This window comes from Arthrobacter sp. H-02-3, assembly GCF_003097355.1.
Classification (GTDB): domain Bacteria; phylum Actinomycetota; class Actinomycetes; order Actinomycetales; family Micrococcaceae; genus Arthrobacter; species Arthrobacter humicola.
In genome coordinates this window covers 1-57,671 of record NZ_PYUI01000009.1, presented here as the reverse complement: position 1 = coordinate 57,671, position 57,671 = coordinate 1, and the positions used below count along the sequence as shown (strand labels likewise).

General features: G+C 67.4%; 44 protein-coding genes (1 of these 44 running past the window's edge). 13 read left to right on the top strand and 31 right to left on the bottom strand.

Annotated features, from left to right (window positions below):
* Positions 1-1,582, bottom strand: the 5' portion of a protein-coding gene (locus tag C9424_RS10685) for a glycosyltransferase (protein WP_116766830.1). 410 nt of this gene lie to the left of the window's left edge; the window shows 1,582 of its 1,992 coding nt (coding positions 1-1,582); its start codon is at positions 1,580-1,582; the stop codon falls past the left edge of the window.
* Positions 1,579-2,766 carry a UDP-galactopyranose mutase gene (gene glf, locus C9424_RS10680; protein ID WP_116766829.1) on the bottom strand — a complete coding sequence of 396 codons (1,188 nt, stop codon included), beginning with the start codon at positions 2,764-2,766 and terminating at the stop codon, positions 1,579-1,581. The genes C9424_RS10685 and glf overlap by 4 nt, the downstream gene beginning before the upstream one ends.
* Before the next feature lie 262 nt (positions 2,767-3,028).
* On the opposite strand from glf, the gene C9424_RS10675 reads away from it, so the two are divergent.
* The gene (locus C9424_RS10675; RefSeq protein WP_161958219.1) at positions 3,029-7,429 is read left to right on the top strand and encodes an FtsK/SpoIIIE domain-containing protein; all 4,401 of its coding nucleotides are present in this window, start codon (positions 3,029-3,031) and stop codon (positions 7,427-7,429) included.
* A gap of 26 nt (positions 7,430-7,455) precedes the next feature.
* On the opposite strand, the gene C9424_RS10670 is transcribed toward C9424_RS10675, so the two are convergent.
* The gene (locus tag C9424_RS10670; RefSeq protein WP_442862027.1) at positions 7,456-7,992 is read right to left on the bottom strand and encodes a hypothetical protein; all 537 of its coding nucleotides are present in this window, start codon (positions 7,990-7,992) and stop codon (positions 7,456-7,458) included.
* A gap of 239 nt (positions 7,993-8,231) precedes the next feature.
* Between C9424_RS10670 and C9424_RS10665 the strand changes: the two genes are divergently transcribed.
* A complete protein-coding gene (locus C9424_RS10665; protein WP_003804966.1) occupies positions 8,232-8,480 on the top strand; it encodes a WhiB family transcriptional regulator in 249 nt (82 codons plus the stop codon).
* 206 nt (positions 8,481-8,686) lie between these two features.
* Here C9424_RS10665 and C9424_RS10660 read toward each other — a convergent pair whose 3' ends face one another.
* From C9424_RS10660 to C9424_RS10645, 4 genes are read right to left on the bottom strand one after another with little or no spacing between them, the layout of a single operon-like run.
* Positions 8,687-10,156, bottom strand: a complete 1,470-nt coding sequence (locus C9424_RS10660; RefSeq protein WP_116766827.1) for a sensor histidine kinase — start codon at positions 10,154-10,156, stop codon at positions 8,687-8,689.
* Between the two features lie 36 nt (positions 10,157-10,192).
* Positions 10,193-15,067, bottom strand: coding sequence for an NAD-glutamate dehydrogenase (locus tag C9424_RS10655; RefSeq protein ID WP_116766826.1), 4,875 nt, complete (start codon positions 15,065-15,067; stop codon positions 10,193-10,195).
* 57 nt (positions 15,068-15,124) lie between these two features.
* The gene (locus C9424_RS10650; protein WP_116766825.1) at positions 15,125-16,465 is read right to left on the bottom strand and encodes an AAA family ATPase; all 1,341 of its coding nucleotides are present in this window, start codon (positions 16,463-16,465) and stop codon (positions 15,125-15,127) included.
* The gene (locus tag C9424_RS10645; RefSeq protein WP_116766824.1) at positions 16,462-17,106 is read right to left on the bottom strand and encodes a hypothetical protein; all 645 of its coding nucleotides are present in this window, start codon (positions 17,104-17,106) and stop codon (positions 16,462-16,464) included. Before C9424_RS10645 ends, C9424_RS10650 begins: the two co-directional genes overlap by 4 nt.
* Before the next feature lie 161 nt (positions 17,107-17,267).
* Here C9424_RS10645 and C9424_RS10640 point away from each other — a divergent pair, with 161 nt between their 5' ends.
* Positions 17,268-17,489 carry a helix-turn-helix domain-containing protein gene (locus C9424_RS10640; protein WP_018775212.1) on the top strand — a complete coding sequence of 74 codons (222 nt, stop codon included), beginning with the start codon at positions 17,268-17,270 and terminating at the stop codon, positions 17,487-17,489.
* A 14-nt stretch (positions 17,490-17,503) separates the two neighbouring features.
* Here the strand turns inward: C9424_RS10640 and C9424_RS10635 are convergent, their stop codons facing one another.
* A complete protein-coding gene (locus C9424_RS10635; RefSeq protein WP_116766823.1) occupies positions 17,504-18,073 on the bottom strand; it encodes a hypothetical protein in 570 nt (189 codons plus the stop codon).
* A 154-nt stretch (positions 18,074-18,227) separates the two neighbouring features.
* Between C9424_RS10635 and C9424_RS10630 the strand changes: the two genes are divergently transcribed.
* Together C9424_RS10630 and C9424_RS10625 are read left to right on the top strand one after the other, a co-directional pair.
* Positions 18,228-19,067, top strand: coding sequence for a LysM peptidoglycan-binding domain-containing protein (locus C9424_RS10630; protein ID WP_116766822.1), 840 nt, complete (start codon positions 18,228-18,230; stop codon positions 19,065-19,067).
* 96 nt (positions 19,068-19,163) lie between these two features.
* The gene (locus C9424_RS10625) at positions 19,164-19,640 is read left to right on the top strand and encodes an Rv3235 family protein (protein WP_116766821.1); all 477 of its coding nucleotides are present in this window, start codon (positions 19,164-19,166) and stop codon (positions 19,638-19,640) included.
* A 196-nt stretch (positions 19,641-19,836) separates the two neighbouring features.
* On the opposite strand, the gene secA is transcribed toward C9424_RS10625, so the two are convergent.
* The 7 genes from secA to mtrA all read right to left on the bottom strand — a co-directional run bounded on the left by secA (position 19,837) and on the right by mtrA (position 30,501).
* Positions 19,837-22,575, bottom strand: a complete 2,739-nt coding sequence (gene secA, locus C9424_RS10620) for a preprotein translocase subunit SecA (RefSeq protein WP_116766820.1) — start codon at positions 22,573-22,575, stop codon at positions 19,837-19,839.
* An 86-nt stretch (positions 22,576-22,661) separates the two neighbouring features.
* Positions 22,662-23,897 (bottom strand): winged helix-turn-helix domain-containing protein, encoded by a 1,236-nt coding sequence (locus C9424_RS10615; RefSeq protein ID WP_116766819.1) that lies wholly within the window; start codon positions 23,895-23,897, stop codon positions 22,662-22,664.
* Between the two features lie 32 nt (positions 23,898-23,929).
* Positions 23,930-24,655, bottom strand: coding sequence for a ribosome hibernation-promoting factor, HPF/YfiA family (gene hpf / locus C9424_RS10610; protein WP_116766818.1), 726 nt, complete (start codon positions 24,653-24,655; stop codon positions 23,930-23,932).
* Positions 24,656-24,826: 171 nt separating this feature from the next.
* Complete coding sequence (locus C9424_RS10605; RefSeq protein WP_237563400.1) at positions 24,827-25,681, bottom strand: ComF family protein; 855 nt, start codon at positions 25,679-25,681, stop codon at positions 24,827-24,829.
* A 287-nt stretch (positions 25,682-25,968) separates the two neighbouring features.
* Complete coding sequence (locus C9424_RS10600; RefSeq protein WP_116766816.1) at positions 25,969-27,693, bottom strand: LpqB family beta-propeller domain-containing protein; 1,725 nt, start codon at positions 27,691-27,693, stop codon at positions 25,969-25,971.
* Entirely contained in the window at positions 27,690-29,852 is a 2,163-nt protein-coding gene (mtrB, locus tag C9424_RS10595) for an MtrAB system histidine kinase MtrB (protein ID WP_442862028.1), read from the bottom strand. The genes C9424_RS10600 and mtrB overlap by 4 nt, the downstream gene beginning before the upstream one ends.
* Complete coding sequence (gene mtrA / locus C9424_RS10590; RefSeq protein WP_091249189.1) at positions 29,827-30,501, bottom strand: MtrAB system response regulator MtrA; 675 nt, start codon at positions 30,499-30,501, stop codon at positions 29,827-29,829. Before mtrA ends, mtrB begins: the two co-directional genes overlap by 26 nt.
* 181 nt (positions 30,502-30,682) lie before the next feature.
* On the opposite strand from mtrA, the gene C9424_RS10585 reads away from it, so the two are divergent.
* On the top strand, positions 30,683-31,390 hold the full coding sequence (locus C9424_RS10585; protein WP_116766815.1) for a DUF4166 domain-containing protein: 708 nt from the start codon (positions 30,683-30,685) through the stop codon (positions 31,388-31,390).
* 39 nt (positions 31,391-31,429) lie between these two features.
* Here C9424_RS10585 and C9424_RS10580 read toward each other — a convergent pair whose 3' ends face one another.
* The 7 genes from C9424_RS10580 to mnmA form a co-directional block, all read right to left on the bottom strand.
* Entirely contained in the window at positions 31,430-32,473 is a 1,044-nt protein-coding gene (locus C9424_RS10580; protein ID WP_116766814.1) for a hypothetical protein, read from the bottom strand.
* A 2-nt stretch (positions 32,474-32,475) separates the two neighbouring features.
* Positions 32,476-32,895: a chorismate mutase gene (locus tag C9424_RS10575; protein WP_116766813.1), complete on the bottom strand. Its 420-nt coding sequence runs from the start codon at positions 32,893-32,895 to the stop codon at positions 32,476-32,478.
* Between the two features lie 284 nt (positions 32,896-33,179).
* Positions 33,180-34,880: an ABC transporter ATP-binding protein gene (locus C9424_RS10570; RefSeq protein WP_116766812.1), complete on the bottom strand. Its 1,701-nt coding sequence runs from the start codon at positions 34,878-34,880 to the stop codon at positions 33,180-33,182.
* Positions 34,877-35,896: an ABC transporter permease gene (locus C9424_RS10565; RefSeq protein ID WP_116766811.1), complete on the bottom strand. Its 1,020-nt coding sequence runs from the start codon at positions 35,894-35,896 to the stop codon at positions 34,877-34,879. The genes C9424_RS10570 and C9424_RS10565 overlap by 4 nt, the downstream gene beginning before the upstream one ends.
* A 2-nt stretch (positions 35,897-35,898) precedes the next feature.
* Positions 35,899-36,990, bottom strand: coding sequence for an ABC transporter permease (locus tag C9424_RS10560; RefSeq protein WP_116766810.1), 1,092 nt, complete (start codon positions 36,988-36,990; stop codon positions 35,899-35,901).
* 134 nt (positions 36,991-37,124) lie between these two features.
* On the bottom strand, positions 37,125-38,753 hold the full coding sequence (locus C9424_RS10555; RefSeq protein ID WP_116766809.1) for an ABC transporter substrate-binding protein: 1,629 nt from the start codon (positions 38,751-38,753) through the stop codon (positions 37,125-37,127).
* Between the two features lie 267 nt (positions 38,754-39,020).
* The gene (gene mnmA, locus C9424_RS10550; RefSeq protein ID WP_116766808.1) at positions 39,021-40,133 is read right to left on the bottom strand and encodes a tRNA 2-thiouridine(34) synthase MnmA; all 1,113 of its coding nucleotides are present in this window, start codon (positions 40,131-40,133) and stop codon (positions 39,021-39,023) included.
* Positions 40,134-40,423: 290 nt separating this feature from the next.
* On the opposite strand from mnmA, the gene C9424_RS10545 reads away from it, so the two are divergent.
* On the top strand, positions 40,424-41,662 hold the full coding sequence (locus tag C9424_RS10545) for an NAD(P)/FAD-dependent oxidoreductase (RefSeq protein WP_116766807.1): 1,239 nt from the start codon (positions 40,424-40,426) through the stop codon (positions 41,660-41,662).
* A 7-nt stretch (positions 41,663-41,669) separates the two neighbouring features.
* Here C9424_RS10545 and C9424_RS10540 read toward each other — a convergent pair whose 3' ends face one another.
* Positions 41,670-42,899 carry a cysteine desulfurase family protein gene (locus C9424_RS10540; RefSeq protein ID WP_116766806.1) on the bottom strand — a complete coding sequence of 410 codons (1,230 nt, stop codon included), beginning with the start codon at positions 42,897-42,899 and terminating at the stop codon, positions 41,670-41,672.
* Positions 42,900-43,016: 117 nt separating this feature from the next.
* A complete protein-coding gene (locus tag C9424_RS10535; RefSeq protein WP_116766805.1) occupies positions 43,017-43,787 on the bottom strand; it encodes a helix-turn-helix transcriptional regulator in 771 nt (256 codons plus the stop codon).
* 90 nt (positions 43,788-43,877) lie between these two features.
* Between C9424_RS10535 and C9424_RS10530 the strand changes: the two genes are divergently transcribed.
* Positions 43,878-44,309 carry a hypothetical protein gene (locus C9424_RS10530; RefSeq protein ID WP_116766804.1) on the top strand — a complete coding sequence of 144 codons (432 nt, stop codon included), beginning with the start codon at positions 43,878-43,880 and terminating at the stop codon, positions 44,307-44,309.
* A gap of 17 nt (positions 44,310-44,326) precedes the next feature.
* Here the strand turns inward: C9424_RS10530 and C9424_RS10525 are convergent, their stop codons facing one another.
* Positions 44,327-45,310, bottom strand: a complete 984-nt coding sequence (locus C9424_RS10525; protein ID WP_116766803.1) for a diacylglycerol/lipid kinase family protein — start codon at positions 45,308-45,310, stop codon at positions 44,327-44,329.
* 141 nt (positions 45,311-45,451) lie between these two features.
* Here C9424_RS10525 and C9424_RS10520 point away from each other — a divergent pair, with 141 nt between their 5' ends.
* The 4 genes from C9424_RS10520 (at position 45,452) to C9424_RS10505 (ending at position 48,766) form a co-directional block, all read left to right on the top strand.
* Positions 45,452-46,438 (top strand): J domain-containing protein, encoded by a 987-nt coding sequence (locus C9424_RS10520; protein WP_116766918.1) that lies wholly within the window; start codon positions 45,452-45,454, stop codon positions 46,436-46,438.
* 22 nt (positions 46,439-46,460) lie between these two features.
* Positions 46,461-46,928: a tRNA (cytidine(34)-2'-O)-methyltransferase gene (locus C9424_RS10515; protein ID WP_116766917.1), complete on the top strand. Its 468-nt coding sequence runs from the start codon at positions 46,461-46,463 to the stop codon at positions 46,926-46,928.
* Between the two features lie 337 nt (positions 46,929-47,265).
* Complete coding sequence (gene sigK / locus C9424_RS10510) at positions 47,266-47,871, top strand: ECF RNA polymerase sigma factor SigK (protein WP_116766802.1); 606 nt, start codon at positions 47,266-47,268, stop codon at positions 47,869-47,871.
* Positions 47,872-47,881: 10 nt separating this feature from the next.
* On the top strand, positions 47,882-48,766 hold the full coding sequence (locus C9424_RS10505) for an anti-sigma factor (RefSeq protein WP_116766916.1): 885 nt from the start codon (positions 47,882-47,884) through the stop codon (positions 48,764-48,766).
* A gap of 110 nt (positions 48,767-48,876) precedes the next feature.
* Here C9424_RS10505 and C9424_RS10500 read toward each other — a convergent pair whose 3' ends face one another.
* The 6 genes from C9424_RS10500 to C9424_RS10475 all read right to left on the bottom strand — a co-directional run bounded on the left by C9424_RS10500 (position 48,877) and on the right by C9424_RS10475 (position 55,440).
* Positions 48,877-50,280: a GntT/GntP/DsdX family permease gene (locus C9424_RS10500; protein WP_116766915.1), complete on the bottom strand. Its 1,404-nt coding sequence runs from the start codon at positions 50,278-50,280 to the stop codon at positions 48,877-48,879.
* Positions 50,281-50,325: 45 nt separating this feature from the next.
* On the bottom strand, positions 50,326-50,856 hold the full coding sequence (locus C9424_RS10495; protein WP_116766801.1) for a gluconokinase: 531 nt from the start codon (positions 50,854-50,856) through the stop codon (positions 50,326-50,328).
* Positions 50,857-50,931: 75 nt separating this feature from the next.
* Positions 50,932-51,711 carry a PIG-L deacetylase family protein gene (locus C9424_RS10490; RefSeq protein ID WP_116766800.1) on the bottom strand — a complete coding sequence of 260 codons (780 nt, stop codon included), beginning with the start codon at positions 51,709-51,711 and terminating at the stop codon, positions 50,932-50,934.
* A 3-nt stretch (positions 51,712-51,714) separates the two neighbouring features.
* Positions 51,715-52,668 carry an electron transfer flavoprotein subunit alpha/FixB family protein gene (locus C9424_RS10485; protein ID WP_116766799.1) on the bottom strand — a complete coding sequence of 318 codons (954 nt, stop codon included), beginning with the start codon at positions 52,666-52,668 and terminating at the stop codon, positions 51,715-51,717.
* A 16-nt stretch (positions 52,669-52,684) separates the two neighbouring features.
* Complete coding sequence (locus C9424_RS10480) at positions 52,685-53,485, bottom strand: electron transfer flavoprotein subunit beta/FixA family protein (RefSeq protein ID WP_116766914.1); 801 nt, start codon at positions 53,483-53,485, stop codon at positions 52,685-52,687.
* A gap of 257 nt (positions 53,486-53,742) precedes the next feature.
* Entirely contained in the window at positions 53,743-55,440 is a 1,698-nt protein-coding gene (locus tag C9424_RS10475) for a S1C family serine protease (protein ID WP_116766798.1), read from the bottom strand.
* A gap of 296 nt (positions 55,441-55,736) precedes the next feature.
* Here C9424_RS10475 and C9424_RS10470 point away from each other — a divergent pair.
* Positions 55,737-57,671 (top strand): TPM domain-containing protein (locus C9424_RS10470; RefSeq protein ID WP_116766913.1); only part of this gene is annotated, 1,935 nt, incomplete at its 3' end.

Below are 57,671 nucleotides of genomic sequence, written 5' to 3'. Positions count from 1 at the left end.
CCGGGAAGTCATCGACGTCTTCCTTCAGCTGGGCGTCCGGGTACTGCGCCTTCAGCGCGTTGATTTCCGGCAGCTTGGTGCCGAGCACCTTGTGGAGGTCGTCGGGACCCTTCAGGAGGTCCCGCAGCGCGTCGATACGCCCGTGCTCGGTGAAGTACTGCATGGACACGAGGTGCTTGACGTCGGACTGGAAAGATTCGCGCAGCACGCGGCCGCCCTTAGGGTACGGGCTGTGGATCAGGGTGGTGATCAGCCGGTTCCGCGCGTGGAAGTAGGCCTGCCAGCCGACGAGGTCATCCTTGTCGATCCAGGACACGTGCCAGACGGCAGCACCCGGCATCGACACCGTGGCAAAGCCCGCTTCACGGGCGCGCAGCCCGTATTCGGCGTCGTCCCATTTGATGAACAGAGGCAGGGACAGCCCGATTTCCTGGATCACCTTCGTGGGGATCAGGCACATCCACCAGCCGTTGTAGTCCACGTCCACGCGGCGGTGCAGCCACGGTGTCTGGCGCAGGTTCGCGACGCTGAAATCGTGCCGCGTCTCCATGTCGGCATGCGGCAGGGCCGGGACGATCCGGTAGGGGTCCACCACCTCGCCGAAGGTGTGCAGGACGCTGCGGTTGTAGAGGTCGAACATGTGGCCGCCGACAATCGTCGGCTTGCGGCAGTGGTCGGCGAAGGTCAGGAGCCGGACGATGCTCTCGGGTTCGACGACGATGTCGTCGTCGAGCAGCAGGGCGTAGTCGCTGCCGTTTTCGACGGCCTCGAACATGCCCCGCGCGAAGCCGCCGGAGCCGCCGAGGTTGGCCTGGTTGATGACCCGCAGCTTGCCGCCGAGGGCGTCCCGCACAGCGGCGAAGCCCTCCTGGTCCTGGACCTTCTGGGTGCCCTGGTCCACGATCAGGATTTCCTTGACGTTCTCAAGGACCTCCGCGTTCTCCGCCAGGATGCGGGCGTTGTTCAGGCAGAAGTCCGGCTTGTTCATCGTGGTGATTTCCAGGGTCACCTGGCCCTTGGTCGCGGGGCCACCGGTGGCCTGCCACGCGCCGTTCTTCAGGACGAGGTCGCCGGTGCTGGCGGCCAGGTCGAACCAGTACCAGCCGCCGTCGCCGAAAGGCTTGAGCGAGAGCTCGAACGTGGAGGTGGTGTCGCCGTCGACGTGCTTGCCGTCGACGCGCTGGACTGAGCCGCGGGCGTTCGACTTGTAGACGGTGACCGTTCCCGGGCCGGACGTCTCCACGACCAGGCGGATGTCACGCACCGAGGTCCAGCGGCGCCAGTAGCTGGCAGGGAAGGCGTTGAAGTAGGTGCCGAACGAGATCTGCTCCCCGGAGCGCACGCGCATGGAGTGCCGGCCAAGGAGGTCCTCGAAGTGCGCCTCGCGGCTCTCCGAGCTGAACATCTGCAGCTTGTCTTCGAGCAGCTTGGGGGTGCGGGCGAATTCGTCGTTCTCCCGGAGCCGGATGCCGCTGGCGGTGCCTGCGTCAACGTAGAGGGATACGGTGTCGGTCTGGTCCGTCGATGGCAGGATGACCCGCTGAATTGGGTTCCAGCCGGGTGTCGTTTCAGCGGCGCTCATGCGTCCACTCCTCCGCTTTCAATCGTGGCGCCGGCCTCGAAATGCGGCCGGATCTTGTTCTCAAACATGGTCAGGGCAGAGCCGATGGCCATGTGCATGTCCAGGTATTTGTAGGTGCCGAGGCGTCCGCCGAAGAGGACGTCCTTCTCGGCTGCCGCGAGGTCGCGGTACTTAAGCAGGCGCTCCCGGTCGGCGGCAGTGTTGATCGGGTAATAGGGCTCGTCGCCCTTTTCCGCCGCACGGGAGAATTCGCGCATGATGACGGTCTTCTCCGTCTGGTAGTCGCGTTCCGGGTGGAAGTGGCGCGGCTCGATGATGCGTGTGAACGGCACGTCGTCGTCGTTGTAGTTGACCACGGAAGTTCCCTGGAAATCGCCGACGTCGAGGACTTCTTCCTCGAAGTCGATCGTGCGCCAGGAGAGATCGCCTTCGGCGTAGTCGAAGTAGCGGTCGACGGGACCGGTATAAACAACCGGGATGGTGCCGACCACCTTGTCCTTGCTGTACTCGTGCGACTCGTCGAAGAAGTCCGTGTTGAGCCGGACCTCAATGTTCGGGTGCTCGGCCATCTTCTCGATCCAGGCCGTGTAGCCGTTGGTCGGCAGGCCCTCGTACTTGTCGTTGAAGTAACGGTTGTCGTAGTTGTACCGGACGGGGAGGCGGGAAATGATGCCCGCGGGCAGGTCCTTGGGATCCGTCTGCCACTGCTTGCCGGTGTAGTGCTTGATGAACGCCTCGTAGAGCGGACGGCCGATGAGCTGGATGCCCTTGTCGTTCAGGTTCTGCGGATCGGTGCCCGCCAGTTCGCCGGCCTGTTCGGTGATCAGTTCCCGCGCCTGGCCGGGGGTGAGGTTGGCCCGGAAGAACTGGTTGATCGTGGCCAGGTTGATGGGCAGGGAGTAGACCTCGCCCTTGTGCACGCCATAGACCTTGTGAACGTAGTTCGTGAAGGTGGTGAAGCGGTTCACGTACTCCCACACACGGTCGTTGGACGTGTGGAAGAGGTGGGCACCGTAGCGGTGCACCTCGATGCCGGTCTGTTCTTCCTTTTCGCTGTAGGCATTGCCGCCGATGTGGTGGCGGCGGTCGATGACGACTACCTTCAAGCCCAGCTCTGTGGCGGCCTGTTCTGCGATTGTCAGGCCAAAGAAGCCCGACCCTACGATGACGAGGTCAGCGGTCACAAACTCTCCTGATTCGAATGCGGGCAGCCCAATGTTGCGCATTGTCTGCTGCTCTAGCCTACCCGAGGCGCCATTGCAGTCGGCGCCCGGCCCGCATCGCGCGGCCCGCGTGCGGCGCGGGTGCTGAGCGCGCACGGCGCGGGTGCTGCGCATGCGCTGCGTGCTCCGGGGTTGTCCACATAGCCCAATTTCGCGGCCGCAACCAAGCCGACGCGTCCCTAACGTGGGAAGCGGGCCGCCACACGGGAAAGGACGCCCCCTGATGATTTTCCACTGCACGCTCGTGCCGGGCACTGCCCTCCACTGCACTCTCACGCAGGGCACCCACGGGTCTGGATCGACGCCGGAAGGGCAGCTCATCGAGCTCGCCGTCGATGTGCCAGCCCCTTGCACCGGCGCAGATCTGGAAGCTGCCATCGCCCGGCGCCACGGGACAGGTGAACTATTTGTCCGGGGAGCCCCGGTTTCCGCCATGACGGTGGGCGTCGCTCCCCTGGTCCCGGGCGCCGTGCTGATTGACGGTGCTCTGTCCACTAAGGGCTCCGGGTCCACTAAGGGCTCCGGGTCCACTAAGGGCTCCGGGCTTGCGGGCAGTGGGTTTGCCGGCACCGCATCTCCCGGTGGTTCCGCCGCGCGATCCCGGCCCCCGCCCGGGCACCCGAAACCTGCCATGTTGTTGCTCGCCGTCCACAGCGGTCCCGGCGCGGGCACCGTCGTCGCGCTGCGGCGGGGCCAGTTCCGGATCGGACGCAGCGGGACAGAGATCCAGATCCCTGACGCCGCACTCTCCCGGGAGCACGCACGCCTGGACGTCTCGGACTCGGCCGTCACGATCGTCGACCTCGGGAGCGCGAACGGAACCAGCGTCGACGGCCGCAAAGTGCGGTCGGCGCCGGTAACGACGGCGTCCTCGATCCGCTGCGGCGACTCCACCATGTCGCTCCGGCTAGGGCCGCCGACCGAGCCGGACGCTGCGGCGGCCTCCCTGACGGCGTATGCAGGCGGCAGCGTGGCCGAGCCACTTGTTGTCCGCGGCACCGCTGCCCCAGGCCACTGGGCCGCCGTGGTTCTGGCCGCGGTGCTGCCGCTCCTGATCGGCATCGGCCTGGCGCTGCTCACCGGCATGTGGATGTTCCTGGCCTTTACCGCGGTATCTGCCGTATCCGTCCTCGTCCCGGTTCTGTCGGGCAGGCGCCAGCGCCGCGAGCTCGCCGCTGCCATTGCGGCGGCGGTGTTGCGGGACCGGGACCGACGCCGGCAGGCCGCCCCCTCCGCGGCGGACCTTGTTCTTACTTCTGCGGCCGAGGCCTCCGCACCACGCGGCGCATCCCGCGGGGAGCCTCCGGGCATCTGGCTGCGACTCGGCCTTGCGGATCAGCGGGCGAATATCCGGCTGGAACCGCCCGAATCCGGCTTCCGGCCCCCGACCCTGGGCCCGGCGCCCCTGACCTTGGACCCGGCGTCTGCGGTGGTGACTATCCACGGGCCCGCGTCCGCGGCCGCCGGGCTGCTGCGCTCCTTCATCCTGCAACTGGCCGCCTACCCCCACGCCGGCAGCACCTGTGTGCTCCTGCACGGCGCGGCGGACACGCTGCCGTTGGCGGCGCGCTTCCTGCCCGGCGTCACGTTGTCCGCGACTCACGCTGTCACCGCAGCCCGCTTGGCTGGCGGTCCCGGGGAGGGATGTGCCCACGGAGTCCTCATCCTCTGGGACGCTCCCTGGCAAGCCAGGAAGTTCAGTGCCGCGGCCGGTCCGGACGTTGCCGATGAGGACGCGGCCGAACGGGGCGCTGCCGGTCGGGGTGCTGCCGGAACGCGGCCCACGTTGCGGCACTTGGCCACGGCATACGGCTGGAGGGTGATTGAGTATCTACCGGAACAAGGCCACGATCAGCACCCCGGCATCGTCCTCGGCCGGCCCGGCGCCCTCATCACGGCAGACGCCCCACCTGTGGAGTTCATCCCTGATCTTGTCCCGCCGGGCGTCTTTGACCGTTTTTGCCGCAGATTCAACGCCGCCGGGCGGACCCCGGCGGATCTCCCGCCAACCGTCCCGCACCGCTGTGGGCTGGCGGACGTTCTTCCCCTCGCTGCTGCGGATATCTCCCGGCGCTGGGCCCGGAGCGGCTCCGCCGCCGGACTGGGGGTTCTTGTCGGTATGGGAAGCTCGGGGGCCATTCGGATCGATGTGAAGGCGGACGGTCCGCACTTCCTGGTCGCAGGGACTACGGGTTCCGGGAAGTCGGGGTTTCTGCGGACCTTCGCCGCCGGGCTCGCGGCCAGTCATCCCCCGGACCGGGTCAACCTGCTCTTCATAGATTTCAAGGGCGGCTCGGGCCTGGGCCCGCTGACCGGGCTCCCGCACTGCGTCGGCCTGCTGACGGATCTCGGCGCTCCCGACGTGGAGCGCACGCTCGTCTCATTGCGGGCCGAGGTTCGGCGCAGGGAAGAGCTGCTGGCTCGGGTGAATGCGCCGGATCTTGCGACGTATGCGTCATCACCAGGGGACGGCCCGGCCGTGCCCTATCTGGTCATCGTCGTTGACGAGTTCAGGATCCTGGTGGACGAAGCCCCCGACGCACTGTCCGAACTCATGCGGATTGCTGCCATCGGCCGGTCGCTGGGGATCCATCTCATCATGGCCACCCAGCGCCCTCAGGGAGCCCTGAACGCCGACATCAGGGCCAATGTCACCACCTGCATCGCCCTCCGGGTCCAGTCCAGCCTCGAATCGGCCGACGTCATGGGCTCCGGCCTCGCGGCCGCCATCCCCATCGCACGGCCCGGGCGGGCGTTCTTGATCCGCGGCACACAAGCCCCAGAGGAGTTCCAGACGGCCACCATGACGTCCGGGACGGACGCGCCGGCAGAAGGTACAGTCACGGTGCGCACAGTCACGGAGACTTTGACCCGGCCGCAGACAGCCGGCCTCGCGGCCGACGGCTTCCCCGGTCGGCAGGAAGACTCCGGCGCCGCGGCCCGGACGCCGGCACAGGTGGCCGCGCCGCTCATCGACGTCGTTGCGGGCCTGTGGCAGGAACGCGGCGGCCCGCTGCCGCGCCGGCCCGTAGCGGACCCCCTGCCGGAACGATTGCCGTACCCGGGTCCAGGGCAGGCCGACCGGGACCTGATCCGATTGGGCCGGGTAGACCTGCCGGAACTCCAATGCGTCAGGGAACTGAGCTGGAGCCCTGCCCAGCATGGGCATCTGGGCTTCGTCGGCGCCGGGGCCGGCACCAGCGACGCCACTCTGGCCCTCACAGTCGATCAGCTTCTGGCCGGCAATCTGGAGTCGCACCTCTACGTCCTCGACGCCACCGGTGCCTTCGTCTCCATCGCGGCGGCACCCCGGTCCGGCGCGGTGGCAGGCCCGCACGAACTCCGACGGGCCGCCAGGGTGCTGCAACGGGTCGCGGAAGAAGTCACTTTCCGGCTCAGTGTGCCGGCGGCCTCGCCCCGGCCCTTACTGGTCCTGGTGCTCAACGCCTGGGGTGCCTGGGTGTCGGCCTTCCGTTCCGGGCCGTTGGCATGGGCCGAAGACCTGGTCCATGACATCGTGCGCGACGGACCCCGGGCCGGGATCACTGTTGTGGTCTCCGGCGAGCGCGAGCTCGTGACGTCCAGGTTTTTCGCCGCATTGCCAAACCGGATCTTCTTTCCCGCGGGGTCCACCGACGAGGGTCGTCTTGCCTGGCCGCGGCTTCCGGCGTTGGAGCCGATCCCCGGGCGCGTCGCCGTATTCGGTGCGTTCGTCCCGGCTCCCGGGGCAACCGGGCACCCGGCCCAGATGTTCGAGCCGATGGCAACTGGCGGGCGGAGCAAGGTTTTCGGAGCCGCCGCGACGAAGCCGTTTCGGGTCGACGCCCTGCCAACACTGGTGACGGTGGGCGAGGTTCTGGCCGGCTGCAGGGCTCCCGGGGGCGGCCCTCGGAGTGCGCCGCCTGCGCCGTCCGTGCGACCCGCGTCCACGATCGCTGCCGCGTCTGCTGCAGTGGATCGTGCAGTGGATGGTGGGGTGCCCGGGACCGCACGGGTCCCGGTCCCGGCCACCGAACTGCTCATCGGGGTGGCCGGAGACGAGCTCCGGCCGTGTGGAATCCGGCTGCCGGCCGGCGGTGTCCTCGCGGTCCTTGGCGGCCCGGCATCCGGGAAGAGCACGTTGCTGGCCGCGCTCCCGGCGATGAACCCTGCAGGAGCCTGGCTCTCACCGCAGCCAGGGACCGATCCCGGCCAATACTGGTCCGCAGTCCATGCCTCCGCGCTCGCTGGCACCCTCGACCGGACTGCGATAGCGCTGGCAGATGACGCTGATCTGCTCCCGCCCGGGGCCAACAGCAACCTGGCGACCCTAAACAGCCTGGGCTGGCGTGTGGTCCTGGCCGCGGGTTTCGGCCCCGGATTCGGGCAACGCGTAACCCTCGCCGGCATCGCGCGCAGCCAGGGACGGGCGGTCCTGATTCGTCCGCGGGGTCTCATCGACGGCGACATGTTCGGCGTTCGGTTCGAACCGGAACAGAATCCTCCGCCAGGACGCGCTGTCGTCATATCCGACGGCCGGGCGACGCCCGTCCAACTGGCTGCAGACCGACTTACCGGCGGCCCGGTCCGCATATCCCCCGGACGGAGGGCCGCACGTGCTGGGCCGCTACAGGACTCGACGTGAGCGGGCGGGAGGTAAGCTGCGGGTCGCTACAGGGCGGGCGGGGCTCCGGCTGCCCGTGACCCGAAGGCGATAACCCGCTTGTCGAACAGGAGCACAATGGCCGTGACTGCGGGAACCACCATGGCCAGTCCGGCGAGCGGATAGCCGCCGGTCAGGGTCGGGAAGCCGATGGTCAGGACGATGAGCTGGGCTATCAGGGCACCTGCCCGCGGCCAGCGGAACCCCCGCATGAGGAAGCGTGCCACGGCGAAAAGCCAGACGGAGGCCGCCAGAAGGAGGCACAGCGTGAAGACGGCGCCCCAGAAGGAGAGTACCGGTGCCCCGGTCACGAGCTGGGTCCCGTACCAGACGCCCGCCAGGAGCAGGGCCGCGGCTTCAAGCGCCACGACGACGGCGATGACGACGACGGCGCGGGGCCGCACGACGGCTGCGGCGGGGTCGCCGGCCTCGCGCCGGAGGGGATTTTCGCCGGGATGCCCCCCGGCATGGCTGCCTGGACTGTCGCCCGCATTTTCAGCGGCATTTTCGCGGGGATCTTCGGGGTTCACGGGGGGCCTTGACACACTGGCACACTACCGGACATAGTCGTCTAGATGTGAGGACGCCGCTACTCAATGTGATGCATCGCTCACGGTCTCGAGGCATTTTGACCTCTATTACCCCTTGTTTACACAGCGTTAACATGACACGCTTAATCCAGATGACCGAGGGGGCCCCAATGGGCCCTTTTCTTATGAAGCCTCTAGTGAATAATTTCACAAAGGCATTTAACGAGTTCCCAGGAATGGAGTGACTGATCAGCATGGATTGGCGTAACCGCGCAGCCTGCCTTGACAAGGACCCGGAGCTGTTCTTCCCCGTTGGAAACACCGGCCCTGCCCTCCTGCAGATCGAGGAAGCGAAGAGCGTTTGCCGGCGCTGCCCCGTTGTGGACACCTGCCTGCAATGGGCGTTGGAGTCCGGCCAGGACGCCGGCGTCTGGGGCGGCATGAGCGAGGACGAGCGCCGTGCCCTGAAGCGCCGCGCCGCACGCGCCCGGCGCGCTTCCTGATCCAGCTGCCGGAGCGCCGGCAGCTACCGCAAGATCCCTGCATCAATGGCCGCGGACCGAAAGGTCCGCGGCCATTGTCCGTTTAAGCCGTTCTCCGCAGTCCCGCGGACCCGGCCGGAGCATGAGCCCGTGAGGGGCGTCCGGTCAACGGGGCCGCGCCGCAGGGCAGCGGCGTCCACAAAAATCACCGTCCCGGTGTGGCGGGCTCAATGGGTCGTAAGGCTCAGGACAATCTGGACTGCGGTTCCGCCGCCGTCCCTGGCCTGCCAGTGGATGGTGCCGCCCAGTTCGCTCGTGACCAGTGTGCGGACGATCTGCAGGCCCAGGCCCTCGACATACGGCGTGTCCGGCAGCCCGACGCCGTCGTCCTCCACCCGTACGGTGAGAAGCTCGTCCCCTTCTTCGGTTCCCGAGCGGTCGGCGACCAGCCAGACCGTGCCGGTCCGTCCCTCCAGCCCGTGCTCGACGGCGTTCGTGACGAGTTCATTGATGACGAGGGCCAACGGGGTGGCGAAGTCGCTCGGCAAATCGCCGAAGAGCCCGGAACGCTGCGTCTTGACCTGTTGCGAGGGTGAAGCCACCTCTGCCGAGAGGCGGAACTGGCGGCCGATCAGCTCATCAAAATCGACGCTCTGGGTCAGACCCTGGGACAGCGTCTCGTGCACCAGGGCAATGGTCGCCACCCGCCGCATGGCCTGCTCGAGACCCTGCTTGGCCTCATCGCTGACCATGCGCCGCGACTGCATCCGCAAAAGGGCCGCAACGGTTTGCAGGTTGTTCTTCACCCGGTGATGGATCTCGCGGATGGTGGCGTCCTTGGTCACCAGTTCCATCTCCCGGCGGCGCAGCTCCGAGACGTCGCGGCAGAGGACCAGGGCCCCGAACCGCTGCTGCTCGTCGCGCAGCGGGATGGCCCGCAGCGAAAGGCTCACGCCGCGTGACTCGATTTCACTGCGCCACGGCATGCGGCCCGTGACCACGAGAGGCAGTGTTTCATCGACCATGCGCCGGTCCTTCAGGAGCCCGGCGGTCACCTCGGCCAGGGACCGGCCCTCGAGGGACTCGCCGTCGCCGAGCCGGCGGAACGCGGAAACCCCGTTGGGACTGGCGTACTGCACGATCCCCTCGGCGTCGAGCCTGATCAGGCCGTCGCCAACACGCGGGGCACCGCGGCGCGAGCCTGTCGGCGAGGCGAAGTCCGGCCACAGGCCCAGGGTGCCCATGCGCAGCAGATCGTAGGCGCACTGCCGGTACGTGAGTTCGAGCCGGGAGGGCATCCGTGAACTGGACAGATCCATATGGGACGTGACGATCGCCAGGGTGCGGCCGTTGCGGACCATCGGGACCGCCTCGACCCGGAGGGCCATGTCGCTGCTCCAGTTGGTCTCGTTGGAGCGTTCGATCGCACGGCTCTCCCACGCCTTGTCGACCAGCGGCTGCAGGTCCGACCTGATCCCCTCCCCCACGAAGTCGGCGTGGAACACCGTGTGCGTGGTGGAGGGGCGGACGTGGGCAAGCGCCACGTAGCCGAGCTCAGGATGCGGGAACCACAGGGCGAGGTCGGCGAACGCGAGGTCGGCGACCATCTGCCAGTCGCCGACCAGGAGGTGCAGCCACTCGGCATCCCCCGGGCCAAAATCAGCATGCTCCCTGATAGGGTCCGTAAAGATTGCCACAGCACCTCCATTTGCGACGCCGGGGACAGGAGCCCCCTAGCGTCGGACGATTGACCTCAAGAGCCTCAATGCTACCGACAGTGAGGCCATGTCATCGGCCTCAAGGGCATTGACCTCGTCGAACATGGACTTCGCCCGGCCCAGCTGCTCCACATTCTGGCCCTCCCAGGCCGCCAGCCGTTCCTCGGCCGGAGTACCGGCCGGGGTGCTCTCCAGTACCGCCGTCGTCATGTCCGAGACGGTGGAGTAGAGGTCGTCGCGCAGGGCTGCACGGGCCAGCGCTTGCCAGCGGTCTTCCCTCGGCAGCTTGGTGATGCGCTCGAGGAGGGAATCGGCGTGGAAGCGGTTGAAGACCGTGTAGTACACGTGGGCAATATCGGCCACGGGCTCCGGGCTGACATGGACGATCTTGGCGATGTCCAGGAGCACGAAGCTTTCGAACAGTTCCGCCCAGCGGTGTGCAAGGTCTTCCGGAAGGTCCCAGCCGCGCGCCTTCTCCAGCCACTCGGCCACGCGGGCACGGTCGTCGCCCCGGAGGTAGTCCAGCAGGCGGGACCGCATGGGATCCATCAGCGGCTTGAATTCTGCCACAATCTCGGCGATGGGACGTGACGCCGAGCCCTGGCCGAGGAGCCAGCGGACGGCGCGGTCCAGGAGCCGCCGGATGTCCAGGTGAACGGTGCTCCAGTGTTCGGTCGGGAACGACGCCGGCAGTTCGTTGAGCTCCTTGACCATGACGTCCAGCTCGTAGACCTCGCGGAGGGCGACGAATGCCTTGGCAACGGCCGATTCCGTGGCCGACGTTTCCTCAATGGCGCGGAACGCGAACGTGATGCCGCCGAGGTTGATCATGTCGTTGGCCACGATGGTCGCGATGATTTCGCGGCGCAGCGGGTGGGTGTCCAGTTCGGCGTCGAACCTCTCCCGCAGCTGCTCCGGGAAGTAGGCCCGCAGCGTCGAGCGGAACCACGGGTCATCGGCGAGGTCACTGTCGCGCAGTGCGGTAGCCAGTTCGATCTTGGCGTAGGCGGCCAGGACCGAGAGCTCCGGGGAGGTCAGTCCCTGGCCCTGTTCCAGCCGCTCGCGCAGCGTGGCCGTGGTGGGCAGCGCCTCGAGGTCCCGCTTGAGGTCCGCGGACTTTTCCAGCCAGTCCATGAGCCGTTCGTAGCTGGGGCTCCATTCGGAGACCCGCATGCGGTCGTTGAGGAGCAGGATGTTCTGGTCGATGTTGTCCTCGAGCACCAGCCGGCCGACCTCGTCGGTCATCGAGGCCAGGAAGTCGGCGCGTTCGGTGCGGTCCAGCTTGCCGGCCGCGACCATCCGGTCCACGAAGATCTTGATGTTGACCTCGTGGTCGGAGCAGTCGACGCCGGCCGAGTTGTCGATCGCGTCGGTGTTCAGGATGACGCCCTGCAGCGCCGCCTCGATGCGTCCGCGCTGGGTCATCCCCAGGTTTCCGCCTTCTCCGACCACCTTGACCCGCAGGTCGCGGCCGTCGACGCGGATGGCGTCGTTGGCCTTGTCGCCGACCTCGGCGTTCGTTTCCGTGCTGGCCTTGACGTAGGTGCCGATGCCGCCGTTGTAGAGCAGGTCGGCCGGTGCCAGGAGGATCGCGCGCAGGAGTTCCGGCGGGCTGAGCTCCGTGGTGCCGTCCGGGAGTCCGAGCGCCGCGCGGATCTGGGCGGACACGGGGATCGCCTTGGCCTGCCGGGCAAAGACGCCGCCGCCTTCACTGATGAGCGACTTGTTGTAGTCATCCCACGAGGACCGGGGCAGCTCGAAGAGCCGCTGGCGCTCGGCGTAGGACGCTGCCTCGTCCGGGGTGGGGTCGAGGAAGATGTGCCGGTGGTCGAAGGCGGCCAGCAAGCGGATGTGCTTGGAGAGCAGCATGCCGTTGCCGAACACGTCGCCGGACATGTCGCCGACGCCCACCACGGTGAAGGGTTCCGACTGGGTGTCGAGGTCCAGCTCGCTGAAGTGGCGCTTGACCGATTCCCAGGCGCCGCGGGCGGTGATGCCCATGGCCTTGTGGTCATAACCGACCGAGCCGCCGGAGGCGAAGGCGTCGCCGAGCCAGAAGCCGTACTCGGCGGACAGCCCGTTGGCGATGTCGGAGAAGGATGCCGTGCCCTTGTCGGCCGCGACCACCAAATAGGAGTCGTCGTCGTCATGGCGGACGACGTCGGCCGGCGGCCTGACCGTTTCGCCCTCGGGCGTGACGATGAGGTTGTCCGTGATGTCCAGGAGGCCACGGATGAACGTCTTGTAGCTCTCGATGCCCTCGGCCATCCAGGCGCTGCGGTCGCTCGACGGGTCCGGGAGCTGCTTGGCGTAGAAGCCGCCCTTGGCGCCCGTGGGGACGATGACGGCGTTCTTGACGGTCTGGGCCTTCACGAGCCCCAGAATTTCGGTGCGGAAGTCTTCGCGCCGGTCAGACCAGCGCAGCCCGCCGCGGGCCACCTTGCCAAATCGCAGGTGGACGCCTTCAACCCGGGGCGAGTAGACCCAGATCTCGTACATCGGCCGCGGGAACGGCAGCCCGTCGATCCGGGACGGATCCAGTTTGAAGCTGAGGTGAGGCTTGTTCTGGTAGTAGTTCGTCCGAAGCGTGGCCTGGACCAGGTTCTTGAACGTGCGCAGCACCCGGTCGGCGTCAAGGGTCGCGACCCGCTCAATCGCTGCGTCCAGTCCGATGAGGACCTCGGCCTCCTTGAGCTGGCGTTCGGCGTCGCTGAGCGCCGGGTCGAAGCGTGCTGCAAACAGGTTGCTGAGGCCCCGCGTGACGTCCGGGTTCGCCAGCAGGGTGTCCGCCAGGAATCCGAAGGAGTTGGTGTTGCCCATCTGCCGCATGTACTTGGCGTAGGCGCGCAGCACGACCACCTGGCGCCAGTGCATCCGTTCGCGCAGCACCAGCCGGTCAAAGCTGTCCGATTCCACGGCACCGGAAACGGCCGCTCCGAAGGAGTCCGCGAGCAGCTGTCCCGTGGTCAAAGGGTCCACCCCGGCCGGGTACTTCAGGCCGAGATCGTAGAGGAAGAAGTCCCGCTGGTCCGCGGTCTCGATCTCAAAGGGGCGCTCGTCCAGCACCTCGAGGCCGAGGTTGTGGAAATACGGCAGGATCTGGCTCAGGCTCTTCGGCTCCAGCATGTAGAGCTTGACCCTGGCGTCTTCCTCCAGCATGGCGCCGGCGCCTTCCGGAAGGTAGACGTGGACGCCGGGCTCTTCCTTGACACCCTCTCCGGCCCGTTCGGCGGCGGCGCCGTACTTCTCGAAGCGGTCGATGTCCTCCAGCGCGTCTTCGATCTCGTAGTCCACCCGGTAGGTGGCGGGGAATGCCTCGGCCCAGACTGCCGCCAGTTCCTTGGCGCGGTCCTCCCTGACGCCGGCTTCCCCACCGTCGGCGCGGGCGCGCAGAACTTCGGAAATGCCTTCGCCCCAGGAGCGGGCGGCCCGGACCAGCCGCTTCTCCAGCTCGTCGCTGTTGACGTTGCTGACATCGGCGTCCTTCGGAAGCCGGATCCGGAAGAAGAGGCGGGCGAGGGCCGACTCGGTCATCCGCGCCTCGTAGTCGATGGACGCGGCGTTGAAGGTCTCGCGCAGCTCCTGCTCAATGCGCAGGCGGACATTGGTGGTGTAACGGTCGCGCGGAAGGTAGACGACGGCGGACATGAACCGGCCGTAGATATCGGGCCGGAGGAAGAGCCGCGTCCGGCGGCGTTCCTGCAGCCGCTGGATGCCGGTGGCGATGGCGGCGAGGTCCGGGATTTCGATCTGGAAGAGCTCGTCCCGGGGGTAGGTTTCGAGGATGCCCAGCAGGTCCTTGCCCGAGTGCGAGTCCGGCGGGAAGCCGGCGTCGTCGAGGACCGCGGCCACCTTTTCCCGGACCACGGGGATGTCCCGGACGGATCCGGCGTAGGCGGTCGTGGCGAAGAGGCCGATGAAGCGGCGTTCGCCGTTGACGTTTCCGGCGGCGTCGAAGCTCTTGACGCCGATGTAGTCCAGGTAGGCCGAGCGGTGCACAGTGGAGCGTGAGTTCGCCTTCGTGATCACGAGGGCGCGCTTCTCGCGGGCCTTCTTCCTGCCGGCCTCGGTGAGGTGCTGGACCTGGCGGGCGTCGGCGCCGGCGCGGAGCAGGCCGAGGCCGCTTTCCTCGCGCAGTTCCAGCACGTCCTCGCCGGATTCGTTGACGAGGTCGTATTCGCGGTAGCCGAGGAAGGTGAAGTTTCCGTCATCGAGCCAGCGCAGCAGATCCTGCGCCTGCCGCAGCTCGGCAATCTGGGCCCGGTTGGCCACCCGGTCCAAGTCCGCGGAGATCTCCAGGGCTTTCGCGCGCATCTTCGGCCAGTCTTCGACGGCGGCGCGGACGTCGCCAAGCACCCGGGAGATGCCCTTGACGAGCTCCTCGCGCTTCTGTTCGCTGACGAGGTCGATTTCGACGGCGATCCAGGATTCCATGTGCGAGGCGTTGTCGCCCTGGGCGATCAGGTGCGAGATGTTCGGCATGGCCGCCGTGTCTCCGCTCGAGAAGCCCAGGTGGGACGGGACGCGCGCCACCTTGACCAGGTCGCCGGTCTCGCGGTTGCGGGTCACCACGAAGAGCGGGTGCAGGACGAGGTGGATGGGGGCGTTCTGACGGACCAGTTCGGCGTTAACGGAGTCCACAAGGAAGGGCATGTCATCCGTGACGATGTACAGGACGCTGCAATCGGCCTCGTCCCGGACGGCGATGTTCGCGATGCCCGGCAGCCGCGTCGCCGCGATCTGGCGGTGGGTATCGGCCCTTGCCGTCAGGACTTCCTGGGGATAGGCCCGGAAATCCTCCTCCGCGAGGTGCTCGTAGTAATCCCCGAGATAGCTCTCGCTACTACCGATCGAAACGGGTTGATCCTCCACGCTGGACCCAGACGACATCGAAACGCCTCCATAAAAGAAGTTCACAGCCGCCTCTTTGCGGCCCTTACGATGACCCTAGCTCTTTGCCCGGCGCTGTGCTGTGGAAGAAAAGCCAAAGGATTTCTTATTTCGCTGGGCAGGTGCACAAACCATTTTGGCGATTGCACGCCGAAGCTCAGATTCAGGGGCGGATTCGAGCAGGAGTGTTCCCGTCAGCAAGGCGGCGTCGCTCGCCGCAGGGTCTGAGGGCAAGAACGCCGACAACGGCACCGAAGGGCCGTATCGCGCCCACGCTTCTCTGAGCTGGCGTTCCGGCGAACGCCCGACGGCGGCGGCCCTGACTTTGTTCATGACAACCTGGGGCGATGCCTGCGGGACGGCCGCCTGGAGCTCGGCCAGGCCGCGGACCAGCCGTGGCACTCCGATGGAGTCGGCGGCCCCGACGGCAAAGACGGTATCGGCCATTTCCAGGCTCCTCAGGGTCGCCGCGTTCCGGCGCGGCGCGCCGGTGTCAAAGCCGAGCTCCTCATCGGCTTCAAGGCAGAAGCCGGTGTCCACCACGGTGACATCCGCGATCTCCCTTGCCCGTTCCAGCACCAGCGTGAGCGCCGCGGCCCGCAATTCCGTCCAACGGTCCGCCCTCGTGATCCCGGTGAGCACGCGAAACGTCCCGGCTTTGCTCGCCACCGTGGTGGCGACCCGGAGCAGGGCCTCGGCGTCCAGCAGGCCCTGGTCGGCCAGCCGGCAGGCCTGGGCCAGTCCGGCAGCCTCGTCGAGCAGTCCCAGCAGGGCGGCCACGCTGGCGCCGTAGCTGTCGGCGTCGACAAGCAGCACGGATCGTCCTTCCGCGGCCAGCTCACCGGCGATGTTGGCAGCCACCAAGGTCCGGCCCGGCGCGCCGCCCGGGCCCCAGACCGCAATGATCCGGCCCGTCCCGGCAGTGCCCGGGGCGCCCGCCACGTGCTCTCCGGAGGGCCGCGCCGCCTCGTCAGGGCCCGAGGACGTGCCCGCGGAAATGCCGGAGGTGTCGCCGTCCGGTGCGGCACTTCCCGGCCCGCCTCCCGTGCCGCTGAGCTGCGCCACGGCCGCTGCAATTCGTGCCGCAAGGGCCGCGGCGTCAACCCCGCGGGCTTCTGCTGCCACGCCGATGGTCCGCAGGCGGGCCGTTTCCCCGGGATTGTCGGTCAGCGCAATGACCACGACGCCCACAGCGGACAGGCGGTCCACGAGAGAGGCCGTCAGTTCTTCGCTGCCCGCCGCGACGACAGCGGCGCGGGCAAGGCCGCTCTGGCAGGCGGCCAGCAGTTCGGCCAACTCACTGCACCGCCGGACAACGGATACGGGACCGTGCAGGCGTTCCAGGCCTCCCACCAGATCATCGCGTGAGTCCCCCACAGTCACCACGGGTATGCTCATCGCCCGGTACCGCCCGGGTTCCACACCACAGCAATCTTGGCCTTGTTGGCCTGCGCCCCCAGCAGTTTCGGCATCTGGGCGTCCGGGACCAGCACCATGACCACAGTCGAGCGGGAAGACCCGAGGGCTGTACTCCCCTCGGTGATCTGGGAAATTTCGGCGCCAGAGAGGAGGAGGGCAGGTTCGCTGAAGCCGTTCCGGGCATCCGGCAGGGCAACCCACACGTCCACTCGGGAGCCCGCCGCGGCTTGGGCGGGAAGGCTTTCTTCGACAGTGACGGCGACGGGTTTGCGGTCCAGCCGGTCGACCTGCCCGACGCTTTCGCGCGGCAGCAACTGGTCCTTGCCGATTCGTTGCACTGCCACGAGGCCGGTATCCAGGCCGGACTCCGGGGTCAGGTAGAGCTGCTCGACCTCGCCGAGACGCACTTTGACCCGGTGCAGCTTGTCAGGTGTCAGCGTCTCGCCGACGGCGATCGGCTCGCGCGCGGCATAGGCTTCAGTGGTCTGGTCCGCGGCACCGACCAGCGACACTACGCCCACCACGGATGCCAGGACCAGCAGGATACCGACGAGGAGCCGGGGATCTTTCCAGGACGGCTTCTTCAAACGGGCCCCTTCGGCTGCCGCGCTTCCACTCATGCGTCCGCTCCCCCTGTCGCCGCCGTCCATTCCCGGGATGCCGGGCACCCCTGGCACCCCTATTGTTACGCCCCGGCGGTCCGGGCGGAAGATGTAGGGCCAAACAGGCGCAAACTGTGGATAACGGCACCAATTGACGCCAACGGTGGCAAAATGGACACATGCCCCGATTCCTGACCCTCGCGGACGTTGCCGAGCAGCTCCAGATCAACTCCCCGGCTGCCTACGCACTCGTTCGCAGCGGCGAACTCAAGGCGATCCAGGTGGGCGGCCGCGGCCAGTGGCGTGTTGAGGAGAAGATGCTGGAGCAGTACATCCAGGAACGCTACGCCGAGGCCAGCCGCATGATCGAAGAGGCTAAGGCGAAGTCCGCCGGGAGCTGACCCCGCAGGGTTGGCTAGTCGACCGCGGCGCTGACGGACCTGATGCCCGCCAGGGCGCCAAATGGGATGGTCACCGCCTGCCGGTCATTCGCCGGACGCCGGCCCCCGCCCTCCCGGGCCAGGGCCAGATCCAGGAAATCCCGGCCAACAGTGTCAATGACGCCGTGGAACGCCGTCTCCACCGGCCCCCGCGAGACAAGAATCGTCACGCGCGCCCGGCTCCTGGCGAGGCCCCGAAGGGCGCTGCCCAAACCTAACCGCCGGCGGACCCTTGACTGTTCGGGCACCGCCAGCCGCGACAAGCCAACATAGTGCACGGCGGCGGCATAGGGAACGAGCACCTGGTGGTGGGGCTCATCAAGGACCAGGGCCTCGCTGCCCGCGTGGCTCAGCACCCCCTCGAACGCGGATCCTGACGTCAGGTGAACGCGGATGCCCAGTCCCAGGGACCCGCGCAGCCGGTCGGCGAGCTCCACCCCCGCCGCGTCCACCAGTGCGCGTTCTGCTATTTCTGCTTCTAAATCCAACTGCTGGCGCGCGGCCAGCTGTGCCTCCATGTCGTCAAACAGGGCGTCCCACCGCATTGCGCCAGCGTAGGCGCGCCTCCCGCACCGGTCAATCCACAGGCTGCGAGCTGCCTCTAGACAAACGTGGCCATCGCGGATCAGACTTCACTCAATAACATCAAACAACATCAAAATGTATCAAATGATGTTGAAGGTCGATGGAGGGTTAGCGATGGACCGGACAACAGGACAGAATCCCCAACCCCGGCCCCGGCAAACGGTCCGGGTCGACGCGGCCATGGCAGCCGTGATCCTGATGCTGGGCGTCTTCCTGGCCGCCACCGGAAGCTTCCTCGTCCAGCGCTGGCACTTAGCCTCCGAACGCCACCAGTCACTGTCCTTCGAGGACCAACTGGGGATCGCGGCGAATACCGCCGGGCTTATCGTCATCACGTGGTGGGTCCTGTCCCTCGCCATCGCCGTCGCTGCGGCCCTGCTCGACCGTCTCGGCAGGACCCGCGCGGCGGCCGCCACGGGGCGTTTCAGCCCGGCATTCATGCGCCGGCTGGTTCTCGCCGCCGTTGGCCTGCAGCTCATGACCGCTCCGATGGCCAACGCCGCAACCGCGCACGACGTGCCGGATCCCGGCCGGCCCGTCCCGGCGGCAGTCTCGGTATCCTGGACACCCGCCCGCGCCGCGATGCCCGCTAGCGCCCCGGAACCTGCCCCGTCTTCGCCCGCTGCCCCGACGCCCGCCCCGGCGCCGCAGGTGCCGGCTACCGGCTCCGCGGTGGATCCCCGGTGGAAACCCCTCAGCCCGGTCGTGGATGCCGGCCCCCTGACGGCACGGCACGTGCGCACGCAGGACACCCCCGGCGCAGCCAGGGAGGTCACCGTCCGGTCCGGTGATTCGCTGTGGAGCATCGCCGCGGCCGCGCTGGGACCGCTCGCGTCCGACGCCGACATCGCCAAAGAGTGGCCACGGCTGTATGCGAACAACCGTGAAGCTATCGGAGCCAACCCCCACTTCCTGCGGCCGGGACAGATCATTGTCCTCCCGCCGGGAATCTAGTGACACGCCGCATCACGCGTCACCCCAGCACGTCAGCACCACATGTCAGCACCAGCTGAGAGATCACCCCGCATCAGCCCCAGCAAAGGAACCGTCATGAATCCAGTCACCGGGATCCGCGCCGCCGCGGCGACCACGCCCGCCTCCGCCCTCCGGGTTGTCTCCGGCACGGCAACACCAGCCACCCGCCCGGCTGCGGTCCCGGCGCCCCTGCGCGTGGTCGACGAAAACCATGAGATTTGTGCGATCTCCCGCAGCACGGTGCAGGCGGCCATCGAAGTCCTGGCCGGCACGCGGCCCGCGCAACAGCTCTCCCGCCGGCTGGACCCCCGGTGCCTGGCGGCCCTGCAACACCGGGCCGCACTGACCCGTCGGGTCGCCTCCGGTAGCTCGCCAACGGCGGGCCGTCTGCACCGCAACCCGTCGGTCCGGTCCGTCCGGGCCTGCAGGGTGTCGGATGACGTCTATGAGGCGAGCGCAGTGGTGGTCGAGGAATCGCGGGTCCGCGCGGTCGCGTTGAGGCTCGAGCGCGGCACCGTGGCCTGGCGCGTCACAGTCCTGGAGATCGGCTGAGCGGCCCGGCCGGGGACCGGAAACGGAAACCCGTCAGCTGGGGGCGGGAACGATACGCAGGCCGGGTTCGAAGCGGAAACCCGGTTTGCCAGGAAAGGAGGCACAACGACAGGAGGACCGGAACAATCGTTCCGGTCCTCCTGCGTTTGCCTCTGCGCCGGCAACCGCGACTGGCGCCTGCGCCTGGCGCCGCCTGCTAGCGCCGCTTCTTCTTCGCGGTGCGGCGGCCGATGTCCTGCGCCGCAGCCTTGGCGGGGTTTCCTGAGCGTCCGGAAGCCTTCGCCTCGATCCGGGTCTGGGCGGCGCCGTCTTCACCGGGGGCGGTGTACTGCAGCTGCGCCGGCTTCTCCGGAGCCTCGAGTCCCGCGGCGTGGATCTGCGGCTCGTGGTGTTCCGTATGTTGGCCGGCGGCGTCCGCCACCACAACGTCCTCGGCCGGAGTCACTTCGACCTCGAGGTTGAACAGGAATCCGACGCTCTCCTCGCGGATGGCCTCCATCATGGCTTGGAACATGATGAAGCCCTCGCGCTGGTACTCCACCAGCGGGTCGCGCTGCGCCATGGCGCGCAGCCCGATTCCTTCCTTGAGGTAGTCCATCTCGTAGAGGTGTTCCTGCCACTTCCGACCGATCACGGACAGGACCACGCGGCGCTCGAGCTCGCGCATGCTTTCGGAGCCGATTGCCTGTTCCCGGGCCTGGTAGACCAGACGGGCGTCAGAGAGGATCTCTTCCCTCAGGAAGTCAACCGTGATGCGGGATTTGCCGCCGGCCTCGTCGATAACGTCGCGCGGCGTGAAGCTCACCGGGTACAGGGTCTTGAGGTTCGACCACAGGAGGTTGAAGTCCCAGTCGTCGCCCGTGCCCTCGGCCGTGGCCGCGTCAATGAACGCGTTGATGGTGTCTTCCAGGAAGTACTGGACCTTCTCGTGGAGGTCATCGCCCTCGAGGATGCGGCGCCGGTCACCGTAGATGGCCTCGCGCTGGCGGTTCAGGACGTCGTCGTACTTCAGCACGTTCTTGCGCTGCTCGGCGTTGCGGCCTTCCACCTGGCCCTGGGCCGAGGCGATGGCGCGGGAGACGAGCTTGGATTCGAGTGCGACGTCGTCCGGCACCGAACTGTTCATCAGGCGTTCGGCTGCACCGGAGTTGAACAGGCGCATCAGGTCATCGGTCAGCGAGAGGTAGAAGCGGGACTCGCCGGGGTCGCCCTGGCGTCCGGAACGGCCGCGGAGCTGGTTGTCGATGCGGCGGGACTCGTGCCGCTCTGTGCCGAGCACGTAAAGTCCGCCCAGGTTGAGGACTTCCTCGTGCTCGTCCTTGACGGCCTGTTTGGCGGACTCGAAAGCCTCGGGCCAGGCGGCCTCGTATTCCTCGGAGTTTTCCTCGGGGTCCAGGCCACGCTTGGCCAGTTCGGCGACTGCGGTGAACTCGGCGTTGCCGCCGAGCATGATGTCGGTACCGCGGCCGGCCATGTTGGTTGCCACGGTGACGGCGCCCTTGCGGCCTGCCTGGGCCACGATCGAGGCTTCGCGGGCATGGTTCTTGGCGTTAAGGACCTCGTGCCGGACACCTTCCTTGGCCAGCAGGCGGGAGAGGTATTCGCTCTTCTCGACGCTGGTGGTGCCGACCAGCACCGGCTGGCCCTTTTCGTGGCGTTCGGCGATGTCCTTGACCACGGCGTCGAACTTGACGGTCTCGTTCTTGTAGACGAGGTCGGCCTGGTCGATCCGCTGCATGTCGCGGTTGGTCGGGATCGCCACAACGCCGAGCTTGTAGGTGCTCATGAACTCCGCGGCCTCGGTCTCGGCCGTGCCGGTCATGCCGGCGAGCTTGTCATACATGCGGAAGTAGTTCTGCAGGGTGACCGTGGCAAGCGTCTGGTTCTCGGCCTTGATCTCGACGCCTTCCTTGGCTTCGATGGCCTGGTGCATGCCCTCGTTGTAGCGGCGGCCGGCGAGGATGCGGCCGGTGTGCTCATCGACGATCAGCACCTCGCCGTCGAGGATGACGTAGTCCTTGTCGCGCTTGAAGAGTTCCTTGGCCTTGATGGCGTTGTTCAGGAAGCCGATCAGCGGGGTGTTGGCGGACTCGTAGAGGTTGTGGATGCCGAGGTAGTCCTCGACCTTCTCAATGCCGGCCTCGAGGACGCCCACCGTGCGCTTCTTCTCGTCGACCTCGTAGTCGGTCTCGGGCTGCAGGCGCGTGACGACCTTGGCGAATTCGCTGTACCAGCGGTTCGTGTCGCCCTGAGCCGGGCCGGAGATGATGAGCGGGGTGCGGGCCTCGTCGATCAGGATCGAGTCCACTTCATCGACGATGGCGAAGTGGTGGCCGCGCTGGACGAGTTCGGAGCTGTCCCACGCCATGTTGTCGCGCAGGTAGTCGAAGCCGAATTCGTTGTTGGTGCCGTAGGTGATGTCCGCGGCATACTGTTCGCGGCGCAGTGCCGGGTCCTGGTTGGACAGGATGCAACCGCTGGTCAGGCCGAGGAAGCGGTAGACGCGGCCCATGAGGTCAGACTGGTATTCGGCGAGGTAGTCGTTCACGGTGACCACGTGGACGCCCTTGCCGGTGAGGGCATTGAGGTAGGCCGGAGCAGTGGCCACCAGGGTCTTGCCTTCACCGGTCTTCATTTCGGCGATGTTGCCCAGGTGCAGGGCGGCACCGCCCATGAGCTGGACGTCGAAGTGGCGCATGCCGAGGGTACGGGAGGAAGCTTCGCGGACGGCCGCGAAGGCCTCCGGCAACAGATCGTCCAGCTTCTCGCCGTCCTGGTGGCGTTCGCGCAGACGGTCAGTTTCCTCACGGAGCTCAGCGTCCGTGAAGGTTTGGAAGGAGCTTTCCAGGGCATTAATGGAATCGGCATAGTTCCGCAGTTGCCGCAGGGTTTTTTTGTCCCCCGTGCGGAGAAGTTTTTCGATAAGTGATGCCACGTGAAGTTGCTCCCAGTCTCAAGCTGCCGAATTCTGGCGTGTTTAGTCTACGGGAGAGACGCAGCGCCGGTGGCGCCTGTTCCCTCTCAGCGGATACTGCTGTCTACCGGTTCAGCCACGGCTTCGGCGAGCGCCGGCGCAAGGTCCCCGGTTGGCGAGACAACCACCCCGCCCAGTCCAAGCCACTCTGCCATGAGCTTCAGTTCCGCGGCGAGTTCGACTGCGGTGTCCTCCGGAGCGGCTGGTTCGGCGTGGGCGGTCCGCACCAGAAGCAGGCCCCCGGCCCGGTCGGCTTTCAGGTCCACCCGCGCGACGATCGCGTCGCGCAGCAGGAAGGGCAGGACGTAGTAGCCGTACCGCCTCTTCGGTTCAGGGGTGTAGATCTCTATCCTGTAGTGGAAGCCGAAGAGCTCCTGAAGCCGCCGGCGTTCGAAGACGAGGGAGTCGAACGGGCTCACCAGCGCGCGGCCGGTGGCTGACCGCGGCAGTTTCGCCTCTACATGGCGGTACAAGGGTCGGTCCCAGCCGGCCACGGTGACCGGCTGCAGCCGGCCAGTGTCCACGAGGTTCCGGACGGCCATGGCGGCTGCTTTCTGGGGCGTCCGGAAATAGTCCGCGAAGCACCGCACGGTCCCGATGCCGTGGGCCCGGGCCGCGGCGTCGATCAGCCGGTCCATCGCGGCGGCAGCATCCGGTGCTTGCGCCGCGGCCTCACCGCCCGGTCCGGGCAGCACCCTGGCGGTGAGGGTGTAGCGCCGTTCGAACGATTCGGTCCGCGAGGCCGCGGAGACCAGGCCTTCCTCAAACAGATGTTCCAGGACCCTTTTGACGGCATTCCAGTTCCAGCCCCATTGGTCCCGCTGCCGGTCCTCCACGTGGCCCAGCCGGGCGGTCAGTTCGGCGGCGGTCAGGGGTTGCCCGGCCGCCAGGGTTTCCAGCACCCGCGCCGCCACGCCGTTGCGCAGTTCGGGGTCCATGGCGTGGGCGCCCACCCATGTGCGGTTCTGCCACTGCACGAGATCGTGGAAGTGGTCCGGCCGGATGAAGCAGGCTTCGTGCGCCCAGTACTCCATCATCCGGCGCGGGTGGGTCCCCGCCATGCGCTGCAGGATGGCGCGGTCGTAGTTGCCCAGCCGGGAGAAGAACGGCAGGAAATGGCTGCGGGACACCACGTTGACGGAATCGATCTGGACCAGGTGCAGCCGGGCAAAGGTACGGCCCACCGCCCGTGCTGTCACGGGTCCGGCGGGCCGTTCCTTGTCCAATCCCTGGGCTGCCAATGCGATCCGCCGTGCCTGTGCCAGGCTCAGCGATGCTTGCACGTCAGTCCCTTCGTTGGATGGTCTGCACCAGCTTATGCGGTGGCGGGCTCATCCTCTGAACGGTAGGCGAGGATCTTCTCTTCCAGATTTGAGTGTCCGGGCTCGCAGGTCTGGTCCAGGGAGATGACCCCGTAGGTCCAGCCGTCACGCCGGTATACGACCGACGGCGCCTTGGTCTCCTTGTCCACGAAAAGGTAGAAGTCGTGCCCCACAAGTTCCATGTTGTCCACGGCGTCATCGAGCGTGAGCTGGGCTGCGGGGAACACCTTCCGGCGGATCAGGACGGGCGAATCGCCGGCCGGGATGTCGTTCTCGACCTCATAGGGCGACTTCTCTGCAGCCGGGACAGGGGCCGCCTGCTGATTTGCCGCCTCAACGTAGAGGGGCTCGTTGGGGCTTGCGGGCTCCAGCGTTGCCGTGGCCTCAGTAACGGACTTTGGGGTGTGCCGGCCGTGATGGACCTTTCTACGGTCCCTGGCCCTGCGCAGGCGTTCAAGAAGCTTGTTGTAAGCGAGATCGAAGGCAGCGAACTTGTCGGCGGCACTCGCTTCAGCGCGGATTACGGGGCCGCGTCCCAAGACTGTCAACTCAACCGTGAGCGATTCTGCGGTCTGGCGGGCCTTGGTCTCCTTGGTGACCTTCGCGTCAACCCTCTGGACCTTGTCTCCCAACGAGGCGATCTTTGAGATCTTCTCGTCGGCATATTCGCGGAACCGGTCTGAGACCGTCAAGTTGCGTCCGCTGATCATGAACTCCATGGTGCCCTCCAAATGACTTCGGTGACACGACGGCGGTACTTCCCGGGGGCCGATCTGACTGACAGTCGAGCCCCTTTCCGAGCCGCTATCGACAGGTACATCTGTTCTTGGTACCCATCTTCGACGTTAGTTCATAGCAACCTGTTATTCATCCTTTTCCGGTTTATTTTTTTACTTCACGCCGGTCGCACCCGCCACGGCGGGGCCGGAGGCATCACCGTCGGCGGTGGCCGGCGGGCGTGTCGCGGCCAGCACAACGGCACCGCCTACAAAGGCCCCTGCTGCCCGCAGCGCACGGGCTGCCTCGGCCACAGTGGCGCCGGTGGTCAGCACGTCATCAACGATGATGCACGTCCGTCCCAGGACTGCCGGAGACCACGGGGCCGCCCTGGCCCGCATGGTTCCCCGCACGCGCCGGGAGCGGGCCCCCCGGCCCAGTCCCTTCTGTCCGCCGGCCCGCCTCAACCCGTTCATTACGGTCTGTGGTGGAAGTTCCGGGGTTCCCCGGCCCGGCGCGGGCCTCGCGGTTTTCCGCAGTGCGGCCACGACGGTGAACCCGGGGATTTCATCGCCCCGAACGAGCCGGCGGAGCAGGAGGTGGACGGGGCTGAACCCCCTCTTGCGGAAGGCGGCGCCGCTGGTCGGTACGGGGACCAGGACGAGTCCCTCCGCCGGCCCTGCCGCGGAGTGCAGGGCCCGTGCGAGGCCCCGCGCCAGCTCGCCTGCCAGCCGCGCCTGGCCGTGGCTCTTGAAGGACAGGAGGCATTGCGCGAGCTCGGCCCGGTACGCCCCGGCCGCCACCACGGGCAGCAGCACAGAGCCGTCCGTGTCGATCAGGGCCGGCGCCTGGGCCTCGGCCCGGAACGGCCTGAGTGTCAGCAGGCGCACCTGCCGGGCGCAGGCGCCGCAAAGTGCAGAGTCTTCCGCGCCGCAGCAGACGCACTCCACCGGGATGGCGAGGGCGAGCACCTCTGCCGCAGCCGCCGCGGTCCGGTCGGACAGCCGCGCCAGCGGCCGCGCGTACACGCCGCGGTGCCTTGCCGGTGTCGGTGCAGCCGGGGCCAGGTCCGGATCCGCGACCGGTCGCCGCCCAGGATCGGGCCCCGCGCGTCGGGGACTGCGGCGGGCCGGCACGTCACGGTGTTCCCCGCCATTTCTGCCCCCGACATTTCCGCCACCGACATTTCCGCCACCGACATTTCCGCCACCATGGGGCGTGTGAGTGATCATTCTCCGATCGTGGACCGGAGACTCGCACGCCAGTAGCACCGCGGGAGGCTATGTGGACAACCCCGGCGGTCTCACATCCGTGGTCAGCCCGGGAAAGACGGGTCGATGGGGCCCTTGAGCTGCGGCGACCAGCCGTTGCCCAGCCTCTGGAAGATCCCTTCCGCGGACTGGCCATAGATCTCAGATGGCCCGTTTCCTGCGCTGAGGGCAGTCAGCCCGGGCCACGACGCCAGCTGCTGCGGCTGGGTGGAGGTCAGGGACAACAACTCGGGAGTGACGGCGTCGCTGGCGGAGGCCTTCATGACCGCGACTGTGGTGTCATCCACCCACACGCCCTGGTCCGGATCCCGGGGCGTCAGAAGCGTCAGGGGTACGGTCAGATCCCTTGGGGTGCCGTCCGTGTTCCGGATGATCCCGGTGATCTGAACCAGGCTTTTGCCGTTCTGCTGGGAAATGACCAGTGCACGCGTGCCGTCCCGGGATATCCGGAACTCCTTGACGGTCCGGCCGGCAAGCCATCCCGGGGTCAGGGTCACGGTGGGTACGTTTCCGCTCTCCGCCACACCGACCGGCCGGAAGGCAACCACTTCGGTGGCGCCGGCAGCGCCCGGCCCGGCGGTCCAGACCCAGTCGTACCGGCCGAACGAAGGCCGGGAGAGGGTGGCCCGCGTGGTCAGGGCCCTGGCCGGCTGGCCGGGAACGATCGAGTACAGCGTTGTGCGGTCGGCGTTGAGGAACGCAGCAGCCTGTGACTCGGCGGATTCCGCCGGCGCCCGCGGCGACAGGGCCGCGACGGACCGGATATCCGGCAGGGGTGAAAGCCGGTTGTTCTCGTACCGGACCAGGTCGTTGTTGCTGACGGCGATCTGATAGCCGGGGACGCTTTCGTCGCGGACCGGAGGCAGGACCGTTCCGTTGTCCTCGACGCGCACCAGATCCTGGTTAGCCCGGAGCTCGACGTTGATGACATCCGGCTGGCTGCGGAACGTCAGGGCCAGCTGCGTTTGCATCCGCAGCCGGTCCTCGTTGGAGGCGTCGACGAGGTCCTTGGCCGTGAGATCCACCTGGGCGGCGCCGGAGACCACGGGCACAGACTCCCGCGCCAGCTTGATGCCCGACGGGAAGGCGCTGACGACGGCGCCCTTGAGGTAGGGGGCCGGGCCGCCGAGCAGTGCGCTCGTCATGGCCTTGACGGTTTTCTTGCGGATGAACCACCGGACATCGGGCACGGCGTAGGTGAAGGTGGGGTCGTAGAAATAGATCGGGTAGGCGCCGTAGATGACTTTGAAGGTCTCTTCCGGAATCGCTGTGCCGTCCGGGAGATCCGAGATCCGCCACTCGCCGTCCACCTGGGTCAGCGTGACGGGTATGTTCTCTGTGGTGCCCTCGGGAAGTTGTGTCGCCACGCCGTCGGCATCCACCGAATAGGCGAGGTCGAGCTGGTAGTTGAAGACGTTTTCGACGCCGGTGGCCACCACCGAGGCCTTCCGGAAAACAAGAGCCCGCTGGTCCGGCTTCCATGTCACCGATGACGCCTGGGTGAGGTACTGCCGGGCGACGGCGTAATCGTCTTCATAGCCGCTTCCGGCCAGGTAGAAGTCCTCAATGACCGCCTCGGGCCCGGCGCCCGGACGCGGCGCTGCCGGGAAGAACACGGGGGCATTGGGGTTTCCGGCGCTCTCATCCTTGCTCTTGCCCACCGGGCCGGAGCGCGGAATCTGGGCGCACGAGGTCAACAGCAGCAGGACGACGGCCAGCAGCGCCGCCCCTACCCTGGTGAATTTGCCGGAAATGGAAACACTGCTCATGCCCTGCCTTCCGTTCCACGGCCCCGGAGGCCGGCCGCGCCGCCGCCCGGGCTCGCCCCGCCGACGCCGGTAGCGCCGTCGCCAGCCACACCGTCCGCCATGAAGTCGTCGGCGCCGGTCCCGCCGTCGGGTTTGCCCTGTGTTCCTGCCGGTGTATCTGCTGCCGGTACCGCGGCGGCCGGCGGCCGGTCCAGGAGCAGCACTGTTCGCTGGCTGCCGGGCCCCGGGAGCCCGACGTTGACCGGTTCCAGCTGGAGCGGAGACCGGGTGATCGGCTCGTCGCGGCGCAGGGGAAGGGTCAGCCGGAAGTTTGACCCGTTGCCCTTGCTCCCCCACGCCTGCAGCCAGCCGTCGTGGAGCTTGGTGTCTTCGGCGGCGATCGACAGTCCCAGCCCGCTGCCTCCGGTAGTGCGGGCGCGGGCAGGGTCGGCGCGCCAGAAGCGGTCGAAGACGCGGGCGGCCTCGGCCGGTGTCATGCCGATTCCGTGGTCGCGCACGGCGACGGCCACCGCGGTGTCGTTGGCGGCCACGGAGATGTTCACCGGGCGGCCCTCGCCGTGTTCAAGGGCGTTCAGGACCAGGTTGCGCAGGATGCGGTCGATCCTGCGGTCGTCCATGTCGACGATGATGCTACCGGCCGGTGCGTTGAGGGTGACGGCGGACCCGTATTCGGCGGCGACGGGCGCCACTCCCTCGATGACGTGGGCGACGAGCTGGACGATGTCCGTGGGTTCGGCGTCGAGAGTGGCGGCGCCCGCATCAAAGCGGGAGATTTCCAGCAGGTCCGCCAGGAGCGACTGGAACCGTTCCACCTGGTTATAGAGCAGTTCAGCGGAGCGTTTGTTGATGGGGTCGAAGTCCTCGCGGGCGTCGTAGAGCACCTCCGCGGCCATGCGGACCGTGGTGAGCGGGGTGCGGAGCTCGTGCGACACGTCGGAGACGAACCGCTGCTGCATTTGCGAGAGCGTGGCCAGCTGGGTGATCTGCTCCTGGAGGCTTGCCGCCATGTGGTTGAACGAGGCCCCGAGCCGGGCGACCTCGTCCTCGCCCTTGACCACCATGCGCTCCTGCAGCTGCCCGGCCGCGAGCTTTTCGGAGACGACGGCGGCGTGGCTGACCGGGCTGACCACGTTTCGGGTGACGTACCAGGCGACGCCGCCGATCATGAGGACCAAAAGGGCACCGCCGGCCAGCAGCACGTTCTGGATCTCGTCCAGCGTCTTCTGCGCCGTGTTGAGGTCATAGATGAGGTAGAGCTCGTAGACGGTGCCGTTGAAGGTCACCTTGTTGCCGACCGCGATGCCGGGCCGGTCCTCGGTCCCCACGGGGAACTGGGTTGACGCCCAGTACTGGTCCTTGCCCGAGTCCTGCACGGCCTTGCGCAGCTCCGGGGGGATGACGGCGATGGTGAGCTGGTCTGAGGCCCGGGATTCGACCCAGCGGTTGCGCGGCTTGGTCTGCTCCGGCATCGCTTCGAAGACATAGCGCCGCTGAATCACGGACCCGCGGCCTTCGACGGCGTTCAGGGTGTCATAGACCAGGGTGATGACGCTGGACTGGTCGGTGACCTGGGCGCCGTCGAACGTGTCCTGGACCTGCTTGACGTTGTAGCGGGTCTCCGACTCGGCCTGCGCAAGCCGTTCCTGGAAAAGGTTATTGGCGATCTGGTTGGACAGGTAGGCGCCCACGACGGCGAACGAGCCGATGGCCAGCAGGAGCGTGGTCAGGACGGTCCGGAACTGCAGCGAACGCCGCCATTTCCGCTGTACTGCGCGGAGCAGGTAACGGATGCCGGGCAGGAGGCTGCCGGCCCCGGTGCGGACCAAGCGCGCGACCCGAACCCCAACGATCCTCGCGCGTTTGGCCCATAGCCAGGTCCGGAAGGCGAGCCCGCGCCACGGTCCCCGACTGCCGGGGCCGGCAGACGGCGATTCCGGCTCCTGGGATTCCGGCTCGCCGGATTCAGATACGCCGGATCCAGGCACGGCAGATTTCGGCACGCCCGGTGCGGCCTCATGGGATGCGGACGATACAGCGGGCGCTTCGCCTCGCGTCATGTCCGGAGTCATGTCCGGAGTCGTGTCGTGCCCGGATTCCGGCCCGGCGGCCTGTGCGACGCTGCGGTCCGCAGGCTCAGGAACCTGCTTTATAGCCGACACCACGGACCGTCAATACAACTTCGGGGGCCTCGGGGTCGCGTTCGATCTTGGACCTCAGCCGTTGGACATGGACATTGACCAGCCTGGTGTCGGCGGCGTGCCGGTAACCCCAGACCTGCTCAAGGAGAAGTTCACGGGTGAACACCTGCCACGGCTTGCGGGCCAGGGCGACGAGTAGGTCGAATTCCAGCGGCGTCAGGGAAATCCGGTCGTTGCCGCGGCTGACCAGGTGGCCGGCGACGTCGATCGTGACGTCTGCGATGCGCAGGGTTTCCGGGGCCTTCTGGTCCCCCGGACGGAGCCGTGCCCGGACCCGGGCCACGAGCTCGGCGGGCTTGAACGGCTTGGGCACGTAGTCATCGGCACCGGACTCGAGGCCGCGGACGACGTCCGAGGTATCCGCTTTGGCAGTGAGCATCACGATCGGCACGTCAGATTCGGCGCGGACCTGGCGGCAGACCTCAATGCCGTCCATCCCGGGCAGCATGAGGTCGAGCAGGACGAGGTCCGGCTTGGAGGAGCGGAACACGTCCAGCGCCTGTCCACCGTCGGCGCAAAAGACGGGTTCAAAGCCGTCATTGCGCAGCACAATACCGATCATCTCGGCGAGCGCCTCGTCATCATCCACTACCAGAATGCGTGCCTTCATAGTTATATATTCCCCCATTGAATTCTCTTTGTCGTATCGGACGGCCTTCCGGCATGGCGCAGGCGGGCGTGCCGCGGCCGCCGGGACCATGCTGGTACGCCGGACGTTGTGACAATTGCCGCGTTGTCCTGCATGCTGTGGACAGGCCCAGTGAACCGGCCCCGGACCGCAGGAGGAACCCGTGAACACCCCCATTTATGAGCGCGCCCTGGGCAGTGACTTTGCCCGACTGCAGCCGGAACTCCAAGCGTACTTCTCCCTGGCGCCGGGATCCGGCCACTACGGCGTCGGCGAGGGGGTGTTCGACGTCGTCGGCTGCCGCCAGGCGTGGCTGCGCCCCCTCCTGCGGCTCACCGCCGGCGAGCAGGCCTTCTTCCCCGACTACGGCGAGGGCGTTCGTTTCCGGATCGAGAACCACGCCCACCTGGACCCGTTCGGCAGGTCAAGCCTGACCGCCCGGCGGGAGATCTTCTTCCCGGGAACCACCCGGCTGTTCCACGACACCACGAGCTTTGACGACTCCCGGGCCAGGCCGGGACTCGTGGACTATGTGGGCCGGTTCCGGCGGCTCGTCACCGACCTCAACCTCAGCGTCACGCCGGAAGGCAGGCTCCGCGGCGTGTCCGAGGCGTCCCGCCTGTTCCTGGGACCCCTGCGGATTCCGCTGCCGGCCGCCCTCGACGCCAAGGCCTATGCCGAACAGTGGTGGGAGCCTCAGGACGGCGGCCGGCACCGCATCCAGGTCAAGGTGATCCAGCCCCAGCTCGGCCTGGTGCTGGTGTACGCCGGCCATTTCGACTACCGGCTCGAGCCCTACCCCGCCGGTGGCACGGCGCCGGGCTACCTGCCCGGGTATGCCCGCCCGGACGGCTGGGAGAGCAGGGTCTGACCCGGCAGTTCCGCCAGTCCCAATAGTCCCGGAAGGCTGCTAGCCGTGGGCGAGCTGGTTGAGCCCGTCAGCCACCTGGGTCAGCCGGGTCAGGACCTCGGTCGCCGCGGCGGGCGAGTGCCGTGCCAGCCCGTCCGACGGCGTGACCCTGAGCGCGCCCAACGTGGATGCGGGAAGACCCAGCTGCCGCCAGGGCCGCCACACGTTTTCCACGACGTCGCGGACCTTGGGCAGCGCCGCGGCGGGGTCTGCCACGTCCAGCGCCCCGGCCCAGAGCCGTTTTCCGGCCTCCACGGCGCCGGCGAGCTGTTCCCACTGGCGCGAGGTCAGTGCCCGGAGCGGGACGGCGATTCCGTCCGCGCCCGCCGCCAGGATCCGCTCAAACGGCGCCTCGACCTCCGAGACGGCCACCACGGTTTCGACGGCGCCCGCGGCGCGGAGAGCGTCGATGACCAGCTGCCAGGACTCGGTGACTTCCCGGCCCGGCACAGAGCGCAGCGTCCGGTACCCGCTGGAGGTGGGAATGGTGCCGGCCAGCACGGAGGCGATGTCCGGCTCGTCGATCTGGACCACGATCCGGGCACCCGGGGCGGCCGCGGCCACGCGCTTGAGGTAGCCTTCCACGCCGGCTGCGAGCGATTCCGCAATCTCCCGCCGGGCGCCGTAGTCAATCAGTGCCCGCTCCCCGTTGTGGAGGTGGAGGCCGGCGGCCAGGCTGAGCGGCCCGCGCAGTTGGATTTTGATATCGTCCGAGGGCGCTTCCTCGGCCCCGATTACGTCCGCGAGGACGTTAATGTCGGTGGACAACGCCGACTTCGCCCGCTGCAGGTCCTTGCCAGGACGGTCAACGAGCCGCCACCCGTGTGGCTGGACGTCGACGGCGAGTTCCACAAGCAGGGATGCGGTGCGGCCCAGGGCATCGGAGCCGACGCCGCGGTCGGGAAGCTCGGCCAGGAACGGCAGGTGAGGGCTGCCCAGTTCACCGCGGATGATGCGGGCGGCCTCGGCCGGGTCCTCGCCGGGCCACGGACCCAGGCCCGTCGCGGTGACTTGGCCGGGGGCGGGCAACGCTGCTGCGGCCATGGCTATGCGTTTGCGGTACGGTCGGCGTCCGCCGGGCCGGCGGCCTGGGCGGCTGCTTGGTGGTCCTCGGCAATGGCCTCGTGGTGGCGGATGACCTCGCCGATGATGAAGTTCAGGAACTTCTCCGCGAAGGCCGGGTCCAGATGGGCCTCGGCGGCGAGGTGCCGCAACCGGGCGATCTGCGCCGCTTCACGGCCGGGGTCCCCGGCGGGAAGTTTGTGCGCGGCCTTGAGGAAGCCGACCTTCTGGGTGGCCTTGAAGCGCTCGGCGAGGAGGAAAACGAGGGTGGCATCGATGTTGTCGATGCTGGAGCGGATCGACAACAGCTCCGCCATCACCGCAGGATCCACCGAACCGGCTAGGGAACTTGCCGCCGGGTCGTAGGAATCGGTGTCAGGAAGATTGAGGTTCTGCTCGGTCATTGACCCAGTCTAGGGGCACGGCGGCTAATGCTTTCTGCTGTTAAGCACCGTTGCAGGCGCGGGCCGCAGGCAAATAGGGAGGCAAACGGGCAGGCAAAGAACCGCGCACAAGCCGAACACAATGTCATGCACAAAATAGGGCACAAAGCCGGACACAAAATGGACATGCCCACCGTTCGTGGCGAACGGCGGGCATGTTCATTGGCGGTGTCCCCTGCGGGCGGAGAACCGGACCGGCCGGCACCGGTCCGGCCGGCACCGGTCCGGCAGGCAGGCTTCCGCAGTTAGCTGTGCAGCACAGCCCGGAAGGCCTCGCGTCGCCTGGCCTGTTCGTCCGGATCCGGAACGGGCAGCGAGGCGATGAGCTTCTTCGTGTAGTCGTGCTGCGGGTTGCCCATGACCTGGTTGCCGAGGCCCTGCTCCACCATCTTGCCCTTGTAGAGCACGCCGACCCAGTGGGAGAGCATGTCCACGACGGCAAGGTCGTGGCTGATGAACAGGCACGCGAAGCCGAATTGCTGCTGGATCTCCTTGAACAGTTCCAGTACAACGGCCTGCACGGAGACGTCCAGGGCCGAGGTCGGCTCATCGGCGATGAGCAGCTTCGGGTTCAGGATGAGCGCCCGTGCCAGGGAGGCGCGCTGGCGCTGCCCGCCGGAGAGTTCATGCGGGAACCGGTCAGCGTACGACGCCGGCAGCTGCACGGATTCGAGCAGCTCACCCACCCGCTTGCGCGCCTCGGCCGGACTCGGGTTGGAGTGGATGATCAGCGGTTCCGCCACGCAGTCGCCGATAGTCAGCTGCGGGTTGAAGGAGGCGGCCGGGTCCTGGAACACGAAGCCGATCTCCTTGCGGAGCGGTTTGAAGGTGCGCTCCTTGAAGTTCAGCATTTCGTAGCCCAGCACCTTGAGGCTGCCGCCGGTGGTCCGGTTGAGGCCGGCGATCGCGCGGCCGATCGTGGTCTTGCCGGAGCCCGACTCCCCCACGAGGCCGAAGACTTCGCCTTCGGACACGGTGAAGGTGACGCCGTCGACGGCCTTGAAGGCAGGGCTGCCCAGCCGCCCCGGATACTCGATGGTCAGGTCTTTGGCCTCGACCAGCACTTTGCCGCCCTGGTGGGCGCGTTCCGTCATGCCTTCGGACGCCGAATTGCGGCCCAGGTGCGGGACGGCTGCCAGGAGCTTCTTGGTGTAGTCCTCCTTGGGCTGGGCGAACAGGACCCGCGAGGAAGCCTCCTCCACGACGTCGCCCTGGTACATGACGACCACGCGGTCGGCGAGGTCGGCGACAACGCCCATGTTGTGGGTGATCAGCACGATGGACGTGCCGTACTTGTCGCGCAGGTCCCGCAGCAGTTCCAGGATTTCCGCCTGGACGGTGACGTCCAGGGCGGTCGTCGGCTCGTCGGCCACAATAAGGCCAGGGTTCAGGGCCAGTGCGGCGGCAATCACGACGCGTTGCTTCTGGCCGCCCGAGAACTGGTGCGGGTAGTAGTTGACCCGTGTCTCCGGGTCCGGGATGCCCACCTTTCGGAGGGCTTCGACGGCCCGCGCCTTGGCCTCCTTGGCTGAGATCTTGTGGCCGCTGGTGTCGGCGTGCGCCCGGATGCCTTCGGCAATCTGCCAGCCGACGGTGTAGACCGGGTTGAGTGCCGTGGATGGTTCCTGGAACACCATGGCGACGTCGCGGCCGCGGATCTGCCGCAGCTTGGCCGCGCTGACGGTGATGACGTTGTTGCCGTTGATCAGCACAGCGCCCTGGCTGGTTGCCGTTTCCGGCAGGAGCCCCAGGATGGTCTTGGCAGTCACGGTCTTGCCGGATCCCGATTCGCCAACGATGGCGAGGACCTCGCCGGGGTTGACCTCAAGGCTGACGTCCTTGACGGCGAAGACGTCGCCGCTGTCGGTTGCGAACGTGACCTTGAGGTGGTCGATGTCCAGGACGGGGCCGGAGCCTGTGCCCGGCCGGTCGATGTTGGTGGTCATGGCATTCTCGCTTCTGCTTCAAGGGCGGCCTGCGCGCCGGCGGTGGAGCCGGGGCCCCCGGCAGGAACCTTGCTTCCGGCTTTCTTGCGGCCCCTGAGCCGTGGATCGTTGAGATCGTTCATGCTCTCACCGACGAGGGTCAGACCGAGAACGGTCAGCACGATCGCCGTACCGGGGTAGACACCGGTCCACCAGATGCCCGACGAGGCGTCAGCTATGGCCTTGTTGAGGTCGTAGCCCCACTCGGCGGCGGAGGACGGTTCGATGCCGAACCCCAGGAAGCCGAGCCCCGCCAGGGTCAGGATCGCCTCGGAGGCATTCAGCGTGAAGATCAGCGGCAGCGTGCGGGTCGCGTTCTTGAAGATGTGGCGGCCCATGATGCGGACGCTGGATGCACCCACCACCTTGGCTGATTCGACGTACGGCTCTGCCTTCAGCCGGATGGTCTCGGCACGGATGACGCGGAAGTACTGCGGGACGAACACCACCGAGATGGAGATGGAGCAGGCAAGGATGCCGCCCCAGAAACTGGACTGGCCGTGGTTGATGACGATTGACATCACGATGGCCAGCAGGAGCGAAGGGAAAGCGTAGATCGCGTCCGCGATCACAACGAGCGTCCGGTCCAGCCAGCCGCCGAAGTAGCCGCTGAGCAGGCCAAGCGCGACGCCGAGGAAGATCGACATCACGACGGCGACGATGATCACGACGAACGCCGTCTGGGCGCCCCAGATCACGCGGGAGAAGACGTCGTAGCCGCTCACCGTAGTGCCCCAAATGTGGGCAGGACTGGGGGGCTGCTGTGCGGGGAAGGTCCCGGACGCGTCGCTGAGCTGGGCAAAGCCGTAGGGGGCGATGATCGGCGCCAGCGCCGCCGTTAGCAGGAAGAGGACAGCCAGCACCAGGCCGGTGACGAGCATGCCGCGTTGCAGCCCGACGCTCGTGCGGAAATGCGAGATGACCGGCAGGCGGTAAAGGAGGGGCTGCTTGCGCCCGCTTACTGTGGTTGCGTTCATGGCTAGTACCTCACTCGCGGATCGATCAGGGCTGCGACGACGTCCACGATGAAGTTCGTGATGGCAACGATGACGGCCAGCAGCACGACGATGCCCTGGACGGCGACGAAGTCGCGGGAGTTCAGGTATTGCACCAGCTGGTAGCCGAGGCCCTTCCACTCAAAGGTGGACTCCGTAAGGACGGCCCCGCCCAGCAGGAGTGCAATCTGGAGCCCCATGACCGTGATGATCGGGATGAGGGCAGGCTTGTACGCATGCTTGGTCACGAGTCGGAAATTGCTGACGCCGCGGGACCTGCCGGCCTCGACGTAATCCTTGCCCAGCGTACCGATGACGTTGGTGCGGACCAGCCGGAGGAAGACCCCTGCCGTCAGTAGGCCCAGGGTGACCGCGGGGAGGATCGAATGCGCCCCGATGTCGCCGAGCGCGGCCATGTTGCCGCTGCGCAGCGCATCCAGCCAATAGATCCCGGTCGGCGCGGCCAGGCTTCCCATGGCCAGTTCGGTCCTCGTGGAGGCCCGTCCCGCCACGGGCAGCCAGCCGAGCCAGACGGAGAAGGTCAGCTTCATCAGCAGACCGGCGAAGAACACCGGGGTGGCGTAGCAGAGGATGGCGAAGAACCGCAGGACGGCGTCGGGTGCCTTGTCGCGCTTGTAGGCGGCGAGGAGGCCGAGGGGGATGCCGACCAAAAGCGCCACGATGAGGGCATTGATGGCCAATTCAAGGGTCGCCGCGCCGAAGGTTGCGAGCATTTCAACAACGGGTCGGCGGTCGGTGATGGTGGTGCCGAAGTTGCCGGTCGCCACCTGCCCAACGTATTCCAGGTACTGAATCAGGATCGGGCGGTCGTACCCGGCATCGTGAATGCGCTGCGCCAGCGCCTCCGGGGGAAGCCTGCCGCCCTGGGCGGCGGTGATGGGGTCGCCGATGACCCGCATCAGGAAGAAGACCAGGGTCACCAGGATGAAAATGGTCGGAATGATCAGGAAGAACCGGATCAGGATGTAGGTCCCCAGGCCCCCACCTGAGGATTTTTTCTTGGACGGAAGGAGTCCGTCGGCGTCGCTTGGCGGCGCCTCTATCAATGTTGTCATTGGTACCTAAGATTGTGCTTTCGCGGCCATGGGCCGGCCGGCGTGAACTGCAAGATGCGGCAATGACCAGCAAAGGCGGGGCGCCTCGAGGGCGCCCCGCCTCGCAGGCTGGTCAGGACAGCAGGGTTGCAGCCCTACTTGGAAACAGTTCCCAAACGGAACTTGAAGGAGGCATCGAGGGTGGTATCGACACCCTTGACGCCGCTGCCGGAAATGGCAACCTGCGCGCCCTGGAGCAAGGGAAGCGTGGAGATGTCCTTGGCGAGGGCATTCTGCGCATCCTTGATCGTGGACTCGCGTTCAGTCTTGTCGACGGTGGTGAGCTGCTTGTTGATCAGATCCGTGACAGTGGGGTTGTTGTAGTGGTTCTTCAGGAAGCCGCCGTCCGGGAAGAACGGTGTCAGGTAGTTGTCGGCATCGCTGAAGTCCGGGAACCAGCCAAACTGGAACAGCGGGTATTCATCGGCGCGGCTGGCCTTGCTGTAAGTCACCCATTCGGTGGACTGCAGGTTGACCTTGAACAAACCGGACTTCTCCAGCTGGTCCTTGATCATGGCGTATTCATCGCCGGAGGACTTGCCGTAGTGGTCCGGGTTGTACTGCAGGTTCAGCGACACGGGCGTGGTCACACCGGCGTCGGTCAGGACCTTCTTGGCCTTGTCCAGGCTGGGCTTGCCGGCGTCACCGTAAGCGTCCTTGAACGACTCGTTGGCGCCGAGGAAGCCGCTGGGAACGTTGGAGTACAGGGGCAGATAGGTGCCCTTGTAGACCTGGTCCGCGATAGCCTGGCGGTCAACGAGGTTGGCGATGGCCTGGCGGACGGCCGTGGCCTTGGCCGGATCGGCGTCCGGCGCCTTCGCACCGAACGGCATGGTGTCGAAGTTGAACGTGATGTAGCGGATTTCGCCACCCGGGCCCACGTTGACCTTGACCTTGGAGTCCTTCTTCAGGTCATCGATGTCCGTGGCGCTCAGGCTGCGGTTTGCGACGTCGATGTTGCCCTGCTGGACGTCCAGCTTCATGTTGGTGGGGTCCGCGTAGTACTTGATCGTGGCGGCATCGTTGGCGGGCTTGCCGAGGACGCCCTGGTAGTCAGGGAACGCCTTGAAGCTGATCAGCTCATTCTTCTTGTACGTGTCGATCGTGTACTGGCCGTAGAACGCCTTGGCCTTGACGATCGAGTCGTCGTCAAGCAGCTTGTCGGCCGGGAAGACTTCATCGTCCACGATCGGCGCGGCGGGGCTGCTGAGGATCTGCGCGAAGGTCTGGTCGTTGGCCAGCTTCAACTTGAAGACGACGGTGTTGGCATCGGGGGCGGTGACGCTTTCCACATTGGCCAGCAGGCTGGCGGGGCCGGCGGGATCGTTGATCTTGATCTGCCGGTCGAAGGAGAACTTGACGTCCTTGGAGTCGAGCGTGTGGCCGTTGGCCCACTTGAGACCCGGCTTGAGCTTGACCGTGTATTCGGTCGGCGAGGTGAAGGACGCGGACTCGGCCAGGTCGGGAACGGGATCGGCGCTGCCCGGCTTCGAGTTGAGCAGGAAGGAGTAAATCTGGTTCATCACCATGAACGAACCGTTGTCGTACGAGCCCGCGGGATCCAAGGCGGTGACCTTGTCCGTGGTGCCATAGGCGATCGGACCGCTTGCCGCGGCTGATGACCCGCCAGTGCCGCCGGACGGCCCGGTGCAGGCCGTCAGTGCAAAGGCGGAAACCCCGGCCAGCGCGATGACGCTCTGCCAGGCCTTTTTGTTCATTGCCATCTGTGAACTTTCTGTTCGATGCGTTCTAGCGCAGCCCGAAGTGAAACGAAGGACTCGTCGGGCGGCACGCTTTGCTGATTCCTAGATTCAACCAGACAATCATTCGGTGAAACGTTGCATTTTGTGAGTTGAGACACAAAATTTACACGATTCGAAGGTTTCTCTCATTTTCTTCAGGATTCCACCCGATTCTTCGGCGGAGCGGGCAGACGACGAAGGGTCCCGCCGTTCGGCGGGACCCTTCAATGGAGTCGGTGTGGAGTACGCCTAGAGCGCGGCCCGCTGCAGCGAGCGAGCCGCGTCGATAGTGGCTTGGCCCAGCACGCGGCTGCCCTGGTAGAGCACCACGGTCTGCCCGGGGGCCACACCGCGCAGCGGCTCCTCGAGGGTGACGACGAGACCGTCCCCGGCCATCAGGGCACGGGCCGGGACAGGGTCGCCGTGGGCCCGGACCTGGGCGAAGCAGTCGAATTCCTCGCCGGTGGCCACCTGCGCAATGGGCAGCCCGGCCCAGGAGACTTTGATGCCGCGGATCTCGTCGATGGCGAGCAGCGCCTCCGGCCCCACCACCACCTTGTTTTCCTTCGGCCGGATCTCCAGCACGAACCGAGGCTTGCCGTCCGCGGCGGGGGTGCCGAGCTTCAGTCCGCGGCGCTGGCCGACGGTGAAGGCGTTCGCGCCCGGGTGCTCGCCGACCTTTGCCCCGGATTCGTCGACAATGTCTCCCGTGGTCATGTCGATCTTTTCGGCAAGCCAGCCGGCGGTGTCGCCGTCGGGAATGAAGCAGATGTCATGGCTGTCGGGCTTGTTCGCCACCGAGAGGCCGCGGCGCTCCGCCTCCGCCCGGACCTCGGCCTTGGACGGGGTGTCGGCGAGCGGGAACATCGAGTGCTTGAGCTGCTCGTGGGTCAGCACGCCGAGCACGTAGCTCTGGTCCTTGGCCCAGTCGGCGGCGCGATGGAGCTCGGGATTGCCCTCGGCGTCGGTGATGACCTTGGCGTAGTGGCCGGTGCAGACGGCGTCGAAGCCCAGCGCGATGGCTTTCTCCAGCAGGGCGGCGAACTTGATGCGCTCGTTGCAGCGCATGCACGGGTTGGGTGTGCGTCCCGCGGCGTACTCATCGATGAAGTCCTGGACGACGTCTTCCTTGAACCTCTCGGAGAAGTCCCAGACGTAGTACGGGATCCCGAGGATGTCGCAGGCCCGCCAGGCGTCGCGGGAGTCCTCGATCGTGCAACAGCCGCGGCTCCCGGTTCGCAGGGTGCCCGGCATCCGGGACAGCGCAAGGTGGACCCCGACGACGTCGTGTCCCGCCTCGACGGCGCGGGCGGCGGCAACGGCGGAATCAACGCCGCCGCTCATGGCTGCAAGAACTCGCATACTGGCTTTCTCTAGCTGTCGGGGGGTCTCGCCGGCTCGCGTCGATCGCTGGCACGAACCAGGATCGGATAGCACAAAGCCTGCGGCCCCATTCTACCGCCACGCCGATTCCCCGCCCAAAACCCCTTGACCCGCCTTAGCTCGCGAATCTAAAGTCAAGAGAAGTGATTTTAGATCGTTGAGCCGGACATCGTGCCGAACCGCCGCCGTCCGGATCGGCAGGCCTTTCACAACGGATTCAGACCGTATTCACCCCGGATCAAAACCGGCACAGCGGAATCGAGCGGATCATGGCCAATGACGACATCGTGATCGTGGGCGGCGGCCTGGCGGGCGCCACCGCCGCCAAAACGCTGCGCACGGAGGGCTTCTCCGGGCGGATCGCGGTACTTGCCGCGGAATCCCACCCGCCATACTTGCGGCCGCCGCTGTCAAAGGACTACCTGCTGGCCAAGTCCGGCGAGGACGCCCTGCCGGTGGTGCCGGATGACTGGTACGGAGCGAACGACGTCGAGCTTCGGCTCGGCACCCAGGTCACGGGCCTGGACCCGGCCGGCAGGACCGTGGTTCTGGGCGACGGCACGCGGCTGGGCTACGCCTCCCTGCTGCTCGCGACCGGGGCACGCCCGCGCAGCATCCCCCTGGCAGGCAGCGGGCTCGCCGGGGTCGGCACCTTCCGCACGGTTGAAGACAGCCGCCGCCTGCGCGCCGCGCTCGCCAAAGGCGGCCGGAACGTGGTGATGGTCGGCTCGGGCTGGATCGGGATGGAACTGGCCGCGGCCGCGAGCAGCTACGGCAACACGGTCACCCTGCTGGGCCTCGAAGAGATTCCGCTGGCCGCGGCAATCGGCCCCGAACTGGGCGGCTTCTTCCGCTCACTGCATGAGGCCAACGGCGTGCGGTTCCTGCTGCCGGCCTCGGCAGCAGAAATCATGGGCACCTCCGGACGGGTCACCGGCGTCCGTACCGACACCGGCGAGGTCCTCCCGGCAGATCTTGTGGTCATTGCCGTGGGGGTGGCCCCGGAAACGGGACTGGCCGAGGCGGCCGGCATCGCAGTCCGCAACGGCATCCTCACGGACGCCTCGCTGCGCACGTGGACGGCGGGGATTCTCGCCGCCGGGGACGTTGCCAATGCCCTGCACCCGTTCACCGGCGAGCACCACCGCAGCGAGCACTGGTCCAACGCCCTCAACGGCGGCAAGGTCGCCGCGCGGGCCATGCTCGGCCTTGATGCCGTGCTGGACACGGTCCCGTACTTCTACACCGACCAGTACGACGTCAGCATGGAGTACTCGGGCTTCCCGTCGCTCGTCGCCGGGTCTCCGGTGATCCGCGGCTCGCTTGCGGACAAGTCGTTCATGGCCTTCTGGCAGCGCGAGGGACAGGTGGTCGCCGGGATGAACGTCAACTGGCCCCGCGCCGCCAAGCCGCAAAAGGCGATCAAGGCGCTCATCGGCGCACGCGCCGCCGTCAGTCCTGCCCTCCTCGCGGATCCCTCAGTGCCGCTGGACCAACTCCTGGGCTAGCTCCCGTTCAGCTCCTGCCGGACGCCTGACGCGCCACGGTGCCCGCAGTCTGGATGCTGGACTCATGCCCGGCCATGCCGGCCTGGCGTGCCCGCGCGTAGGCGCCCGGCAGCGCGGCGAGCAGGGCATCGACGTCGGCGTCGGTGGAGGAATGGCCCAAGGTGAAACGCTGCGCGCCCCTCGCCGTGTCCTCGTCCAGGCCCATGGCCAGCAGCACATGGGACGGTCTCGGAACGCCCGCGGTGCAGGCCGAGCCGGTGGAGGATTCGACGCCGGCCAGGTCCAGGAGGAACAGCAGCGAGTCGCCCTCGCAGCCGGGGAACGTGAAGTGTGCATTGCCGGGCAGCCGCCCGGGGCCCGGGGCGCCGCGCAGCACGGCCTCGGGAACGGCGTCGCGGACGCCCTCGATCAGCCGGTCCCGCAGGGCCGCGATCCGTGCGGATTCCTCGGCGAGCCGGCCAACAGCTGCGTCGGCGGCCGCGGCGAAGGCGGCGATCGAGGCGGTGTCCAGGGTACCGGAACGCACGTCGCGCTCCTGTCCGCCGCCATGCTGCACCGGCGTCAGTTTGACAGCCCGGCCCAGAAGCAGCGCACCGACGCCCACGGGGCCGCCGATCTTGTGCCCGGAGATGGACATGGCATCCAGGCCCGTGCCGCGGAAATCGACGGAGACCGAACCAAAGGCCTGGACGGCGTCGGAGTGCACCGGGACGCCGGCACCGTGTGCCAGCTCCACGATTTCGGCGATCGGCTGCAGCGTGCCGACCTCGTTATTGGCCCACATGACGGTCACCAGGGCGATCGACGCCGGATCGCGGGACAGTTCCGCCTCCAGCGCGGCCAGTTCGACGACGCCGTCGGCGTCGACGGGCAGCCAGCAGACGTCGGCCCCCTCATGCCGCTCCAGCCATTCCACCGTGTCCAGGACAGCATGGTGCTCGACGCCGGAGCACAGGATGCGCGTACGGGACGGGTCCTGGGCGCGCCGGGCCCAGTAGAGCCCCTTCACCGCCAGGTTGTCCGCTTCCGTGCCGCCTGAAGTGAAGATGACTTCGGAGGGGTGGGCCCCTGCCGCAGCGGCGAGCGCCTCGCGTGCGTCCTCCACGACCCGACGCGCCCGCCGGCCCGAGCCGTGCAGCGACGAGGGGTTGCCGGTCCGGGACAGTTCGCGCGTCAGCGCCGCCAGAGCCTCCGGGGCGAGGGTGGTGGTGGCGGCATGATCCAGGTATACGGGCACACGCCAATTCTACCCGCGGCCGGGGGCCGGAATTGGTGGGTGTTCAGGCGGCGGGAGCGACCGCGCACCTCATTCCGGCCGCACTCCTCCGATTCGGAATCCTTGCCGCGGGCCCGGTCACGAGGGCAGGATCCGGGCACAGCACTGCCCGGGCCGCGCACTCCCCTGCGCCCTGAGGTCTTCGATGGCGAGCGCTTCCACCCGCCCAGGGTCGATGCCCAAGGCTGCCGAAGCCCCGCCGAGGAAGGCGCCGTTCATCGCACAGACCACGTCCGCGTGGCCGGCAGCGAGGCGATGGAACGGGCAGTTCAGCAGCAGAAGGCCTCCGGCGCCGTCGTCCGCCGGGCAGTAGCCGTGCCCCGCCAGGAAGTCCGCGAAGGGTTCGGCGCTGCCGGGACCGCCGGCGGCTTCCGGCTCCCCCGCGGCTCCGGGCCCGTCCGGTGCGCGGTCCGCGGCGCGAACTGCCGCTTCGCCGGCTGACTTTCCCCTGGCCCGGGCGGCCGCGAGCAGGGCATCCCGGGGCGATCCGCCGTCGTGTGTTGCGGCTTCGACCGCGGAGACGAGCAGTTCGGCGGCGAGGTCATAGTGGCGGTCGGGGACCGACGCTGCCACCTCGTCCACGGCGGAACGGTAGAGCTTCGCGGGCCGGCCGGAACCGGGGCCCTCCCGTCCCCCGAGCTTGCGAAACTCCGCGATCAGCAGCCCGTCGTTGACGAGCCGGTCCAGATGGAACGAGGCGGTGCTCCTGGCCAGACCAAGGGCCTTCGCGGCGTCGTCCCGGCCGACGGCGTCCGGCGCCGAGGCGACGAAGTCGAACAGCCTTCTGCGGTTCTCATCCCCCAGGGACGCGACCGCCGCAAGTCGGCGGCTCCACGCAAGTTTGGTCATGAGACAAGGATATCTCTAAAAACAAGAATCGTTGCTTAATCGGATCGAGCGTTCTAAAATCAGAATATCCAACTTTAGAAGGAGCATGCCATGAAAGCTTCCCCAGCACTCGCCACTCCGGCACAGCAGCTCAAGGCGGACCCGCACCGCCAGGCCTTCCTGTTGTTGCGGACCGTCTTTACGGTTGCGCCGATCCTGTTCGGCCTGGACAAATTCACGAACCTGCTGACCGACTGGACCATGTATCTGGCCCCCGTGGCGACCTCGGTTGTCCCCCTGCCGGCCCAGAGCATCATGTACGTCGTGGGCGGAGTGGAAATCCTCGCCGGCGTGCTGGTGGCGCTGCGCCCTCGCCTGGGATCGGCCGTCGTGGCTGTCTGGCTCCTGGGCATCATCATCAACCTGATCGTGCTCGGCAGCTTCTACGACGTCGCACTGCGTGACTTCGGGCTGCTCGTGGCCGCCCTGGCGCTGAACAGGTTGTCCCCGCGCAAGGCCTCAAAGGCCACAGCTACCGTGTAGGCCGCTGCGCAACGACCCTACGCCAGGACGCGGAGGGCGCGCGGAACTACCTCGATGGTCAGGGGAAGCGCGCCAACCCGCTCGCCGTCGGCGTAGGCCACGACGTTTCCGGCGGTCAGTTCCACCTTCCGGACCCGGCGCAGGTGCACGGCGGGGTGGTCCACGTGCCGGCCGGAAAACACCTTGGGGAACACGGCCAGCAGGCCGGTCCGTGACACGCGGCTGACAATGAAGAGGTCCAGGAGCCCGTCGTCCAGGACGGCCTCCGGGGTGATCCTCATCCCGCCGCCGATCGACTGGCCGTTGGCCACGGAAATCAGCATGGCGCCCTGCTGCCAGCTTTCGCCGTCGGCCGTCACCGTGTAATTGATGGCCCGGAACGACGCCAGCTCACGGAGCATGGCGAGCTGGTAGCGGATCGTGCCGCGCGGCCAGCGCCAGGCATTTGCCCGCTCGTTGACGGCGGCATCGAAGCCGGCCGAAACCACGCCCGCGAACCAGCGGGAGGTTCCCCCGGCGGTGACCCGGCCGGCGTCGATCATCCTTCCGCCGCCGGCCAGGGACTCCAGCACCCGCTCGCAGGCCGCCGGGAGGTTGCGCCGCGGCAGGCCCAGCGCCCGGGCCGTATCGTTGCCCGTTCCGGTCGGGATGATGCCAAGCGGCACATGGCCGCCGATTCCGTCCCCTGCACCGGCTCCGGCGTGGGTCCCCGCGCCGGCGCCGTCCGCGACGCCTGCCTCGACGCGGGCGCCGGGGAGGGCCCCGGCACCGGCGAGCGCATTGAGGCCGAGGTGGACCATGCCGTCGCCGCCCACCACCACGAGGGCATCCACGCCTGAGTCCAGCGCCCGGTCAACGGCCCGGGCCAGTCCGGCATAGCTGTCCTCGCACAGCAGCAGGACATCCGCCCCGGCCGCGCGGAAGTGCGCCGCGGCGTCCCTCCCGGCATGCCGCGCCCGGCCAAAGGCTGCACGGGGATTGACGGCGAGGGCGATGAGCATGCGCTGAATTATGCCAGCCGCCGGGAACCATCCCGGTACACGCGCTCGTTGTTCCTCCAGCCGGTTAAACTGGCCACGTCGGGCGCCCGCGAACGGTCCGGCGTCTTCACCGCCGGCACCATCAATGAAAAGGATTTCTGTTTGACGCAGGGCAGCAGCTCGCATTACCAGGTCCTCAGGATCCCCGTGACGGCGACGGACAAGGAGATCAAGGTCGCGTACCGCAGGGCCGCACGGCTCGCCCACCCGGACCACGGCGGCGATCCCGCAGCGTTCCGGCGCGTCACCCTCGCCTACGAGACCCTCATCGACGCAAAGGGCCGCGCAGACTACGACCGCTCGTACGGCAGCGGCCCGGGCGGCCCCTACGCGACGGCTGCCGACGACGAGGGCGCCCACTTCGACGCCCCGGCCGCGGGCAGCAGGGCTTCGGCCAATGTGCGCCGCCCGAACACGCCACGGAATACCGCGGCGGACGCGCCCGTCTATGTTCCGCCCTTCGACCAGTTTGGCGACGGCACCGCGGTGCCGCTGATTCCCGCGGACGTGGCGCGGCAGCAGGTCCACGGGATGCCCCGCAAACGCGGGATCTTCGGGGCCGAGGCCCGGATTCAGCGGGAGATGCGCACGGTGCAGCTCATCAGCCGGCAGGTACTGACCGCCATTCCGTCGGCGCGTCTGGTCAACGGACTGCAGTCTCCTGCGGACAACAGCCACATCGACCACGCGCTCCTGGCCGGCTACCGGCTCGCGATCATCGGTTCCATGCTGCTGCCGCCCGGGGCCTATGCGTGGAACGGCAGCACATTGACACATGGCGGACGGTCAGTGGCCCCGCCCCAGCTGGCCCACGTTGTGCGCCGGATGCAGGACATTTTCCCCGAGCTCAATGTGACCGGCTGGATTGTTGTCCACAGCACGGACGGCAATCTGCACCAGCCGGTCATCGACCGGCACCGCCGCGCGCCCAGCGGCCAAGGCGGCGCCTACGGGGAGAGCTCGGGGCTGGTCGAGGTGGTCAACGCCGCAGGCCTGGCCCGCGGCCTGAAGCAGTTCCTCAGCTCGGGCCCGGCCCCCAACACCGTCAACGTTTCCGTGCTGGCCCGGCTGCTGCGCGGAATGCACTAGCCCGGCTGGCTAGGATGGGATGGTGTTCCGCATCCTCTTCCACACCCCCGAAATCCCCGGCAATACGGGAAACGCCATCCGGCTGGCAGCCATCACGGGCGCCGAGCTGCACCTGGTGGAGCCCCTGGGCTTTGATTTTTCCGATGCCAAGCTCCGGCGCGCCGGCCTGGACTATCACGACCTCGCCGTGGTGACCGTGCACCCGGACATCGAGGCGGCCTGGGCGGCGCTGAAGCCTGAGCGGGTGTTTGCCTTCACGTCCGACGGCGAAACCACCTACACAGACATCCGTTACCGCGCGGGGGACGTCCTGCTGTTTGGCCCTGAGTCCGTGGGCCTGCCGGAGGAACTCAAGCACAGTCCCCATGTGACGTCGCGCGTCCGCCTGCCGATGCTGCCGGCCTTGCGGTCACTGAACCTCGCCAACGCGGCATCCATCGCCGTCTATGAGGCGTGGCGCCAAAACGGGTTCGCCGGGGCCAAGCTGTAACGGATCTCCCCCGACCGGCCAGCCGGCCGGTCAGGGCCGGCGGCCGACCCGCAGGGAACCCCACCGGGAGCCCGCGCACGAAGAATCCCGCAGGTTCCGCCCATCCGGGCTTCCGGCTGCGCCGAATCCCTTCTGAAGGCCGAAGCGGTTTCTGAAGGCGGCCGCGCGAGCGATCGCCACAGCACATCGTGGCGGGACAACGGAAGGGAGGGAGGAGCGGCGGGTGAGAACAACACATCTGGAGCGGCGCCCTGCCCACGAGGCAACGGCGGCCCGCGAGGCGCAGGCTGACCATACTGGCCCTCGCACTGCGGCTGGCGCCTTATGCTTGGGGGTGATGGAAACTCCGAACGCCCCGAACCCCGAGGCCGCCGCCCCCGCCGGCACTTCCGCCGACATCAACGGCCGGCTCGGCAGTCTGCTGGAACTGATCGCCCAAGGCGATCAGGCAGCTTTCGCGGAATTTTACGGCCTCACCTCCCGGCGGGTATTCGGCATGGCACGCCGGGTCCTGATCGACACCGAGCTCAGCGAGGACACCACCCAGGAAGTCTTCCTTCAGGTTTGGCAGAACGCCGCCAAGTTCAATGCCGCCGCCGGCAGCCCGCTCGCCTGGCTCATGACCATCTCGCACCGCCGCGCCGTGGACAAGGTCCGGTCTTCCCAGTCCGCCACGGACCGCGAAGCCAAGTATGGTGCCAGCAGCCAGGAGATCGAGCACGATTCCGTCTCGGACGAGGTCGGCAGCCGGCTGGAGGCCGAGGCAGTGGTCCGGTGCCTGGAGACCCTCACTGATACGCAGCAGGAGTCCGTGCGCCTGGCCTACTACGGCGGCCTCACCTACCGGGAAGTCGCCGAGCGGCTGAATGCCGCGGTTCCCACCATCAAGTCCCGCATCCGCGATGGACTCATCAGACTGAAGACCTGCCTGGGGGTGAGCTGAATTGGCCGACATGAATGCACATGACAACAACCGCCTCCCCGGCGGCTTCACGGAGCACATCGCCACCGACCTGACGTCCGGCCGCGTCGCGGATCTTGCCGAGGTCTATGCCCTCAACGCCGTCGACGACGCCGAACGCACCGAGATCGAGCATTTCCTCGCCTCCGCACCGGCCGCGGACCGGGATGCCTTCAACGAGCGCGTCCGGCAGGCCCGGGAGACCCTGGCCACCAGCTTCACCGCGGAGGAGGAGCCTCCGGCCGGGCTGCTGGAGCGGATCATGTCCTCTTTGCCGGCGCAGGCGGCAGGGCAGTCCCCCGCCGTCGTAACCCGCGCCGCTTCGGAGCCGCAATTGACGCCTGTGGTCCCGCATCCGGTACGCGACGCCACCGAACTTCCGGTCACTGACGAACTCGGCGCCGCCCGCAAGCGCAGGGAGGAACGCCGCCGCCCGCAGGGCATGCGGAACTGGCTGGTCGGGGTCGCCGCCGCGGCCGTCATCGCCCTGGGGGGTGTGGGCGTCAGCGCGTATGTGGCGAACCAAAACGACCCGCTGAACCAGGTGATGCAGGCCAGCGACGTCCGGCAGGCCACGGTTGACGTCAACGGAGGCGGCACCGCCACCCTGTCGATTTCGCCGTCCAAGGACGCCGCCGTTATCAAGATGAACGGCGTTCCGGCTCCCCCCGCGGGCAAGGTGTACCAGATGTGGCTGATCCCCAAGGACGGCTCGGCTCCGGTGTCCCAGGGCCTCATGGATGCCGAAGCTTTGTCCAAGCCGGCCGTCGTCAAGGGCATTGGCTCCGCCGCGGCCCTCGGCATCACCGTGGAACCCGCGGGCGGGTCCGCGTCGCCGACCCTGCCGACCGTCGCCGCCGCACCGCTGGGCGCGTAGCAGGACAATCCAGCAGGAAAACAAAAGCCGCCCGGGCCGTGGCACCTTCCGTAGAAGGAGCCAGGGCCCGGGCGGCTTCCTGCGTCCAGCGCAGCTGGATTCAGACGCGGCTAGATGACGAGCGAGAGCAGCATGATCAGGCCGAAGCTCACCACGGAGATCAGAGTCTCCATGACGGACCAGGTCTTGAACGTCTGGCCCACGGTCAGCCCGAACAGCTCCTTGACCAGCCAGAAGCCGGCGTCGTTCACATGCGAGAAGAACAGCGATCCTGCACCGATGGCGAGGGCCAGCAGTGCGGCGTGGGTCGGTGGCAGCGAACTGGCGAGCGGTGCCACGATCCCGGCGGCCGTCACGGTAGCGACCGTGGCCGAGCCCGTCGCCAGCCGGAGGGCGACGGCCACGATGAAGCCGAGCACGAGGACGGACATGTTGGTCCCCTCGGCCCAAGCCTTCACAGAGTCACCCACGCCGGCACCGATCAGCGTCTGTTTGAAGCCGCCACCGGCGCCGACGATCAGGAGGATCCCCGCGATGGGGCCGAGGCTCGCACTGATCCTGCTTGTGATCTTGCTGCCGTTGAGCCCGACCGCGTAGCCGAAAGTCACCATGGCCAGCAGGACGGCCAGCGTCATTGCGACGAGCGGCTGTCCGACGAAGTCGAAGAACGTACGGATGGCCGGGGCGGTCTTGGGGTCAGGCCAGATGATGTCCATGACGGCCTTGAGCAGCATGAGCACCACGGGGAAGATGATGGTCAGCAACGTGACCAGGAAGCTCGGCGGGCGCTTGACGCCTTCCATGTCCGCGCCGTGCACGGTGTCGATGCCGCCGGCGACGGCGGGGGCGCCCACGGGCACCCACCGGGCTGCCAGTCGGGAGAAGAGCGGACCACAGATGATCACCGTGGGGATGGCGACGAGGATGCCAAGGGCCAGGGTGGTGCCCAGTTCAGCCTTGACGGCACTGATCGCGATCAGCGGTCCCGGGTGCGGCGGCACCAGGCCGTGCAGCACGGACAGGCCGGCCAGCGCCGGAATGGCGATGCGCATGAGCGGCATCTTCGAGCGCTGGGTGACCAGGACGATCACGGGCAGCAGCAGGACGAGACCGATCTCGAAGAACATCGGCAGGCCGATGATCACGGCCACGAGTGTGATCATCCAGACCAGCTTGTTGCCGGTGGCCTTGGCCAGGAGGGTGTCGACCACCCGGTTGGCGCCGCCGGAGTCGGCGAGCAGTTTGCCGAGCATCGCGCCGAGCGCGATCAGCAGGCCGACTTCCTTCAGGACACCGCCCACGCCGTCTTCGAAGTTGGCGATCACCTTGGCCGGGTCCACGCCGGCGGCCAGGCCCACGAAACCGGAGCCCAGCACGAGGGCCAGGAAGGGGTGGAATTTGAACTTGGCGATCAGTACGACGATCAGGGCGATGCCCAGACCGGCGACGATCAGTAGTTGGGTGTCGATGCCGGTCGCGGCCTCGACGGCAGCCGGAAGCTGCGTTGCTATCAGAGATTTCACAAAAATTCCTTGGTCGGCTGCGGAACGCGGGCAGGCTCAGGGCCTGGCGTCGGCAGCGTCGAGATTAAGTCGGGTGATGATTTCCTGTGCCTCTTCCGCCGGCGTTGCGGAGACGGACAGGGCAATGAAGTTTTCGTCCGCGGTGGGCGCTTCGAGCGCCTCGAACTGGGACTCCAGCAGGGCGGGCGGCATGAAGTGCCCGTGGCGGGAAGCCAGCCGGTCCGAGATCTTGTCACGTGATCCCTCAAGGAACACAAAGACCACGCCTTCGCCGCGCAGGATGTCCCGGTAGCGCTTCTTCAGCGCCGAACAGGTCACAACTCCGGGAGCTCCGGCTTCTGTGTGGGCGCGGATCCAGTCGGCAATGCTTTCCAGCCAGGGCCACCGATCCTCGTCGGTCAGCGGCTGGCCGGCATGCATCTTGGCCACATTCGATTCAGGGTGCAGGTCGTCGCCCTCGGCGAGATCCCAGCCCAGCCTGCCGGCCAGCAGTCCCGCAACGGTCGATTTGCCCGATCCGGAGACCCCCATGATCACGAGAACGGGGTGTTGCGCAGTCTTCGCCATCAAAGTCTGCCTTCCATCAAATAAATATGATTTAAACAGAGGCCAGCATATGGCAGAGGGTGTGCTGCGGCAACACTAGAATCCGGCGATGGTCCCCGGGCCGTTGACTGTGACGACGTGGAAGGCCTCAGCGCTGCGCCCCGCCGGCAGCCCGCCGCGCGCCCCGGTGCTCAGCATGAGGCCGCGGACCGTGCGCTCCATGGCATCGACGTCGGGGTGCTGGCTGACGTGGATGTGGATGGCGGCAAGCTTGCTGTCGACATGCTCCGTGACGTCGACGAAGTGGTTTTCGCGTTCTTCGGGCCCGGCGAAGAGCCAGAGCCAGGGCAGTTTGTAAGCCTCCAGCCCGGACTCGGCCAGTTCCGGGTACGCGAAGGGGTTTTCCAGGGCCGGGTATACGGCGCGGGTCACGGCCTCCCCCACAGCCAGGTGGTCCGGGTGGCTTTTCTGGATCCGGTTCCAGTTGCGCTCCGGATGCATCGACAGCACGACGTCGGGCCGGAGCTGGCGGATCAGGCGCACCACTTCACGCATCACCTCATGCGAAGGTTCAAGATAGCCGTCGCGCTGGTGCAGGTAGTGGATGTCCGTGACGCCGACCAGGGCGGCCGCGCGCTGCTGCTCCGCGATGCGCAGGCGCACGATTTCGTCGCGCTGCGCGGGATCGAAGCCGCCGGCGTCGCCGTCGGTCATGATGCAGTAGCTGACCTGGACTCCGGCGGCGGTCCAGGCCGCAATCGTGCCGGCGGCGCCGAAATCAATGTCGTCCGGGTGGGCCGTGAAACAAAGCACCCGCTCGATCCGGGAAGTCTCCGGATCGAGCGGGCTCTGCGCCGGGGCGGCGTTGGTGCTCATGGGTCAGCCTTTGCGCTTTTTGATTTCTGCGGTGGCCTGGGGCAGCACCTGGAAGAGGTCGCCCACAATGCCGAAGTCCGCGATCTCGAAAATCGGCGATTCGGCGTCCTTGTTCACGGCGACGATCACCTTGGCGGTCTGCATGCCGGCCTTCTGCTGGATGGCGCCGGAGATGCCCGCGGAAATGTAGAGCTGCGGCGAGACGGTCTTGCCGGTCTGGCCGATCTGCGCGTCGTGGCCGATCCAGCCGGCGTCCGTGGCGGCCCGCGAAGCGCCGATGGCCGCGTCCAGGGCGTCCGCGAGTTCCTCCAGCGGGCCGAAGTTGCCGTCCACGCCCCGGCCGCCCGCCACGACGATGCGCGCCTCGGTCAGATCCGGGCGCCCGCTGGCCGGCTTTTCGTTACGTGCCGTGACCCGGGCGGCGGCCGCGGTGGCGCCGGCCGGAAGCTGGACTGTGACGGCGTCCGGCGCCGTAGCGGACACCGCAGGCTCCGGCGTGACGCTGTTGGGCTTTACGGTCAGCACGGAAACGGGCGTCGTGGCCTTCGCGGTGGTGGTGTAGGACCCGGCCAGCACCGACTTGTGCGCGGTTCCGTCCGGATCGACCGCCACGACGTCGGTGATGACGCCGGCGCCGAGCCTGATGCCGAGCCGGGCGGCGATCTCCTTGCCCTCCGCCGAGTTCTCGGTCAGGACGACGTCGGCTCCGGCCGCGTCAACGGCTGCGGCCAGGAACGCCGCCTTGGGTCCCACGAGGTAGTCGTCGAGGTCTGCGGCGGACGGGCGGTACAGCGCCTCGGTGCCGTAGGCAGCCAGGGCCGCGGCGGCATCTGCATGCAGCTCGCCGTTGACAGCGGCAACGGTCTCGCCCAGGGAGCGGGCGATCGTCAGCAGTTCCAGGCTCGACTTCTTTAGCGCCTGGCCGGGGTTGTCGATGAAAACGAGTACTTTTGCCATGTTCGGATATTCCCCTTTAGAGCAGCTTCTGGGCGGCCAGGAACTCGACCAGCTGGATGCCGGCGTCGCCTTCGTCGGTGATGATGGTGCCGGCCGTGCGCGGCGGGCGGGCCTCGGCGGTCTCGACGGCGGTCCAGGAGCCGGACTTGCCCACCCGGGCCGCGTCGACGCCGATGTCGGCCAGGCTCAAGGTGGTGATGGTCTTCTTCTTTGCCGCCATGATGCCCTTGAAGTTCGGGTACCGGGGGTCATTGATCTGGTCCGTAACCGAGACGACGGCCGGCAGTTCAGCCTCAACGGTGTCCGCGTGCGTGTCGCCGTCGCGGCGGGCGGTGAGCTTGCCGCCGTCGAGCTCCAGAGACGCCGCAAAAGTCACCTGTGGAAGCCCCAGCCGCTCGGCGAGCTGCGCCGGGACCAGCGAGGTCTCGCCGTCCGTGGAAGCCATGCCGGTGATGATGAGGTCCGCGGGGGCGTCCGCGCCGAGGTGGCGGATGGCGGCGGCCAGTGCCAGCGAGGTGGCCGCGGCATCGGACCCGGCCAGGGCCTCGTCGCTGAGGTGCACGCCTTCCGTGGCGCCGATCTGGAGTGACTTCTTGACCGCGTTGACGGCAGCTGCCGGGCCCATGCTCAGGGCGATGACCTTGTTCCCGGCCGCTTCCCCGCCGCGGGCCTCGATCAGCTGCAGGGCCGCCTCGAGGGCGTACTCGTCCAGTTCGGACAGGATGCTTTCGGAGCGGTCCGCGGTGTTGCCCTCGCCAGTGAGGTGGCGGTCGAACTGCGCATCCGGGACGTGCTTGACCAGCACAATGATTTTCAGGGTCTCTTCCACTGTGTCTACAGCAGCCTTCCATGCGGGTGGATAGCCGCCCCTGACGGGGTCATGGCCACGGAACGCCCGGTAGCCGGGCTCTTCCTAGCTAACCATATAGCTGCCGGGCCGCGCGGCCTGGGTTAACGCCTGTGTCAGCACCGTGCATGCGTCATGGAGGCGTCGTGCAGGTTCCCGGAACGGCAAAGGCCGGGCGGCACCTTTCGGTGCCGCCCGGCCTTTCTGCTGTACGTCGGCTACTGCTTCTATTGGTCGGCAGCAGTGCCGAGGGTTACATCGACTTCCTTCGGCTGCCCGCCGCGCAGCACCGTGACCTTGACCGTGGCCCCGGCCGGTTGTTCGCGCACCGCGGCGGTCAGCTGGTTGGGATCGCTGATGGTCAGGTCCTGGAACTTCGTCACGACGTCGCCAACCTTGATGCCGGCCTTGTCAGCGGCGGAGCCGGGCTCGACGGTCGCGACCTCGGCGCCCACCGAGAATCCGGAGGAGGACGTTCCTGCCGCCTTGGCTTTCACGCTCACGCCGAACTGTGCGTGGGTGGCCTTGCCGTTGCTGATGATCTCCTGGGCCACGCGCTTGGCGTTGTTGATCGGGATGCTGAATCCCACGCCGATGTTGCCGCTGCTGCTGCCGGTGGCCGAGTCGCCGCCGGCGGAGGCGATCGCGACGTTGACGCCGATGATTTCGCCCTTCGTGTTCACCAGTGCGCCGCCGGAGTTGCCCGGGTTGATGGCCGCGTCCGTCTGGATGACGTTGATCGAGATGGATCCCTGGTCAGCGGTGCTCTGGGTCTGGCCGCCGCCCGGAGGTGCGAACTGGAAGCCCTGGTCACCACCCTGGGAGTTGTCCGCCCCGCCCTTCGGCGCGGCCGAGGATGCCACGCTGATGGTCCGGTTCAGGGTTGAGACGATGCCGTCGGTGACGGTTCCGGTGAGCCCGAGCGGCGAGCCGATGGCGACGGCGGTGTCACCGACGTTCAGCTTGTTCGAGTCACCCAGCGTGGCCGGGACCAGTCCGGAGGGGTTGTCGATCTTGATCACGGCGAGATCGGAGAGCGGGTCGGTACCGACGATCTTCGCGGAGTAGACCTTGCCGTCGCTGGTCCGGACCTCCATGGTGGCGTTGGCGGCCTTGCCGTCGAGGGTTACCACGTGGGTATTGGTCAGCACATGGCCGTCCGTGTCGAGGATGATGCCGCTGCCGGTGCCGCCGTCGCTGCCGCTGGTGGCCTTGATGGTCACCACGCTGGGGGAAGCTTTCAAGGCGGCGGCGCTGATGGCGTTGACGTCGTCCCTGTTGTTGACGATCACCGGCCCGGCCTGGCTCGTGTTGCTCATGGAAGCTGTGGAGGTACGGTCGGCCAGCAGCGCGTTGCCGCCCGCCACCACGCCGCCGCCGATCAGGCCGGCCGCCACGATGCTGGCGATGAGGACAGGGACGCCGAACGCTGCCTTGCGCTTGGGGGCGTGGGCGGGGTTGTTCACAAAGCTCGCGCCGGGGGCATAGGCCGACGTCGGCTGGTTGCCGGGGTGGGCGCCGTAGGGCGCCTGGCTGTACGGGGAATGTGCTTGCTGAGCCTGGCCGTACGGGGGCTGGGCAGGCTGGGCGTGACCCTGGCCGGGCTGGGCGGGAGCGCCGTACGGGCCTGCGTGCGGCGCGGGGGCACCGAACTGCTGGGTGTCGGCACCGGGGTGCTGTGGCTGGGAAGTCTGGGCCGGGGCCGGCTGGTGCTGCGGGTAGACCGGACGCGGCGCGCCGTCCTCGGCGCGGTCCAGCCGAAGCGTCGGGTTCTCGGGTGCCGGGCTTCCGGGTGCCGCCTCCGGGGTGTGCGCGCCATTCGGCTGCGCGGAGGCATTCGCCGGGGCGCCCTCCTGCGGTTCGGCCGGTCCCCGGTTCTGTTGTGTCGGCTCCGGTGACGCACCCGGCACTGGGTTCTCAGTCATGAGACTTCCTTTCATCCTCGTCTGCCTATAACTATGGACGCTCAGACTGATACTAGAGCGAACATTTGCTGGGAGGTTCCTGAACGGATGGACAGCGGTCCGTAGACCCATGTTTGCAGGCTTAAGCGCTTTTCGCTGGTGGCATATTCCCATTGGTGGACTGCCATTTGGGTGCACCATAGAATCAAATGGAATTGCCACAGCGACCTGCGGCTTTACATCTGCGTGGGGGCGCTGCTGCATTCTGTGACGGCTGGTTCGACCGAACCGGTCCCAGAAGTGCTGAAGGGTTGCACATGCGGTCTAAGTTGAATCGTTTCCTCGCCGTCCTCGGCGTGGCCGGATTGCTGGCGCTTCCCGCCGCACCGGCCCTGGCCGAAGACCCGGTGACCATTCCGTCAGGGCAGAACATCGTGGACAGCGCGAACGTGCTCGGCAGCCGCAAGGCCGAGGTCCAGGACGCCATCCAGAAGCTCCTGAAGGACCACCATTACAACCTGTACGTCGTGACGGCAAAGACGTTCGAGAACCCCACGAACCCTGAAGCCTGGGCCGTGGCCGTGGCCAAGAACACGGGCATGGGCAACGCCGATGTCATCCTCACCATGTCCGACGACGGGCACTACTATTTCTCCCCCAGCTCGGCCAGCGAGATCTATTCCAAGAAATCCGCAATCACCCGGAACGCCATCGTTCCGAACCTGGCCGGCGGAAAGCGCGACTTCGCGCAGGCGGCGATTGATACTGCCGCTGCGGTCGGCGACGCCGCGGCCGGGGGCAGCGGCACTGTGCCGTCCGAAGCGGGGGCGGGCAACGGCGTCCTGGTGGGAGTCGGTGTCGTGGCCGTGGGCGGAGCGGGGGCCTACCTCTACTTCCGCAGCCGCCGCAAAAAGGCCGCCCAAGGTTCCGGCGCCTCCGGCGGAACGCAAGGTGCCCAGCCGGACCCGCTGGCGGGCCTTAGCGTGGCAGAGTTGCGACGCAAGAGCGATTCCCTGCTCATCGAGGCCGACGACGCCATCAAGTCCAGCGAACAGGAACTTGGATTCGCCCAAGCCCAGTACGGTGACTCCGCGGTGGGAAACTTCACCAAGGCACTGCAAGAGGCCAAGGCCCACATGACGGAGTCCTTCAAGCTTCAGCAGCAGCTCGATGACCACATTCCCGATACCGAGGAACAGCAGCGGAACTGGCTCGGGGAAATCATCCGCCGTTCCGAAGCCGCCCTGGCATCGCTGCAGGAGCAGAAAGCGGACTTCGATTCCCTGCGGGAGCTGGAGAAGAACGCCCCCGAGGCCCTCGCCGCCGTCGGCGCCGGAGCCGCGGAAGCCGAGGCAAAGATTGCCAGCGCCGAACAGTCGCTGACGGATCTGCGCGCCAAGTATGCCGAGAGCGCCCTGGTCCAGGTGGCCGACAATATCAAGCAGGCCAAGGAACGCCTCGACTTCGTGCAGAATGCTTCCACCGCGGCGAAGGAAAAACTCGCCGCTGGCGAAAACAGTCTCGCCGCCGTGGCCGTGCGCGCCGCGGAAGAAAGCCTGCACCAGACAAACGTGCTGATCGGCGCCATCACCAAGGTGGCCGACAGCCTCGGCGAGGCGCGCAGCGGCCTGGAAACCGCCGTCGTCGATACCGCCCAGGACCTGGCGCAGGCCAAGGCGATGATCCAGTCCGGCGCCCATCCGGAACTTTCGGGACCGGTCGCTGCCGTGGAAGCAGCCCTTGCCCAGGTCAAGGCGGAAATCCAGGGCGGCAAGATCGATCCCGTCGCCACGCTGGAACGGGTGACAGCCGCGCACCAGACCCTCGATGAGTCGCTCAGCGGAATCCGCGACCAGCAGGAACAGGCGCGCCGCGCTCAGGCCTCGCTGCAACAGACCATCACATCGGCCCAGGCCCAGATCAGCGCGACGTCGGACTACATCACCGCCCGCCGCGGCGGGGTGGGCACCGAGGCCCGCACGCGCCTGGCCGAGGCCCAACGGAACCTGGACTACGCGCTCTCCATCTCCCGCAACGACCCCGTGACCGCACTGCAGTACGCGCAGCAGGCCTACGCTCTGGCGGCCCAGGCTGCGCAGCTGGCACAGTCCGATGTTGACCACTTCGGCGGCTACGCCAATCAGGGCTACGGGCGCGGCGGGATGTTCGGCGGCAGCGGCGGCGGGGGTCTCGGCGGCGCGATCCTCGGTGGAATCCTCATCAACTCGATCCTTCATGGCGGAGGCGGGGGT

What these genes read in the sequence shown, in the direction of transcription:
- C9424_RS10675 (WP_161958219.1), top strand. Translation starts at nt 3,029, where the DNA reads ATGATTTTCCACTGCACGCTCGTGCCGGGCACTGCCCTCCACTGCACT.
- C9424_RS10665 (WP_003804966.1), top strand. Translation starts at nt 8,232, where the DNA reads ATGGATTGGCGTAACCGCGCAGCCTGCCTTGACAAGGACCCGGAGCTG.
- C9424_RS10655 (WP_116766826.1), bottom strand. Translation starts at nt 15,067, where the DNA reads ATGTCGTCTGGGTCCAGCGTGGAGGATCAACCCGTTTCGATCGGTAGT.
- C9424_RS10650 (WP_116766825.1), bottom strand. Translation starts at nt 16,465, where the DNA reads ATGAGCATACCCGTGGTGACTGTGGGGGACTCACGCGATGATCTGGTG.
- C9424_RS10645 (WP_116766824.1), bottom strand. Translation starts at nt 17,106, where the DNA reads ATGAGTGGAAGCGCGGCAGCCGAAGGGGCCCGTTTGAAGAAGCCGTCC.
- C9424_RS10640 (WP_018775212.1), top strand. Translation starts at nt 17,268, where the DNA reads ATGCCCCGATTCCTGACCCTCGCGGACGTTGCCGAGCAGCTCCAGATC.
- C9424_RS10635 (WP_116766823.1), bottom strand. Translation starts at nt 18,073, where the DNA reads ATGCGGTGGGACGCCCTGTTTGACGACATGGAGGCACAGCTGGCCGCG.
- C9424_RS10630 (WP_116766822.1), top strand. Translation starts at nt 18,228, where the DNA reads ATGGACCGGACAACAGGACAGAATCCCCAACCCCGGCCCCGGCAAACG.
- C9424_RS10625 (WP_116766821.1), top strand. Translation starts at nt 19,164, where the DNA reads ATGAATCCAGTCACCGGGATCCGCGCCGCCGCGGCGACCACGCCCGCC.
- hpf (WP_116766818.1), bottom strand. Translation starts at nt 24,655, where the DNA reads ATGGAGTTCATGATCAGCGGACGCAACTTGACGGTCTCAGACCGGTTC.
- C9424_RS10600 (WP_116766816.1), bottom strand. Translation starts at nt 27,693, where the DNA reads ATGAGCAGTGTTTCCATTTCCGGCAAATTCACCAGGGTAGGGGCGGCG.
- mtrA (WP_091249189.1), bottom strand. Translation starts at nt 30,501, where the DNA reads ATGAAGGCACGCATTCTGGTAGTGGATGATGACGAGGCGCTCGCCGAG.
- C9424_RS10580 (WP_116766814.1), bottom strand. Translation starts at nt 32,473, where the DNA reads ATGGCCGCAGCAGCGTTGCCCGCCCCCGGCCAAGTCACCGCGACGGGC.
- C9424_RS10575 (WP_116766813.1), bottom strand. Translation starts at nt 32,895, where the DNA reads ATGACCGAGCAGAACCTCAATCTTCCTGACACCGATTCCTACGACCCG.
- C9424_RS10570 (WP_116766812.1), bottom strand. Translation starts at nt 34,880, where the DNA reads ATGACCACCAACATCGACCGGCCGGGCACAGGCTCCGGCCCCGTCCTG.
- C9424_RS10565 (WP_116766811.1), bottom strand. Translation starts at nt 35,896, where the DNA reads ATGAACGCAACCACAGTAAGCGGGCGCAAGCAGCCCCTCCTTTACCGC.
- C9424_RS10560 (WP_116766810.1), bottom strand. Translation starts at nt 36,990, where the DNA reads ATGACAACATTGATAGAGGCGCCGCCAAGCGACGCCGACGGACTCCTT.
- C9424_RS10555 (WP_116766809.1), bottom strand. Translation starts at nt 38,753, where the DNA reads ATGGCAATGAACAAAAAGGCCTGGCAGAGCGTCATCGCGCTGGCCGGG.
- mnmA (WP_116766808.1), bottom strand. Translation starts at nt 40,133, where the DNA reads ATGCGAGTTCTTGCAGCCATGAGCGGCGGCGTTGATTCCGCCGTTGCC.
- C9424_RS10545 (WP_116766807.1), top strand. Translation starts at nt 40,424, where the DNA reads ATGGCCAATGACGACATCGTGATCGTGGGCGGCGGCCTGGCGGGCGCC.
- C9424_RS10535 (WP_116766805.1), bottom strand. Translation starts at nt 43,787, where the DNA reads ATGACCAAACTTGCGTGGAGCCGCCGACTTGCGGCGGTCGCGTCCCTG.
- C9424_RS10530 (WP_116766804.1), top strand. Translation starts at nt 43,878, where the DNA reads ATGAAAGCTTCCCCAGCACTCGCCACTCCGGCACAGCAGCTCAAGGCG.
- C9424_RS10525 (WP_116766803.1), bottom strand. Translation starts at nt 45,310, where the DNA reads ATGCTCATCGCCCTCGCCGTCAATCCCCGTGCAGCCTTTGGCCGGGCG.
- sigK (WP_116766802.1), top strand. Translation starts at nt 47,266, where the DNA reads ATGGAAACTCCGAACGCCCCGAACCCCGAGGCCGCCGCCCCCGCCGGC.
- C9424_RS10505 (WP_116766916.1), top strand. Translation starts at nt 47,882, where the DNA reads ATGAATGCACATGACAACAACCGCCTCCCCGGCGGCTTCACGGAGCAC.
- C9424_RS10495 (WP_116766801.1), bottom strand. Translation starts at nt 50,856, where the DNA reads ATGGCGAAGACTGCGCAACACCCCGTTCTCGTGATCATGGGGGTCTCC.
- C9424_RS10490 (WP_116766800.1), bottom strand. Translation starts at nt 51,711, where the DNA reads ATGAGCACCAACGCCGCCCCGGCGCAGAGCCCGCTCGATCCGGAGACT.
- C9424_RS10485 (WP_116766799.1), bottom strand. Translation starts at nt 52,668, where the DNA reads ATGGCAAAAGTACTCGTTTTCATCGACAACCCCGGCCAGGCGCTAAAG.
- C9424_RS10475 (WP_116766798.1), bottom strand. Translation starts at nt 55,440, where the DNA reads ATGACTGAGAACCCAGTGCCGGGTGCGTCACCGGAGCCGACACAACAG.